We start from the raw sequence: 57,671 nt of genomic DNA on the forward strand, positions 1-57,671 counted from the left end.
GTCCGCTTCACATAGCGTGTTTCTTCATGTTTTTCCATTAGGATACTTTTTGTGTATCGCTATTTCAGGACGGGACATTTTATATTAATAAAAACCTTATAAAATAATAGAGAAGTTTTTATCGTTTCAAAGAAAAATGGGATTTATATTCTTTTAAAACAGAGTCCTCAGTATAGAAAATTGAAAACCAGTAATCATCCGCTGGGAGTCCATATCCATTGAAAGTTCCATCCCAACTGGAATCGTTTGGCAAAAATTCTTTCAATAGTTTTCCATAACGATCGAAAATATATAATTTTAAATTTTCTTGATTTGATATTCCAGTAATGTTCCAGGTATCGTTAAATCCATCTCCGTTTGGAGTAAAGAATTTAGGGCTGTTGATAAGTTTCACTGTTACTGGAATGGTGAAAGTTCCGCAATTGGCATCGCTGACTGTTACTTCATGAATTCCGGAACTCACATTGGTGAACACATTACTCTTTTGAGGGGAACCTGCATCTAATGAATATAAGAAATTACTTCCATCACCTACAAATGGGACGGCAGTAACAATTATAGTTTGGTTGTCCGTAAACCATCCGCTGGTTGTAAAAGTTACAGAGGCTGGTTTTGAAGATTCAATAACCGTAAAAGAGACGCTGTCAGCAGTACAGCCAAAAATGGATAAGTTCGTAACAGTGAGCGTATAGTTTCCAGGTTCATTTGTTGACAAATTCTCAGCAGTACTTATTAAAGTTCCATCTTCACTTTTCCATTTAAAGGAATATTGTGGTGCAGTAAATCCACTTTCAATCAAGGCATTGGTGGTGATTCCGGTATCAATATCGATACAAATGGTAGGAACGATAAGGACTGGTTTTGGTTTTTTGGTGATAGTAATTACCATCGGTTTTTCGGCAGGACAAATCACTGTTGCTGATGTTCCTGATTGGGCATAGCCATAAATAGTGGTTGAAACAGTGATGAAATCCCCAGGGAATTTTTCAGTGTTGTTGCCTCCCGGACCACCTGGATTGGTGAAGTATCGTGTTACAGGAGCTGTATACAAAGGAAGTTCAAAAGATTCACATCTGGTGACAGGAGTAATAGGTGTAATAATTGGAGTATTATAAATGGTGACAATAAAAGGATCTTCATCAATGCAGGTAACTCTATTGTTGTTTTCTACATATACAAAAAGCGTTGCTGTGGCAGTTATTGGGGAATAAGGAGGCAGTAATTGCACTCCAGTTCCATAGGGACCATTGGAAGCAGTGTAATAACTTCCAATCCCTACTATGGTTGGTAAATTAAAACTATTGCAGGCATATTGATCTGCTATGTCATTTACAAAAGTGACTAAAACATCTATACTGTATTCTGATACGCAGCTGTTCGTGGCGATAGCAGGAGCATAAACATAGATTGTTTTTGAGGTTGTCAAAACAGTACCGGGCGGTAAGACAGGATTTGTGGGTGAGGGTCCGCCTGTAAATTCGTAATATTCCCCGTTTATCAAATTATCTAAAATATAATTTTGGGCACATCGAATAACTTCAACTGGTTTTGCATCAATTGCAGGCGATTTATTGATGGTAATTAAGAATTCTTCTTGCACATAACAGGGTCCGGAAGTAGCTTTGTCATAAAAATACATGATTTGCGTTGTCGTTACAGGATAGCCCACTGGCCGAAGCGTACCTGTTCCTAAAGTTCCCGTGAAATAATTTCCTGAATGTGCTACTGCAGGTAAATAATAGACGTCGCATTGCGGATCTGTATCTGCTAATACTGGTAAAGGTGCAATATTTACCGTAATGGTAAAACGTAAATTATCGGTACACGTTTGACCTGTGACATAAAACCAAAGTGTTGTAGTGGCATTAATGAATGTTCCGGCAGGAATAACTGTTCCGCCACCCGCAGGAGCAGTTCGATATTCTCCTACTGTTAATGCAGGCAGTTTATAGGCGGAACAGGAGTTTACATCTGTTGGAGGCGTGATGCTTGATAGATTAATAAAAACTTTAAAGATTTTTTCATCAGCACAATTTTTTGGAGACGTAGCTGTTTCTTTATAAACGTAGATTTGAGTAGTTGTATTTATTACTGTTCCAGCAGACAAAAGAGATCCGCTCTTGTTACTGCCTGTATAGTAGACGCCGCCACTGAGATCCGCCGGCAGAATATAGGATGTACATGCAAATTGATTTACATAATTCGGCAATGCAGTAAAGGGTATTATTGTGATTTCAAAAGGGTTTTCTAGTCTACAAGACGGGGTAACCGTAGTATCCTCAAACCATACATATATCCTGTTTATTCCCACAGTATTTATTGTGGATCCAGCAGCTAATTGTGTGTTTCCGGGAGTGCTACTACCTCCGCTTTGAGTGAAATATTTTGAATAGGGTAAAGTCGGAAGCGTATATTTTGTACAATAGGTTTCGGAAGCAGGTGTGATTGCACTTAAATTAGCAATAGTAACATTAAAAGAATCTTGATTGGTACACACTCCGGATTGATTGAAAACATATAAATTAGTTGTCGTTGTAGTTATCACGTTTCCGGCAAAAAGTTGCGTTCCAGTTCCATTAGTTCCAGTCCAATATTGTGCTCCGGCATTTAGCAATACAGGTAAGGTATAGGACGTACAAACAAACACATCGTTTAACATATCGACTTGAGGTAATGGAGATACTAATAATTGAAAACTAGTAACAACATAACAATTAGGATTTGAAATGTTTTGTAATCGAACCCACAAGGTTGCGCTTGGCGATAACAATTGGTTGCTCGAATTTAGAGTTATGATGTTAATATTGTTATTAGCTCCAACTAATGATGAGTGAAAAGTAAGTATCTTGTCCGAGGTATTTTGAGAACCTATGATCGATGCAATTTGTGACGTCAAATTGAAATTAGCTTTTAAAGGGCTTTCAGATAAATTTCTGGAGCATAATGTTGCATCTGCCGGGGTATTTGCAATTTGTGGTGGCGGAACAATAAGCAATTGGAAAGACCTGATCTCGTAGCATAATGTATTTGGGTTTTCAATTCTGACAAAAATTTGCGTGCCACTTTCAGTACTCGCAATCGTCTGAAGGATTGGTACTGCTCCAGTATTCCCAATGGCATCTCCATTAGTTAGGTGATAGGAAATAATAGTGTAAGCAGGCAAATCATCTAAAGCACCAGCTGTTCCGGACGATTGGTTAACGCCGGCTAGAATGATTATGCTGTTTTTATTTAAATCAAAATCAGAGGATGAAGCTCCGGAATCACACACGTAAATGTTAGGAACGGTATTTAATACACCAATCTTAGGGTAAATTTCTATAATGATTTCATCGGTAACCGCGATGCATTCAGGTTCTTTATACGTGACACTGTAGGTATGAATTCCGGAGCTAACCAGTGGAGTAATTGTGTTGAGGTTCAGTGTTTTTCCTGTTTGTGTGGGAGAGAATACTATTCCATTTTTTTTCCAAACAAAAGTAGTTGCCGGATCTAAACCTGACGCTGATAATGTTGGCAACGTGTTTCCTGGGCAAATTGCAGCCTTGTTTGCCGTTGTGTAATCCAACCCCAATACATCTTGACCAATATTAAAACTATTGGCTTCCAGAAATATTGCAGAATCATAACCTATATTATTTCCACCATCAGCAATTACTAATTTAATGCGGTACACATGAGTTACATCCAAACTGGCTGCAGAGGCTATCATGGAAATCGTTTGCCCATTAAAATTTATCGCAGGTCCAAATCCAGGGCCATTAAAAGCACCAAAATAGCTCGGGTAGGCAGAAGGACAATTAGAATTATTGGTGTTATTTCGTATTGTTTCGACAGAAACCGGTATCATTGTACCGGGAATTACTGCTAAATTTACAGTACTCCCTCCAGCAGTTACATCCTTCAGAAGAAATGCAAAAGCATCAGAAAAATTACACTGGGAAGTCCCATATTCTTCGGAAGCAAAAAGAAAATAAAAATCAAAACTGGGTGTTTTGGGTTGAAAATCAAATTCAATATAACTGGCATTTACTGAATTCATAGTTATTCCAGACTGAGAAAGTAAATTAGCTTCTAAATCTGAATCGCCAGACCATGCTGGAAAACCATCGCTGAGAATAGTAGTATTTGGGGCCGGAATTTTAGTCACATCTCCCGTGCTTAATACTACTCCGCTTGAAAATGGAAAGGCAGTATTGGTATTTTCAAAATAACCAATTCCGTTTGAAGATCCAAAAGCAGTTCCTGTTCTCGAAATTACATTAGTACTTAAAACACAAGGGGAGTTCACTAAGACCTGATTTACCAGTTGGTTAACCGTATATTTTGTTGTACTTATTGTAACTGATTGGGAGTAAGAAGTATGTATAACAATCAGCAATATAAAAATAAGTATATTTTTCATGTTGTAGGTCGTTAATTTGCATAGTAAAAATAATGAAAATTGAATTATCATCTTTGAAAAACACTAAAATTATAGTAACTGAATCTTAAAAATAGTTACAAAACGGTTTTTTTGATCCAATAGTGATTATAAGATGTAATTGAACAACTTTTATAAACATATTAAGGAATTAGAATTATCTTTGCATTTTTAAATTTACATCATGACATTATCACAGATTCTTACGCCCTCCATCGAAAAAGCTGTAAAAGCCTTATTTGAAGTTACCATTGATAAGGTTGAATTTCAAACTACACGCAAAGAATTTGAAGGGGATATCACCATGGTTATTTTCCCATTGTTGAAAGTAGTCAAAAGTAATCCTGTAGAACTAGGGAATAAAATAGGAGCTTATTTGGTCGAAAACATGGTAGAAGTAAGTCGATTTAATGTTGTTTCAGGCTTTTTAAATATTGTTATTTCTGATGACTATTATTTGGATTTCTTTAATGAAATAAAAGATGATGTACACTTTGGTTTTGTAATGCCTTCTCCTAATGACAAAGCGGTTATGGTAGAATATTCTTCACCAAACACAAATAAACCATTGCATTTAGGTCACGTACGCAACAATCTTTTAGGATATTCGGTGGCGGAGATTATCAAAGCTTCTGGTAAAAAAGTGTACAAAACTCAAATCATTAATGATAGAGGAATCCATATTTGTAAATCGATGTTGGCTTGGCAAAAATTCGGAAATGGAGAAACTCCAGAATCAACAGGATTAAAAGGAGATAAATTAGTAGGTAATTATTATGTTGCTTTTGATAAAAAGTACAAAGAAGAAATAGCGCAATTAATAAGCGCAGGTAAAACAGAAGAAGAGGCAAAGAAACAAGCACCAATTATTTTGGAAGCGCAAGAAATGTTATTGAAATGGGAAGCTGGGGATGCCAAAGTAATCTCGCTTTGGAAAACTATGAACCAATGGGTTTATGATGGTTTTGCTATTTCGTATAAAAACCTTGGAGTCGATTTCGATAAATATTATTACGAAAGTAATACCTATTTATTAGGAAAAGATGTTGTTCAGATTGGTTTAGACAGAGGCGTTTTCGAAAAAGATCCGGATGGTTCCGTGTGGATTGATTTAACGGACGAAGGTTTAGATCGTAAAATTGTATTGCGTTCTGACGGTACTGCAGTTTATATGACGCAAGATATTGGTACTGCAATCCAGCGTGTGAAAGATTATCCAGATGTAGGCGGAATGGTTTATACCGTTGGGAATGAGCAAGATTATCACTTTAAAGTGTTGTTTCTTATCTTGAAAAAATTAGGTTTTGATTGGTCTAAAAACCAATTTCATTTATCATACGGAATGGTAGATTTGCCTTCTGGAAAGATGAAAAGCCGTGAAGGAACGGTTGTTGATGCCGATGATTTAATGCAGGAAATGATAGATACGGCGCAAAAAATCGCAGAAGATTTAGGGAAATTAGACAACTATTCTGCGGAAGAGAAAAGTAAGCTATATAAAACTATAGGTTTGGGTGCTTTAAAATATTATATTTTGAAAGTAGATCCTAAAAAGCGAATCCTATTTAATCCGGAAGAATCGGTAGATTTTGCCGGAAATACCGGTCCGTTTATTCAATATACGTATGCCAGAATTCAATCTATTATTCGTAAAGCAAATTTTGACTTTTCGAATAAATCAAAAGTTGCAATACTTCATGAAAAAGAGAAAGAATTGGTGAAACAGTTAGCGTTGTTTCCTGAAGTGATACAAAATGCAGCGCAGCATCACAGTCCGGCTTTGCTTGCAAATTTCACCTATGATATAGTTCGGGAATACAACTCATTCTATCAGGCGGTTCCTATTCTTGGCGAAGAAGATTTTGAAAAGAAAATTTTCCGAGTTCAATTATCTAAAAAAGTAGCAGATACTATAGCGGCTTCCTTTAAACTATTAGGTATTAGTGTGCCGGCAAGAATGTAATATTGGTATATTTTTTGCGTTAATAATTACTTAATAATTTAAAAATACGATTATGAAAAAATTTTCAATCTTAGCTTTACTTGCACTTGTAATAAGTTCTTGTACAAATGATCCCGCTTCAGGAGGGAATGTAACCTTGAAAGCCTCCGCGGTGTCTACAACAGCTAAGACTTCTCTAAATGCTCGTACTGCTGCCTCTACAGTAGTTTTTACTGATTTTAAAATTAATATTGGGAATATCGAATTTGAAACCGACATGGAAGATGCGATGTACAGTATGGATCCCAAATATGATGACGTTAAACTTAATGGGCCATTTTTATTAGACTTGCTTGATCCAAACCTAACGTTAAGTCCATTTATTACTTCTGTAAATGTTCCGAATGCGAGATATGAGGAAATCGAATTTAAATTCGAAAAATCTACTTTACTTGATGAAATGAATGGTAAGACTTATTTGATTAAAGGAACCATAAATGGGAAACCATTTATTATCTGGAGTGATGAGGATGCCGAACTTGAATTGGATTTTGAAGACCAAAACAAAGATTTCACTATCAACAGTAATGATTTATCTTTAAACATTAAAATACATCTTGATGCTTTAATGAATAAATTAACAACTTTGGCAGACCAAGGCCTATTATTAGATACCGATGGAGACGGAGTTATCGAAATTAGTACTGGTAATGATGATAGTCACAACGATATTGGTGACTTCATGAAAAATTTACTAGAAAATGAAATAGATTTAGACGACAACGATTAATCTAAAGTTAATTGATCATACAATAAAAGAGGCTATCTGAAGAAGATAGCCTCTTTTTATTTATAATACTATTTAAACTTCAAAATCAAATGCTTAAATTTGCGCCTTAATTAAAGAGAAAAAAAGTATGTTCGATAATTTAAGCGATAAACTAGATAAAGCCTTTCATATACTTAAAGGTCACGGAAAAATCACCGAAGTAAATGTAGCCGAAACGTTGAAAGAAGTTCGAAGAGCCTTGCTTGATGCGGATGTCAACTTTAAAATCGCTAAAGATTTTACCACCAAAGTAAAAGAAAAAGCAATTGGACAGGATGTATTGACAACACTTCAACCTGGACAATTACTAGTAAAGTTAGTAAAAGATGAATTGACAGAATTAATGGGTGGTGATGTTGCCGGAATCAATCTTTCCGGGAATCCAACGGTTATTTTGATGGCTGGTTTGCAAGGTTCCGGGAAAACTACTTTCTCGGGAAAATTAGCGAATTATCTTCAAACAAAAAAGAACAAAAAGCCATTATTAGTAGCCTGTGATATTTACCGTCCAGCGGCAATTCAACAATTATATGTAGTTGGAGATTCGATAGGGGTGGAGGTATATTCTGAGCCAGAAAATAAAAATCCGGTTGAAATTGCGCAAAACGCAATCAAACATGCAAAAGCAAATGGATTCAATGTCGTGATTGTCGATACTGCTGGTCGTTTAGCTGTCGATGAGGAAATGATGAACGAAATAGAACGTGTTCATAAAGCCATCGAGCCACAAGAAACCTTGTTTGTAGTGGATGCAATGACCGGACAAGATGCTGTGAATACAGCAAAAACCTTCAACGAAAGATTAAATTTTGATGGAGTTATTTTGACTAAATTGGATGGAGATACGCGTGGTGGAGCAGCAATTTCGATCAAATCAGTTGTTAATAAACCAATCAAATTCGTAGGTACAGGGGAAAAGATGGATGCCATTGATGTGTTCTATCCAATTCGTATGGCCGAAAGAATCTTGGGGATGGGAGATGTTGTGTCTTTGGTAGAAAGAGCCCAAGAACAATTTGACGAAGAAGAAGCACGAAAAATACAAAAGAAAATTGCCAAAAATGAATTCGGTTTTGATGATTTCCTTTCTCAAATTCAACAAGTAAAGAAAATGGGTAATATGAAAGATTTGGTTGGAATGATACCAGGTGCTTCAAAAGCCATGAAAGATGTGGAAATAGAAGACGATGCTTTCAAACATATTGAAGCCATTATTCACTCGATGACTCCAGTTGAAAGGAGCAAGCCGGCTCTAATTGACGTGAAAAGAAAAGCCCGAATTGCTAAAGGCTCCGGTACCAAAATCGAACAGGTGAATCAATTGATGAAACAGTTCGAACAAATGAGCAAGATGATGAAAATGATGCAAGGGCCAGGAGGTAAAAACCTTATGAAAATGATGGGTGGTATGAAAGGTGGAATGCCAGGAATGAGATAAAATGAGTCAAAAGCCGAAAGTCTTAAAGTTGTAATGACTTTAAGACTTTCGGCTTTAATACATTAAACTAAATAAAAATGCAATTACTAGACGGAAAAAAAACTGCGGAAGATATAAAAAGCGAGATTGCTATTCAAGTGCAGAAAATGAAAGCTGACGGGCAGAAAGTGCCCCATTTAGCAGCGGTTCTTGTTGGGTCAAACGGCGCAAGTTTGACTTATGTTGGCAGCAAAGTAAGATCATGTCAACAAATAGGATTCGAATCTACATTGGTTTCTTTAGCGGAAGACATCTCGGAAGTTGAATTATTGGCAAAAATCAAAGACCTCAATGAAGATGATGAATTAGACGGTTTCATTGTTCAATTGCCTTTGCCCAAACACATCGACGAGCAGAAAATCCTGATGGCTATTGATCCTGATAAAGATGTGGATGGATTTCATCCAACCAATTTTGGAAAAATGGCTTTAGAAATGGAAACGTTTTTGCCCGCAACGCCTTATGGAATAATGGAATTGTTAGAACGTTACAAAGTAGAAACAGCGGGCAAGCATACTGTCGTTATTGGGCGAAGCCATATTGTGGGTCGACCAATGAGTATTTTGATGAGTCGCAAAGGTTATCCAGGGGATTCAACTGTAACTCTTACGCACAGTAGAACCAAAAATATAGAAGAATACACTAAAAATGCCGATATCATTATTACGGCTTTAGGAGTTCCTAATTACCTAAAAGCAGATATGGTGAAAGAAGGTGTTGTGGTTATTGATGTGGGTATTACCAGAGTGGAAGATAGTTCACATCCAAAAGGATATGTGATTACCGGTGATGTTGATTTTGAAAATGTAAGTAAAAAAGCATCGTTTATTACTCCGGTTCCGGGTGGAGTAGGACCTATGACCATTGCAATGTTATTGAAAAATACGCTTTTGGCACGGGAAATGAAAAGAAATAAATAAAGAGAAAATAGTTTTGATTGAAAGCCTTAGACAGCAGTTTAAGGCTTTTTTTAGTTTAAAAATGTATAAAATTCTGATAATTGAAGCGGAAATGGAATTTAAAGAATACTTTTGTACCACTTAAAAAAACCTTTAAAATGGACGATTATTATTCGGAAATGTTGAACTAATATAGCGCTTGAACGATTTTCAGGAGGCTGTACATAAACCTATAGAATTTTTGAAATGAGAGCTTTTTACAAAAACAATAACGGATTAATTGCCACCGCTGAATGGACTCCTAACTGCTGGATAAATATTGAATGCCCTACCAAAGCCGAAAAAAAATATTTACTCGACGAATTACAAATTCCCGAAGCATTTTATAACGACATTGAAGATATTGACGAAAGACCAAGGATAGAAATTGAAAATGGTTGGACTTTGATCATCATGCGAATTCCTGTGAAGAGTAATGATGTGAAGTTGCCTTTTCATACGATTCCTGTTGGAGTTGTTTTTAAAGGAGAAGTTTGTATTACCATCAGTTTTCATAAAACGGAAATGCTTACTGATTTTGTAACCTATACCAAACGCAAGAACATCAATATTAAAGACAACTTCGATTTAGTGCTCAAATTATTACTTTCCTCCAGTGTTTGGTTTTTGAAATATTTAAAGCAAGTCAATCAAAAAATAAGATTAGCCGAGGACAATTTAGAAAAGTCAATTAAAAATGAAGAATTACAAGCGTTGCTTCAAATAGAAAAATGTTTGGTATTCTTTATGACTTCCTTGAAAGGGAATGATATCCTATTGCATCGAATCAAGAATATAAAGTCCCAAAAAGAATATTTTGATTTAGATTTACTGGAGGATGTTGAAATTGAATTGCGTCAGGCACAGGAAACCACTAATATTTATAGCGACATCTTAACGGGAACTATGGATGCGTACGCTTCTGTGATTTCTAATAACATGAATGCGATTATGAAGCAGATGACTTCGATTTCGATTATTCTGATGATTCCAACATTGATTGCCAGTTTGTACGGAATGAATGTGCCTAATGATTTACAAGACAATCGTTATGGAATCTGGATTGTCATTTCCGTATCTGTTTTATTATCTGCTTTTGGTGTGTTTTTGTTCAAAAGAAAAAGATGGTTTTGATAGAAATAGATTTCAACTTTAAATTTCACTATTCCTGAGACTATGGATTTACTTTAATAGTGTATCAAAAAGTTTTAATTTTCCAAAATAATGATTTTGAAATAAAAGTATAATACTATGTTTAGGGTTAAATAATAGCTGTATACACCAAATAATGGTCTTTTTTAGAGTTAAAGCGCCTTGTTAATGATGGCTTTATGAAATATTTTTCGCATAATTTAGGATAGGCCAAATTTATAAACTACATTTATTTCTCAAATAAATTACTATCTAATGAGAAAAAAATTACTGTTTTTATTCGTACTTTGTTTTGGTATCACTCACGCTCAAAAGGACTACCTGAGCTATGAAAACCTTACTAAAAGTCTAAAAGAGCTTGACGCCAAAAGTAAATATTGCACTGTAAAATCAATTGGTAAAAGTAGTGGAGGCAGAGAAATATGGGTAGTAACAATTTCCGAATCAACCACTCCAAAACCAGCTTTGCTTATCACAGCCGGGCTTGACGGAAAATACCGTGCTGGTACACAGATCACCTTAAAAATGATTGATAACGTATTGAAAAACGACAAGTTAGTTGCGATTTTAAAAGAAAAAACGATTTATTTTGTTCCTGCTGTAAATCCGGATGCCATAGATGCTGCTTTTGGTGCTGTAAAAATGGAAAAGCGCGGTAACGATACCAAAACAGATGATGACAGAGACGGTAAAATAGGCGAAGACCCTTTTGAAGATTTAAATAAAGATGGTTTAATTACGCAACTTCGGATTGAAGATGTAACAGGAAGTTTCATTGAAAGCCCAGAGGATTCCCGTGTTTTAATAAAAGCAGATCCAACAAAAAATCAGGTTGGCAAGTATGTTTTAATTTCAGAGGGAATTGATACCGATAAAGACGGAATGTTTAATGAAGATTTTTCAGAAGGAGTCAATATCGACAAAAATTTTACTTTTGATTATCCTGCTTTCGAAAAAGGGGCAGGAGTTTATGTAGCTTCTGAGCCAGAAACCAGGGCACTTCTTGATTTTTTATATTTGAATCAGAATATTTATGGTGTACTTACTTTTGGGATGCACAATAATTTATCTGAGACTCCAAAGTATGATAGTAAGTTAGCTAGTTCTAGAATTATTAAAGGATGGTTAGAAAAAGATAGTAAAGCAGCAGAGCAGGTTTCTAAATTATATACCCAAAAAGCGGCAATCAAAGGTGGCCCTAAAATGCCGATGACCAAAGGAAATTTTGCGCAAGCCGCTTATTTCCATGCAGGGAGATTCAGTTTTTCAACACCAGGCTGGTGGGTTCCTAAAGTAGAGGCTAAAAAAGATTCGCTGTATTCTAAATTAGAAAAGCCAGCAGAAAAAGATAAAGAGGAATTGAATTCAGAAGTCTCTTTTTTAAAATGGGCTGATAGCCAAAATATAAAAAATGTTTTTGTTGACTGGTCAGTTATTAAACATCCTGATTTTCCAAATCAAAAAGTAGAAGTAGGAGGTTTTATCCCTTATGCTCTGAACAATCCACCTGTGAAATTTTTAGAAGAAACAGCGAATAAACATATGCTTTTTGTGGAAGAACTTTTGGCAGCCATGCCAAAAATTGAAACAAATGTTGCCGAAGTAGAAAAGATAAAGGAGAACTTATACCGCGTCACTATAAAAGTGGCCAATAAAGGGTTGCTGCCTACTTATACTGAAATAGGAGACAAAATCCGATTTGTTTCTAAAATGAAAACAGAAATTCTACTCCAAAAAAATCAAATCATGGTTTCTGGCAGGAAATATTTTATCCGTAATAGTATGCAAGCGGATGAATCAGAGGAATATTCATGGTTGATTTCAGGTACAGGAAAAGTGACGATCACTACAGGTTGTGCCACTGCAGGATTTAAAGAGGTAATTGCTGATTTGAAATAATAAGTTGACTTCAAAAAAATAAAAAAGGATATTGAATCCTCACCGATAAAAAGTAAAAAAATGAAAAAATACATACTATTCAGCTTGTTCAGTTTTGTTTTTTGGGTTACTAATGCTCAAAAAAATGGTATTGCTCCACAAGATTTAAATGGCATCCGTGCCATTGGTTCCCCTGCTAATCCCAAAGTAAAAATGACTTGGGATCAGTACCATGATTATGCACAGGTGACTCAGCTAGGAAGAGATTTGGTGAAAGCCTATCCAAATTTAGTTAAAATGGAATCCGTAGGGAAATCCTATGAAGGAAGAGATCTTTGGGTATTAACGATCTCTGATTTCGATTCCGATAAAGTTGAAAACAAGCCTGGTTTTTATATCGATGGCGGAATTCACGCAAATGAAATGCAAGGTGTTGAGGTTGCCATGTATACGGCATGGTATTTAGCGGAGAGTTTTCAAACTATTAAATTCATAAATACTTTATTAAAAGAAAAGGTGTTTTATATTGTAATGACTATCAGTCCTGACGGGCGGGAAAATTTTATTTACAAACCGAACAACTCTAATACCTCTCGTTCAGGAATGCGTCCTTTTGATAATGATGGTGACGGTCTGGTGAATGAAGATACGCTTGATGATTTAGATAACGACGGGAATATCGTGATGATGCGCAGAAAATCAAAAATAGGACGATGGAAAACAGATCCTAAATATCCTACTCGCATGTATCAGGTCAAAGGAGATGAAATAGGAGACTATGAAATGTTAGGGTATGAAGGTTTAGATAACGATAAAGATGGTTTAGTAAATGAGGATTTGATTGGGACGTATGATCCAAACCGAGATTGGGGATGGAATTGGCAACCTAATTATGTTCAAAATGGGGCATTGTTTTATCCAGGTACACTTCCTGAAACCCGTGCTATAAAAGCCTTTATTATCAATCATCCCAATATTGCCGGAGCACAAAGCTACCATAATTACGGCGGAATGTTTTTAAGAGGTCCCGGCGCTGCAGAAGACGATGCGTTATTTGCTCCACAAGATATTGAAGTGTACGATAATATTGGAAAGTTAGGGGAAAAAATGATTCCCGGTTATAATTATTTTGTAATTCACAAAGACTTGTACACTGTTTATGGTGGAGAAATTGATTTTTTGTCTTTGACTCGAGGGATATTTACTTTTAGTAATGAATTGATGACTTCCTATAAGTTATTTAACCAAAAAAATACCGCTGGACGATGGGATAATGATGAATTCAATGAATTTGATAAATACCTGTTGTTTGGTGATGGCTATGTAGAATGGAAGGAGTTTAATCATCCGCAGTTTGGCGATATTGAAATAGGAGGTCCTAAAAAGAATTACATTCGGAATCATCCGGGGTTTATGATTCAGGAAGATGCACACAGAAACATGGCGTTTTCATTGTACCATGCGTATCAGACTCCAAAATTAGAAATTGTAGGTATTGAAACTGAAAAGCTTTCAGGGGATTTAGTTGCAGTGACTGCCACAATTATGAATACAAGGATCATTCCAACCCATTCGCGACATGATGTAAAAAACAAGATAGAGCGTCCTAATTATATCAGTTTAGCGGGTAGTACCGTTGTAGCGGGTATGACAGTTCAAAACGAAGATTTGAATTTATTTACAGAACAAAAATTCAGTCCAGAGACCATTGCAGTACCTATTATTGAAGGGATGGGTAATGTAAAAGTAAGATGGATCGTTAAAGGAAATCCTTCAGGAGCAACGGTAAACGTTTCCAGTGCCAAAGGCGGAATAGTCTCTGAGAAAGTAAAATAGATAAATACTACTGTGGTTTTTAATCAGTACAAACGTGTAATTTGTTTTAGAGTGAAGTGCTATTCAGTACGCTTTAAAATGGTTTCTAAAAACCCAGACTAGCTCTGGGTTTTTTATTTATAATTGTTTTTTAATAATCGCCTCGTCCTTTAAATCTAGGATCATCTCTTTTGATAAATTCCGTTCTTCTTTTTGGTACTTCTGTTTTTGGTAAACTGGCTTCTTCGGTTTTGATCGAAGGTTCGATGAGTTCGTTTAATTCTTTGATTTCGGCATCAGTCAAATCACGGAAACGACCCACAGGAATGTCCAGCGAAATATTGATAATTCGGATGCGTTTTAATGCCGTAACTTCATACCCCAGGTATTCACACATTCTACGAATTTGACGGTTTAAACCTTGTGTCAACACGATTTTAAAAATGGTAGAACTAATTTTTTCTACCTTACATTTTCGGGTGACGGTGTCTAAAATTGGTATGCCATTTCCCATTTTTTCAATAAAACGATCGGTGATGAGTTTGTTGACCGTTACGGTATATTCTTTTTCGTGATTGTTTCTTGCACGTAGTATTTTATTGACGATATCGCCGTCATTGGTCATAAAAATCAATCCTTCACTGGCTTTGTCTAATCGTCCTATAGGGAATATACGTTTGGGGTAATTGATGTAATCTACAATATTATTGCGAACCTGCAGATTTGTAGTGCATTCGATTCCTACCGGTTTGTAGAAAGCAAGATAAACAGGCTTTTCATTTTTCTCACGGATTAGTTTGCCGTCAATACGCACTTCATCATGGTGAGAAACTTTGGTTCCTAATTCCGGTACGACTCCATTGAGGGTTACACGACCTTCTGCAATGATTTTGTCAGCTTCGCGGCGGGAGCAATACCCGGTTTCTCCTATGTATTTATTGAGTCGTTTTAGATTTTCTTCCATAATACAAAAGTAATGAATTTGGAAATAGTTATAGGAGTTTTGTATAATCTTTGTCATTTGGACAAAGCAGAAATGGCGTAACGATCATACTATTCTGATGGTGTTTGTTTTACTCCGTTTCAAATAAAAAGTGGGAGACTTTTTTATACAACCCATCGTCATGCATGCTATGCCCTAACCCATTAGTTTCAATGAAAATAGAATTTTTCCAGGTGCTGGCTATTTTTTTTCCTTCTTCAAATAAAACAACTGTATCATTAGTGTCATGAGCGATTAATCCTTTTGTTTTTATTTTAGTAGCAAAATGCTTGGCTGAGAATTTTTCAAGTTTTAGTTTAAAATGGTGTAGATAATGTGCTTCAAGTCCTTTTGAAATTTTAGAGTTTAAACTCAACATTGCAATATAATTATCGAGAATAATTTTGAAATCACTCGGCGATCCTAAAATCACCATTTTCTCAATAGTGTTGTTTTGATAAACAGATTGATAATACAAGCAGGTTTTTCCTCCTAAGGAATGGCCAATTAGGTATTGCGGTTTAAATTTTTGAACTATAAAATCAATAGATTTAGCATATTGGGGAATATTAAATTCCTTTCCACTTGATAAGCCATGAGCAGGAGCGTCGATTGCTATGATTGTACTACCGGATTTTTTTAAATAGGGTACCATTTTTTTCCAGCGTGACGCATTGCTTTCCCATCCATGCACGAGGAGTATTACAGTATTATTTCCTTTCCAAGTATAGGTTTGAATGTCGTGTCCGTTATGCTGAAAAGTTTCCGCAGCTGTTTCTTGTAGTATTTTAGGAAGTTTTGTAGCAGTAAGCCTGCCTTCTCGGGGTTCGCTAAAAAGAGAATAAGCAAGTTGGGTTGCCTTGTCAAGAAATACGTAGCTTAATAAATTTACGTATAATCCAATAGTTTTAGTAAACAGATAATAAAGTATTTTTTTCATAAAAAAAAAGTCCCGATTGGTATCGGGACTTAACTATAATTAGAATTTAGAAAACAATTGTTCCATTTTCTCTTTTTCTTCGTCAGCCAATACACTGTCGACTAATATTCTTCCGGAGTGTTCATCAGTAATGATTTTTTTTCTGGAAGCAATTTCTACTTGTGTTTGTGGGGGTATCGTGAAGAAAGATCCTGCAGAGGCTCCTCTTTCGATAGAAACAACAGCTAAACCATTGCGAACACTTGTTCGGATTCTAGTGTATGCTTTTAGCAATCGTTCTTCTATTAAAGCTTGGTATTCTTGTGATTTCTCAGTTAAGAACGCTTCTTCTTTAGCTGTTTCTGCCATAATGGCGTCTAACTCTGATTTTTTATGCTTTAAGTGATTTGACTTCGCTTCTAATCTTTCTTTAGAACTAGAAATTACTTCTTTCTTGTGTTCGATTGAAGCTTTCATTTCTTTAATTTGTTTTTCAGACAACTGAATTTCTAATTCTTGAAATTCAATTTCTTTAGTCAACGAATTAAATTCTCGGTTGTTACGAACCGTTTCTTGTTGCTTAGTATATTTTTTGATGGACTCTTTGTGCTCATCAATTGCATTCTTTTTTACTTTGATTAGATCCTCAACAACTTCGAGTTCTCCTTTCAGTTTTTCTGAACGGGTGCTTAAACCTGCAACTTCATCTTCTAAATCGTCTACTTCTAAAGGAAGTTCTCCTCTTACGTTTCTGATTTCGTCAATTCTAGAGTCAATAAGTTGTAAATCATAAATTGCTCTTAACTTGTCCTCAACACTTAATTCTTTCGTATTCGCCATATTCTATAAGTACTTAACTGGATTTGAATTTTCTTCTGATAAAATAACTGCAAAATTAAGGATTTTTTTCCGAAGATACTCAACAATATAATTTTTTGTATAACGTTCGCTTTCAAAATGTCCTATATCGGCCAATAGCAACTTGTTTTCGGCCTCATAAAATTGATGGTACTTAAAATCGGCAGTCAAATAGGCGTCTGCTCCGGCCTGAATTGCATTTTTTATGGCAAAACTTCCCGCTCCGCCCAACACTGCTACTTTTTTAATTGTTGCACCTGTAAAACCGGAATGCCGAATTCCGCCGCACTCCATTTTTTCTTTTGCAAAAAGCAGAAACTCTTTTTCATTCATGGGATTTTTTAATTCGCCTATCATGCCTAAGCCAATATTTTGGTTTTGGTTTTGCAATTCATAAATTTCATAGGCCACTTCCTCACAGGCGTGGCTATTGAATAAGGCTTTCAGGATTTTTTTTTCTAAATGTTTTTCGAAAGTGACTTCGATTTTGATTTCGTTTCCTTGTACAAATTCAAATCGTTCTCCAACTTGCGGATTGCTGTGCTCGTTTCCCATATAGGTTCCAATTCCTTCCGAATTAAAACTGCAATTTTCATAATTCCCAATCTTTCCCGCTCCTGCCTCAAAGAGGGCATTTCGTACTTCTTCCGCATTTTCAGGAATCGTGTAGGTTACTAATTTCCGAATGAAGTTTTGCTTTGGAATCAGGATTTTTGTATGTATTAATCCTAATGCATCACTAAATATTTTATTTACACCTTCCTGATGATTGTCCAGCGCAGTGTGAACGGCATATATAGCTATGTCATTTTTTATGGCTTTGATAACAGCGCGTTCCACGTAGTTTTTACCCGTTATTTTTTTCAATCCAGAAAATAAGATGGGATGAAAACAAACCACCAGATTGCATTTTTTTGCAATCGCTTCGTCAATTATATTTTCTAAAGCATCATGGCAAACTAAAATACCTGTAGCCTCCGTTTCCTGATCGCCAACCAATAGTCCTACATTGTCAAAATCTTCAGCATAGGCGAGTGGCGCCATTTCTTCGAGTACGTCTATTATTTCTTTGATTTTCATATTTTTGACTCTGATTTACACAGATATATTTTTATACACAGATTCAAAGTTATTTTTAATTTGCGAAAATTTGTGAAATCTGTGTTAGATTTTTAAATCAAAGATAATTTATTCTACTTTCGTAAAATGAATTTACTTCGAAAATTACTATTCCCTTTTGCCGTTTTGTATGGTCTAGTAACGTGTATTCGGAACTTTCTTTTCGATAAAGGGGTTTTAAAATCATACTCGTTTGAATTGCCTATTATTGCTGTTGGGAATCTTAGTGTTGGAGGAACCGGAAAAACGCCCCAAATTGAATATTTGATTCGCTTGCTTTCGGATAAATATAAAATTGCTACATTAAGTAGAGGCTATAAAAGGCAATCTAAAGGTTTTATTTTGGCAGAAGCCACTTCGAATGCAGAAACCTTGGGAGATGAACCTTTTCAGTTTTATCAAAAATTCCCATCGATTCAAGTTGCGGTTGATGCCGACAGAAAAAATGGAATAGAGCAATTGCTTTCGCAATCCATAAAACCAGAAGTGATTTTGCTTGATGACGCTTTTCAACATCGAAAAGTAAAAGCGGGTTTTTATATTTTATTGACTTCTTATGGTGATTTATATTCGGATGATTGTATGTTGCCAACCGGAAATTTACGCGAAAGCCAAAGCGGAGATGCAAGAGCAAACGTGATTATTGTAACCAAATGCCCTTTTAATCTTTCATCAGAGGAACAGGAAGATATTAAAAAGAGATTGAATCTTACGACAAATCAAGAATTATACTTTACTTTTATAGCATACGATGGTTATATTTATGGGGAAAATTTAAAGATTAAAGGGAATGAAATTCAAGATGCTGCTAAGGTACTAGTGGCAGGAATTGCAAAACCGGAACCATTTTTCGCTTATTTTAAGGATACTAATGAGGTCTGTTTGTCTTTTCCGGATCATCATAATTTTACCGATAAAGACATTTTAGAAATTAAAAAGTTAGCTCAAAACAACATGATTATCACTACCGAAAAAGATTATATGCGATTGAAAGGAAGTTTACCAAGCGGACAACTCTTTTATCTGCCTATAAAAAGTACTTTTATTTCCGGGAGTGAAAATTTTGATAAAACAATTACAGATTATGTGGGAACAAGTACAGGAAACCGTTAGTTACATTAAGCAAAGAATTGATTTTACGCCAGAATATGGTGTGATTTTAGGATCAGGATTAGGGAGTTTTACCGATGAAATGAAGGTAGAATATACACTGCCCTACAATGAAATTTTAAATTTCCCTGTATCGACGGTACAAGGTCATAAAGGGGCCTTGGTTTTTGGAACAATAGGCGGTAAGAAAGTAGTGGCCATGCAGGGACGGTTTCATTTTTATGAAGGCTATTCGATGACTGAAGTGACTTTTCCGGTGCGAGTGATGAAGTTTTTAGGGATTGAGAAATTAGTGGTTTCAAATGCATCAGGCGGTGTGAATCCGGCCTATAAAGTAGGCTCTATTGTGATGCTTACGGATCACATCAATATGACGCCGGAGCACCCTTTACGTGGGAAAAATGACGAACGTTTTGGACCTCGTTTTGTAAATATGAGTGAGCCGTATTCGAGAAAAATGATTGCAAAAGCGACTGAATTAGCTAAGCAACTTCATATCGAGGTTCATGAAGGAATTTATCTGGGGCTTCAAGGGCCTACTTTTGAAACTTTGGCGGAATATAGAATGGTCAAGACTCTTGGTGCAGATTGTGTTGGGATGTCAACCGTTCCTGAAGTAATTGTGGCCCGTCACATGGATCTGGAGACCTTTGGAATTTCTGTAATTACGGATATGGGTAATGAAGAAAGTATTGGCACTATTTCACACGATGAAGTATTGGAAGCAGCAAAAAAAGCTGAACCGCAAGTGAGGAGTCTTATTAAAGAATTGATTTTAAACTATTAATGACTAGATGTATTCAGCAATCGTTTTGTAAAATTCCTCAGGGACGAACGGTTTTGTAATGACTTCATTCATTCCAAAAGACAAGAGCATTTCGCGGTTTTCATGCAATGAGATCGCCGTAAGGACAATGATGGGTGTAGTTTTATCAAATATTCTAATTAATTCTGTAGCGATCGTGCCGTTGATTCCAGGTAAATGAACGTCCATATGAACCAAGTCAAATTTACTTTTTCGAACTAAATCAATGGCATCTTCCCTATTGTCAACTAATTCACAAATGATTCCTTTATTGATCAGCATCTTTTTAGTGATCATTTGGTTAATTTTATTGTCCTCTACCAAAAGTATTTTTTATATAATAATTTAGAATCATAGTTTGCTTTTGGTTTGGTTTCCTCTTGTAACGGTTGCTTACTTATTTTAAAGTCCGGCAGGAATGAAAATGTAGATCCTTCTCCTACAGTACTTTTTAGTTTAATTTGGCCACCCAGTATTTTAATTAATTTTTTTATAATAGTTAATCCTAGCCCCGTGACGCCATATTTTCGATTTACTTCTATGGAACTTTGGGAAAAATTGTCAAAAACACTTGCCAGTTTATCTTCGGGGATTCCAATTCCGGTATCAGTAATTTCATAATATAAAGTTGCATTTTCATTCTGCAAAGAGTGCAGTTTGGTAATTACGTGTACGGCTCCGTTTTGTGTAAATTTTAGCGCATTGTTGATTAAATTTCATTTGGGTTTTCTACCAATAACAAATGGGTAATTCCGTTGATGGTATTCAGAGGGGTTTAAAACTTGAAAATAAAGTCGCGCTCTTAGAGAACGTTTCTATGGCGTTATCAACCTCTTTTAAACCAAAATAAATTTTACCCAGATTATAATTCTGAAGTGCTTGATCTTCTATGTTTTTATTTCGAGTCGCATAAAGGATTGCTTTTTGAGTGTGTAGCAGTGCTTCTTTGTAATTATTAGTTTGAATGCTGGAGTTCTTTAAACTAGTGTAATATAAAATACTGTCCGTTTTCTCTGTAGATTGAGGAAGCAGTGAGGAGTAAAAAAAAATAATAAAAACAAAAAAATAATTCATTTGTAATTAAATTTTTTTGTAGTTATTTTCTGTCAATAGTATTAGGTCAATTATTCTGGATGAATAACCAATTTCATTATCATACCATCCAACTACTTTTACCATTTTATCAATAACCGAAGTGAGTTGAGCATCGAATATACAAGAATTTTTATTGCCAATGACATCAACTGAAACAATTGGGTCCTCGGTATAATCTAAAATACCTTTTAGAGTAGTTTGTGCAGCATTTTTGAAGGCGGCATTTATTTCTTGTATTGTCACTGTGCGCTTTACATTGAATGTGATGTCAGTCAAGGAGCCGTCAGGTACAGGTACCCGGATGCCGCAACCGCCAATTTTACCTTCAAACTCGGGAAATATTTTTGTCAACGCTTTTGCAGCACCTGTTGTCGTGGGTACAATAGATTGACTTGCTCCTCTGGCGCGACGTAAGTCTTTATGTGGTTGGTCGTGCAGACTCTGGTCTGTGGTGTACGAGTGAATCGTAGTAATGTAGGCTTGTTCTATACCGCAAAGGTCATTGATTACTTTGATCATTGGAGCGGCATTATTGGTAGTACAGCTGGCATTTGATATAATGGTTTCCGTTCCGTCAAGTATACAGTCATTGACACCTAAAACGACTGTTTTGATAGTGTCTACTTCTGATGGTGCGGAAAGGATTACTTTTTTAGCCCCAGCCAAGATATGGGCATTCAGCGCTTCAAAAGTCTTGTATTTACCTGTGGATTCGATTACGTAATCAATGTCTACACTTTTCCAGTCCAGATTGGAAATGGTTTTTTCATGGAAAAACAAAAAATGATTTCCGTCTATCAGAATTCCTTTTTCATCATCGCTGACCGTAAAGGGTAACACTCCGTGAATACTATCATATTTCACTAAATGGGCCATCGTTTTCTTGTCGGCAATATCATTTATGGCAACAACTTCTATTGAGGGATGGTTTAAAAGTAATCGGAATAAATTCCGGCCGATTCTTCCAAAACCATTTATGGCTATTCTAGTTTTCAAATGGATTCATTTATTCGTTTATTCGTTTATTTGGTTAACCGATTAAACAAATAAACGAAGAAACTATTTATAATATATGTTTTTGTGCTTTGTAAGAGGACCGAACTAATGGTCCACTTTCTACATGACGGAACCCTAGTTCTAAACCAAATTTCTCGTATACTGCAAATTGATCGGGTGTTATGAATTCTTTTACCGGCAAATGTTTTTTGCTGGGTTGTAAGTACTGGCCTATTGTAACAATATCCACATTGGCTTCCCGTAAGTCCCGCATGGTTTGAAAAACTTCGGCTTCTTGCTCGCCCAGACCTAGCATAATACCTGATTTTGTTCTCTTAATTCCTTTTTCTTTCAAATAGCGTAATACGGCTAAACTTCGGTCGTATTTTGCCTGAATGCGGACTTCACGGGTTAATCGGCGTACTGTTTCCACGTTATGCGAAACTACTTCAGGATTGGCTTCTACGATACGGTCAATATTTCTTTCGATACCTTGAAAATCAGGAATCAGCGTTTCCAGTGTTATATTGGGGTTCATTCTTCGAATGGCTTTTACGGTTTCTATCCAAATGATTGAGCCGCCATCTTTCAAGTCATCTCTGTCAACGCTGGTAATCACGGCGTGTTTGATATTCATGATTTTGATAGAACGCGCTACCTTCTCGGGCTCATCCCAATCTACGGTTTCGGGTCTTCCTGTTTTTACCCCGCAAAAACCACAAGAGCGCGTACAAGTGTTTCCCAGAATCATAAAAGTTGCTGTTCCTTCACCCCAGCATTCACCCATATTAGGGCAACTTCCGGAGGCACAAATTGTATTTAAGCTATATTTGTCCACTAAGCCACGAAGCTCAGTGTATTTTTTTCCTATTGGGAGTTTTACCTTCAACCATTTTGGCTTTGCAGTTGGTAAAGTATTTTCTAAAACTATTTCCATATTTAAATTTTCAAAGTACAAAGATAAGGAATAGAGTTTATTTGTAGATTCGTTTCGTTGTTTATTTGAATAAAGAGATACGGATACTTTGGCAGTACTATAGTCGCTTTTCTTAGGAAGTAGTCGTTCTGATTTTCGGAATATCCATGCTTTTTGCTATGTTTCTCGAAATGGTGGCAAGGGATGCCACTGCCATCAGAGCTCAATTAGATAAAGGTACAATCGTAAAAAAAATCAGGTATAAAAAAGCTTCAAAATGAATGGAATATTTTTTTATTTAATTCATCTGTACCGAAGAAAAGGATGTACTTGTGGTGGCGGTTGCCATACCTTTAGTTGGTGTAATTGTTGCGGATGTGTAATCAGTGGTTTTAAGAATATCCGGACTTGCCAGTGGCGCCTGTACAATAACAGGATGTACTAACTGGTCGTTTAGAATTGGTATTGCTGTGGTTTGTTTTTGTATTTCAGATAACACTTGTGTAGGTGTTTCTACAAGCTGGCTTTGTAGAATATCAGTTAATTGAACTGTGGTATTTGTAAATTCAGAAATGGTAATTACAAGGCCGTTTTGAGGATTGAAATAACTAATAATCAATGGAACGGCGACAACTGCCACCGAGAACAATAATCCCATAAATAGTGCCGTTAATGAAGTTTTGGCACTTTCCTGGCGCAACTGATACGCGCCATACTCTTTGTTTTTGTCTTGAAAAATAAGGTTGATCCAACTGGTTTGGTAAAGGCTTAATTTTGACATAATTCATAGATTTAATGGTTAAGTAGCAGTTAAATCACAAGTGAAGGATGTTTTTATTTATAACACATAAAACAAGATTACTATTTTATAAATCTAGCATTTATTTTTTTATTACAGTAAGTTTATGTGTGTTTATTTAACTTAAATAGTACTTAATACTCATAAATAGTGTTTTTTTAATAGAGTTATTCATAATTAAAAACGCATCCAAGTCTATGGATGCATTTTGTGATTGGGTTTTGTTACTTTATAAATTGCATTTAGAAAGCATATTTGAATCCAATTTGTATTTGAAACGGATTTCCGGAAAGCGAAGGAAGTCCGGCATTATTAACTCTATAATTAAATTGCTGTCTGCTGCTGTCAAACCCGGGAACTGCTGCTGTTGTTCCGGATGCCGGTGTGCCTAAAGCATATAAGGACTGGCTTCCAAGGGATTTATTGACTCCCCATTCTTTATGTAATAAATTGGCAACATTAAAGATATCCGCTGTAAATTCTAAAAATTGTTTTTTGTATAAAGTAACTTTTTTACTGATTCGAATATCAACTAGTCCGTAAAATTCATTTATTCCTCCATTTCTTTCGGCTAATTTCCCAGAGTATTTGTTGATGTAGTTTTTTAAACTTTGACTTGCATTAGGATTGTCGAGTATGGTTTGCAAACCTGTTTTTATGTTTTGAGGGACAGTTGAGTTATTGATATCAAATATGTAGGCTAAATCATTTGATGCTGTCACAAAATCAGCATTTGTATTTCCTCCTGATAATAAACTGTATCGCGTACCGCCAATACCGGAATAACGTACACCAACACTGAAGCCATAAAATGTAGGCAAGGTCCCGTAAAATACTACTTTATGGCGGAAGTGATTATCAGAATAACTCATTTTACTCAAATCTCTGGGGTCATCTTCAACCGGTAAAACTAAAGTTGCCGTATTGGCTACATTTCCATTAAAAGAAGTATTGTCTTTTGTATCATTCAAGGTATAACTGGCGGATATTTCACCGTCTTTAAAGTAACGGTATGTTGCATCCACCACCAATGCAAATTGATTGACTTTACCTTCGCTGTTTAATTCTAACACACGTCCTAGTGTATTACTGATACGGCCTTTCGTCCAGTCTCCGGCTCCATTTGCAGGTATTGAACTGGCCGGAACATAGACGCCACGATTTCCTTCATTAGCCAAAGTGAAAAATGGATTTGCAACCATATTTCTATCAACATATACATAGTTATTGCGGCCCAAAGTTGCATAACCTGCTATGCCAGCTTTTAATTTCTCAGTAAAAAAATGGGAATACGAAACATTAGCTTTATAGACGACAGGGACTTTAGCATCTGATCCCGTAAAATTGATAGTAGGCAATTGGAACGCATCTAAAGTTGGAATACTTGCATAATTATTTCGATAATCAATGAAATTTGGCATCGGAACATTAGGCGATCGAACATCTACTGTAGCCGTATGATTTCCGTCAAAATATAAATTATTGATGATTGCATAGTTGTTTAAATCAGAAGCGAAAATTCCGCCTCCTATGCGGACATAGTCCTTGTGGTTTTCATTTACATCCCAAGACAATTGCACTCTGGGTTGAAGAATAGCCGACTGGAGCTTGTTGTCCGTACGAATGCCCAGTTCATCAAAAACCAATTGATTAAAGGTGGCTGTTGGATATGCAGCATAATCAAATCTTAATCCTAAAGTCATGTCTAATCCTAATGCTATTTTGGTTTGTAACTGACCATATATTCCTGCGTTTAATATATTTGAGGTTACCGTAGGGTCGCTTACTAAGGGTACTTCTCTGTAATAGCGATATGGCGTTTGGTTTTCAAAATTAGCAATGCTATTAAAATGGAAACGTCCATTTACCTCGCTGCCATATAACGATTTTGAATTGGTGTGCATTAAATCAAATCCAAAAGTATATTTAACTTTATCCGTGTTAAAGTATAAATTATCTACAATTTGAAACACATTATTAGAGAATTTTTCTTGTGCAAATCGATGCCCGCCAATTTGGATATTAGTCGTTCTCACCGCTCCGTTAATTGTTGAAGCAACGTTTTCTACAATGGCGCGAGGTATATTGTATGAAGGCAGCTGGTCGCCGGGACTGCTGTCCTGAAAAGTATACAAGTGTTGTACTTTCAACTCATTCGTAACTCTTGCATTTACTTTTGTTCGTAAAGACGCCAGAATACTATTGTCAATACTTAAGTCATCACCTGATGATTCAAATAAATTAATAGCAGTATTATCTTGTAGTCCCAATTTATTATTATCGTAAGTAAAATTATTGCGAACAGTCAATAAATTATTATTGTTTATTTGCCAGTCGATACGAGCAAAGGCCGCATCAGAATTTCGTTTTTTCTCAAAAGAACCATATTGTGGGGAACTGGAAACTCCATATTTATCTCTTGCTATTGCTACAAAATTGTCAAGTGTTGCTCTTGTGACATTAAAGCGTAATTCATCCTCTGGAGATTGAATATCAGCGATAATTAGAGGGCGCAAATCTTGTTGATGGTCCCAAGCAACAAAGAAGTGCAATTTGTCTTTAATGATTGGTCCACCAAGAGTGAAACCGTATTGTGTGGTAGAAAAATCATTCTGACGTCTGTTTCCTCTAATGTCATACGGACTAGAGAGCCAGTCTGCACGATTGTAGGCAAACATACTTCCGGTAAGATCATTTGTGCCGGATTTTGTTACGGCACTTACCGTCCCGCCGCCACTTCGGCCATAGCTCACATCGTATTGATTGGTAACTACCTTGAATTCTCGCACGGCTTCAATAGAGATGGAGTAGGGAGCACCGCTTCGGCTTGTTGTTGCCCCTGCTGAAGTTGGGTTTTTAGCATTCATACCATCCAACGTATAATTTGTAGAAGAGGCTAACTGTCCGGAAATATTACCACCTCTGCTCAAAGGCGATAAATCCATCAAACTTGTAAAGTTTCTACCATTTACGGGTAATGCATTAATAAGTGTTGCAGTTACCGCGGTGGCTGCGCCTAAGTTTCCTGTTTTGTTTTTTAAGCCTCTGCCTACTACTTCAACCACTTCAAGATTTTGTATTTCGTCCTGCATCAGTATTTCAATATTTATTAAATCACCCTGATTTAAAGAGTAGCCGGACCGTTGTTGCAGGCCATAACCTATCGCCGTAACGCTGATTGTGTATGGACCACCTAATGGGAGTTCTTTGAAAGTAAAAACCCCTTTAAAATTTGATAGCGAACTGGTTTGGAATCCGGTTGATTCATTTCTGATTTGGACCATTGCATCTTTAAGAGGTTCTGCATTTATTCCTGAAATACTTCCCGAGATCGAGGCCTGCGTGGTTTGGGCAAAATTTTCATGGCTAACAAAAATAGTCAGCACAATCGTAAATAAAAATAATTGGAGTTTTTTCATGAATATTTTTTTTGTTTTTTAATGCCGACAAAGGAATTGACTAATTGAAAATTAGCTGTTATTTTAACAATAACACTTGTGTGCTTTTGTGTTAATTAAAACTTAAAAATAAGGTTAAAAGAATCCTTTTCTTTAAGATATTGCTACCTGATTTATCGCTAAAGGCTACCATTTGCGCTGGTAAAATGTTTTTAACTTAATACTTTCTTAATAGTTGAAACTTTTATAGGAGTTATTTTTACCACTAAATTTTAAACAGAAATTATGAAATTCATGAAATTATTGCTAGCCTCCTTAGTAGTCTTGTTATTTTTAAATTGTACTCCAAATAAATTTGTTGTCTGTGGTCACAGAGGAGCCATGGGGCATGAAACCGAAAACACATTGGCATCAATAAAAAAAGGAATGGAATTAAAAGCGGATATGTTAGAAATAGATGTTTTCAAAATTAAAACGGGTGAAATGGTTGTTTTTCACGATGATGATTTAGATCGTATTACCAATGCTAAAGGAAAAATCGAAGACTACAGTTTTGATGACTTGAGAAAAGTGCTGGTTGCCGGAAAACATCAAATCCCAACCTTGCAAGAGGTGATTGAGACGATAGATAAAAAAGTGGTACTTAATATCGAATTGAAAGGTACAAATACCGCAACGGATACGTACAGAATAATTGAAGAATACAAGAAAAAAGGGTGGAGTAATAAGAATTTCTTTATTTCTAGTTTTCGAGTAGATGAATTGCAGACTATGCGGTCTTTAAGCAAGGAAATAACGATTGGTTTACTGGCGTATAAAGATCCCATTGCGAATATTATTAAAACAGCAAAAACACTTAGCGCACAAGCAATAAATCCGTATTATAAGACCTTAACGACTGAAAATGTAGCGATAATGAAAGCTAATAATTTCAAAATCTATCCTTGGACTGTGAATGAACCTATCGATATTAATAATTTACAAGCGCTTAAGGTGAACGGAATTATTACGGATTATCCGGAAAGAATCATAAGATAATTATACGATAAACACGGGTCTTTATAAGGTGATCTAAAGTTGTTTTTAGATCGCTTTTTATTTTGTACCGTATTGATGCGTTGCGGTTTGTGTGGTATTTACCTTCTACTCTTAATGATTTCTGCCAATAATTTCTTGGCACGAAGCAACTTAATTTTTACATTACTTAGGGGTTCATCAATCTTGTTTGCAATTTCCTGGTAACTCATTTCCTGAAAATAACGCAACTGTATCACCTCTTGATAATGGGGTTTCAATTCTTTAATGAATTGCAGTAATCGGGAAAGATTTTGTTCCGTTATCAATTCATCTTCCGCAGATGGAGTAGTGTCGGCAATATTGTAGGCTTGCTGGTCGTGTTCATCGGTAATTTCTACAAAAAGACTCGATTTTTTTTTCCGCAATAAATCGATATGAACGTTTTTTGCAATAGCAATAAGCCAGGTGTTGAACTGGAATTCCGTATTGTAAGTGGCTATTTTATCAAAAGCTTTCGAGAACGTCTCAATGGTGATATCTTCGGCATTGGTTTCGTTTTCGGTGCGTTTCAGCATAAAACCATATACTTCATTCCAGTAATGATTCAACAGAAAAGTGAAGGCAACTTGATCGCCTTGTTTTGCTTTTTCTATCTGTTCGTTTATTTCCAATGGACTGGTTTTGAGAATGTATTTGTTATAAAAATATTGATTTGAGTAAATAGCAATACCAATTCAATTATTGGATACCAATATACAACATCTTTTTCTTTTAATTTGCCTGCCGAAAATCCGATGACAATCCATGTTACAAGATACCGAAGCGCAATTAAACTAAGCACTAATATCCATTGGAATTGAAAAGACAGCAATACAATGGGCAATAAAATGAATAACAATTGCGAACAGTAAAACAGACCTAATTGTAATTTATCAAAAGGTTTGTAATAATTTGCAGTAGCCACATGTCGTCTTTTTTGAATCAGCCAGTCTTTGTAAGTTTTTTTTGGTCTGGAAAGCGTAATGCTTTCCGGCGTGAAAGCAATAGTGGTATTTCTAGCATTTGCCGCCTGGTTTACAAATAAATCATCGTCACCGGAACGAATTTGCATGTGATCAATAAAACCATTTACATTGAAAAACTCTTCTTTTTTATACGCTAAATTTCTTCCTACACCCATGTACGGATGTCCTGTTTTTGCCCAAGAAAAATATTGAATCGCGGTTAACAAAGTTTCAAAACGAATTATTTTATTCAGGAAAGAGTTGGCAATTTTTTCATATTTCCCATACCCCAACACGATAGTTTTTTGCATCGTAAATTGAGAACTCATGGCTGTTATCCAGTCCTTTGAAGTGGGATAACAATCCGCATCAGTGAATAATAAATACTCTTTTTTTGCGGCTTTTATTCCTAATGTCAACGCATATTTTTTGTTTCCCCAAAAGGCTTCGTTGTTTTGTACTTTTACCAAACGAATATTTGGATATTGTTTTTCAAAACCTTCAAAAACAGCCAGAGTAGCATCACTTGAGGCATCGTCAATCAAGACAATTTCAAAATCCAGATAGTTTTGTTCCGCTAGTAAAGGGATAAAATTTGCTACATTTTCTTCTTCGTTTTTGGCACAAACAATAACTGAAATGGGGATTCTTTTTGGTATTATTTTTTGGATTTTGGCGAAAGCAAATTTCCCAAAAATACCTAGATAATAAAAAATTTGAACCGCAAGAATAAAAATAAAAAAGTAAAGAATTAGTATAAGCATCTGAGTTTAATGAGTGTTTAAATCCCCGATCCCGAAGCTTCAGGACGGCAGGGTGCAAAGGTATGATAGAATTATGAATTGTAAATTATAAATTATGATTTTTAAAAGAATTTTTAGTAGGCATTTCTTCATCTCATTTGCAACTGCTATTGACTGAAAATATTTTGTTTTTTCTAACTCAGAAATGATGTTTTGATGGTTTTTTTCGTCTCTGTTATGAGATGATTTTTCTGTGACTTGAATTTCAGTTATTTCAATTTCAAAGGCGACAATACCGCGAGTTTGCATCATGGTTTTTTTTAGATAAATCTGCTATACGAATCGGGTTTTCAGAATTCTGTTCGTACTTATCGACCACTTTTTTTTAAGGATTCAATGATTGCCTCGCCTTCAAGAATTTTTATTTTTGTAGATTTCTAGAATTACATTTTAGGATTGGTTTTTTGAGAATTAGGAATAGGGATTAGTACAACGATTTTAAAATTTATTGGAGTAATGCCTAGCGCCTATATCACATTTACTTCGGCCTCAATATGGATGCCAAAAATTTTAAAAATAGTGTCCTGAATATCTTTAGAAACATTCAAAATTTCCTGTCCGGTTGCATGGCCATAATTCACTAAAACTAGCGCTTGATTTTTATGAATTCCGGCATCGCCAAAACGTTTTCCTTTGAAACCGGCCTGTTCTATCAGCCATCCAGCAGGAACTTTTACTTCAGTTTCTGAAATATCAAAATATTTCATTTCAGGAAATTTCTTGTAAATTTTTTCGAAATCGGATTTTAACAGAATCGGATTTTTAAAGAAACTGCCACTGTTTCCCAATGCTGCCGGGTCGGGTAATTTGCTTTGTCGAATGGTAATTACAGCATTGCTGACATCCTTTAAAGTAGGATTGGTGATGTTGTTTTTGGTTAATTCAGCCGAAATATCGCCGTAAGAAGTATTGATTTTATGGTTCTTTTTAGTCAATTTAAAAACAACTGATGTAATGATGTATTGGTTTTTTATTTCGTTTTTGAAAACACTTTCCCGGTAACCAAAATGACATTCGTCCTTTGTGAAAATTTTTATTTCCTGATTTGCTACCGTCATTGCTTCACAGGAAACAAAAGTATCTTTGATTTCAGTTCCGTAAGCACCAATGTTTTGGATCGGCGTAGTCCCTACATTTCCGGGAATTAGCGACATGTTTTCTAATCCTCCAAAATTTTGATCGATGGTCCAAAGCACAAATTCATGCCAGTTTTCGCCAGCCTGACTTCTGACCCACACAAAGTCTTCGTTTTCTTCAAGGATTTTTTTGCCTTTCAAATCGATATGAATCACAAGGGCATCAATGTCTTTTGTCAAAAGCATGTTGCTGCCTCCTCCTAAAATAAATTTTTGCTGCGTTTTATTTTCTTGTAAAATAGTTGTCAAATCCTGTATAGAATGAATGGCGACAAACTGTTTTGCTTTGGCTTCGATACCAAAGGTGTTGTATTTTTTTAAAGAGAAATTAGGTACTATTTCCATAAAAGAAAGGGCGTTTTGTGTTGTTGAATCCTGCACCAAAAGTAAGGATTAAAATTTAGTTGCATACGTTTTCATCCAGATATGCATCATAAACAACGGCATTATGTACGGCGTCATTCTGGTGTCGCCTTTTTGTAAATTCATTATCAGTTTCTGGATGTGAATATGTTCAAAATAAGGGATTTGAAACAGATCACTTTTTGCGAAAGACTCTAGTTCGTCTTTAAAGGCGGGACTCTTTGTGATATAATCGCCCCAAGGCGCACTCAAACCTACTTTTCTGAATTTCAGAATTTCATTTGGTAAACGTTCTTCCATTGCTTTTTTTAGAATGAATTTCCATTTTTTTCCTGAGAAGAGCCACTTGTCATCCAATGATCCGAGACCAACAACTAATCTTGGGTCCAAAAATGGTTCCCTGCATTCAATGGATGCGCCCATTGTACAGCGATCGTTCCTGTCCAGAAGTGAGCATAAATAGGTGTGTTGGTCAAAATAAAGGGCTTGTCTCCGCAAGTTATCTGGATACAAAGATTTTGCTTCTTTATAAATTTGTTTCCGGTATTCGTTTCCTGGAGGGGTATTGATTCCAAAAGTTTCCGCAATATCATTTGGATAAATAGTAGAGCCATTGTAGATAACTAAATCTGATTTTTTACTAATTTTAGCATAACGCATTAACTTCTCGTAGCGTGGTTTTTTTGTAAAAAAATCTAGATTTCCAATGGCTGCAATAGAATTCAATAATGAGGGATATTGGAGGGTTTTGTAGCGTACATAACCACCCATTAACTCATCAGCACCTTCGCCGGAAAGCAATACTTTTACAGAAGGGTTTGCCATTTGAGATACCGCGAAAAGGTGCGGTTCACTCAAATGCATGATGGGTTCATCCTGAAAATAAGTGGAACTTAGTAACTGATTATAAAGATTTTCATCCTCTAATTGCATGGTGTGAAATCCATAATTGAACTTCTCGGCCATCATTTTTGCCAGATGCGCTTCATTGTGTTCTTTCTCTTTGAAACCCATATTAAACGTCTGGATGCCGTTGTATTTCTGGTGGTGTAACGAGGCTAAAATAGAGGAGGAATCCAGTCCACCACTCAATAAAACACCTACAGGCACGTCGCTTACCATGCGCATTTTAACAGAATCATCAAAGGTTTCCCGAAACCATTCGACCGGATTTTTTATTTCAGGGTGGTTTCGAATTTCATTTTTTAGATTCCACCACTTTTCTGTAGTGGTTTTTCCGCCTTCCTCAATGGTCATGCTATGGCCAGGTAATACTTTTTTTATATTTTGGTACAGCGTGTTTTCTCCAGCTACAAATCGGTTAAAAACATATTCTTCCAGTCCGTCTTGTGCCATTTTTAGCGGAACTCCAGCGGTGAAAAGAGCTTTTTGTTCCGATGCAAAATAAAATGTTTCGTTATAAAAAGAATAATATAGCGGTTTAACGCCCATTCTGTCTCTTGCAAGAACCAGCTTTTTTTCTAATGTATCCCAAACAGCAAAAGCAAACATACCATTTAGACGGTGGAGCATTTTTAAACCATACAATTGAAATAATTTCATTAAAACCTCCGTGTCTGAGGTCGTTCTGATATCAAATCCATTACTTTTTAACTCTGGATAAAATTCTTTGTAGTTATAAATTTCGCCATTATAAATGAGTACATATCTTCCGTCTTCGGATAGGAAAGGCTGGTGTCCAGCTACTGAAACATCCAAGATTGAAAGTCTTCGGTGTCCAAAACCAATATTATTTGCTAAAAACAATCCTTTGTCATCTGGGCCGCGATGTTCCAGAGAATCCCGCATATTAGTAAGAACGCGTTCGTTTACTTTTTTCTGAGATTGTAAATGCAAGATTCCATTAATTCCACACATAATTAATTGGATTGATTTTGGTTGATTAATTCGTGGTATTTATGGGCAATAATCTTCATGTTAATACTATAATCAGCATTTTTTTCAACAATTTTTCTGTTCATAGAAACAGCTTCGTTTCGGTATTTATCGTTTTCAAATGCCCAAATTAATTCTTCGGCAAGTTTATTGTAATCATCTACGGGGACTAATTGACCGTTTTTTTGGTGCTCGATCCAGCTTTTATTTCCAGGAATAGCACTTACAATTGGATAACAATTAGTTGCCATTGCTTCAAATAAGGATGCAGAAACGCCTTCCGTAATAGGCATACTGATGTAGATATTAGATTCTTGCAATAGTTTTGGTAATGCTGTATTTGCAACCCTTCCGGTAAAATTGACTTTATTCTCGATGTTTAATTTTTTTGCTAACTCTTTTAATTTAAAGAGTTGGGTTCCGTCTCCTAAAATAATAAGTACGAAATCTATCCCTTTTTGGTTCAAAATAGCAAACGATTTTAAAATAATGTCATGTCGGTATTCCGGTAGCAAAGAACGCGTCACGATGGCGCATATTTTTTCTGGATTGGCAGTGTTTTGATTGCCAAATTGTACCAAATCAATACCCTTTGGTAATACTAAAACCTTGGTCATGTCAACTTTTGCTTCCAGCATCGAAATAGTCATCACCGGTCCCCAAGCATGAATTAAATCGGCTTTTTTGAAAGCGTAATGCTGAATTATTTTTTTTAACGGAAGTGAGATAGAGTTTTCAGGCCACAAATCTGTTCTGCCTTGTTGTGCGATTGCAACTGGTTTTACTCCGGATAATGCAGCTAGAAAGCCGTAACTGGTGGTTCGTTCCGCAATTACCATATCCGGTTTTTGGAATTGAATAAGTTTTTTGATTTTGAAAATAGCAAATTTAAATTCGAAAATCCGTAGTATTCGGTTCTTAAAACTATCGCTGGGCGTTTTCAATTCCCATGTGATAATTTCGAAATCACCAAATTCCTTGAGTCCATTCATCCAGGTGATGGCATCGGCTCTGTAGGATTCTCCAAGAAAAAGTATTTTCTTTTTTTTCATCGCAATTATTCCGACGTTAAGGCGCGATTGATGAAATCGTTCAGTGGTTTTAACACAATCAGTTTTTGACTCATTACGGCAACAAAATCTTTTTTGGCAGCTGCCGAAAAATCAATTTTCTGTGAAGACTCAAAACTCTTTAGTTTTAATAATTCAATAGCCGGATGTTCTTTTTCGTACCCTCGTGGCGGGTTTTTCAGAGTATTTTTTTCATTACGATCAAAGTCGTTAAATTCTTTTTTGAAATCTTTCTTCTCAAGAATAGCTTCAAGATCCTCATGAAAAAATGCTATTTCTTTGCGCATTTTTTTTAAATCATCGGATTCCGGGCAGTACAATCCGCCGGCAATAAAACTCGCTCCTTTTTCCAGATGAATGTAATAGCCGGAACGATTCAGCCCTTTGGCACCAGACGAAAGCCAGATTCCCAAATGCGATTTGTAAGGCGTTTTGTCCTTAGAAAACCGAATGTCGCGATTGATTCTGAACGTACAATTTTTGACTTCTAGCATTTCCAGCGATGGATCCAAAGGTTTCATCGCGTCCAGTAAATCCCCAACTAGTTGTTGGTAGTCTTTCTTGAGCCTTTCGTAGCGTTTTTTGTTTTCCAGAAACCAATCCCGATTATTATTGGCTTTTAAATCATCAAGAAATTGTAGTGTTTCTTTTGAAAGCATCTTGTACTATTGTATTTGTTTTCTTAATTCTTCTTCGCTAATGAAACCGGATTTTATCCATTTTACTGCTGCTTTTTCATACAATAATAGAGTAGGAAGTTCACTGATTTTCATTTCGGTCATTAAGGTTTTATTTTTGTCGGCATCCAATCGTATAATGGTTACGCTATCTGCTAGTTCAGTTTGCATTTTTGTGATGTAGGGCGTCATTTTTTTGCATGGCGCACACCATTCCGCATAAAAACTAACCAATACTTTTTTATCAGAGTCTACTGATTTATTGTAGTCCTGCAAAGTCATTCCAGTGATTTTGTTGCTTGGTTTAGACAGTCCTGCAGCGTCCCATTTTAATATTCCGCCTTGTAATTGATAAACATTTGTAAAGCCAAGTTCTTCTAGTTTTGCAACGGCACTTTGACTTCTTCCGCCGCTTTTACAGTACACGAAAACAGGTTTTGTTTTGTCCAGTTTTTCGGTTCCAGCAACAAAGCTGTCTCCTAGCCAATCTACATTGACGGACTTGTCGATATGATCTGACGAAAATTCCGCAGGCGTTCGTACATCCAAAATTTGCGGGTTTGGAGTTGCTGCGATTATTTCTGCAAAGGCTTTTGAATCAATATTTTTGATTTCTTTAGAATTTTGCCCGTTGCACGATAAAACAACAAAGCCAATGATTGCCTGGAATATCGAATGAAATTTCATTGTAATCGAGTTTAAAATTGAAGATGCTAAATTAGGTATTTTTTGAATTTTTAGATCTTATAAAGTACTAAATAAAAGTTATAAGTTGAAAATTTTATAACTCTGATGGGTCGATTTTAGAATAACTTCCGTACGTTCCGAATGGGTATCTGAAATGAAAAGTTGCCCAAAAGTATCGCTGTTTACCATTTCGATTATTTTGGCCACACGACTTTCGTCTAATTTGTCAAAAATATCATCAAATAACAGAATTGGTTTTACACCGCTTTGTTTTTTTAAAAACTCAAATTGCGCTAATTTTAAAGCAATCAGATACGATTTTTGTTGGCCTTGCGAGCCAAATTTCTTTATTGGATGTTGGTCAATTTCAAAGGCCAAATCGTCTTTATGGATTCCTACACTCGTATAATGTAACGCTCGGTCTTTATTGATATTTTCCTGTAAAAGGGTCAACAAGTCTTTTTCGAATAAATGGCTTTCGTAAACGAGTTGCACGGTTTCCTGTGAACCCGTTATAGCTTGATGATGGGTATTGAAAATAGGAATGAATTGTTCTATAAATGCTTTTCTTTTTTCGAAAATATAATCTCCAAAACCGTTGAGTTGCTCATTATATATGGAGAGCGTGTCCGTATCGAAAACATGATTTAACGCAAAATATTTCAACAAAGCATTGCGCTGACTCATTACTTTCTGGTATTGAATGAGTTGCTGTAAATAGTGGGAGTCCAGTTGCGAAATCACACTGTCCATGAATTTCCTTCGGGTTTCGCTGCCTTCCACAATCAAATCCCTATCGGCTGGAGAAATTATCACCAAAGGAATAAACCCAATATGATCTGAGAATTTGTCGTAGACTTTGCCGTTGCGTTTCAATATTTTTTTCTGTCCTTTTTTAAGACTGCAGACAATTTGTTCCGTTCTTTCGTTTTTTTCAAATGCTGCATCAATAACGAAAAATTCCGCCCCATGTTTGATATTTTGTACCGCCAATGGATTAAAATAGCTTTTTCCGTACGATAAATGGTAGATCGCATCGAGCACATTTGTTTTACCAATACCGTTTTTGCCTACAAAGCAATTTATTTTAGTGTCAAAATCAAAATTGGCTTCGGAGAAATTCTTATAATTGAACAGTGAAATTTTTTTTAAATACATGGGTAAGGCTTGCTGGTATTAAGAACTTTGCTGTTTTTAAATGGGTTTTTCAAAGTGGGTGCAAATTATTGAAAAATATTGATAAAACCTTCTTTTCTGTTTTTTCTCTGAGAATTATTTTGTCTTTGGAAACAAAGAATCTTCTAAGATATTTTTTTTAAATATAAAAGCATATTTTTTGTGTGGGTTTGAATAAAAATTTTATTTTTGCGACTCACTAAATTAAATTTAAATGGCTACTTACAATAAAAGAGGATATAAAGCACCAAAAGAAAAAGAAACAAAAGACGGGGTTGAAGCAGTAGTAGTTGATGATAAGGACAGTACAACAGCAGAAGTATTTTCTAAATTAGATCAAACCGCCACAATAACGGAGGATTGGGTAGCTAAAAACCAAAAAATTATTATTGGATTAGTTGCCGCGGCTGCCCTATTTACTATTGGATATTTAGCTTACCAAAGATTTATTGCTGCACCACAACAAGATGAAGCCGCTAATGAAATGTTCGTGGCACAACAAAATTTCCAAAAAGCAACCGATGGAGTTGCAAGCGACTCCTTATATAAGTTGTCTTTGAATGGTTCAGAAGGTAAATTTGGATTCCTGAAAATTGCAGATGAATATTCTGGAACTGATGCTGGAAATTTAGCTAATTATTATGCTGGAATTGCCTATTTGAATACCGGAAAATATACTGAAGCGATTGATTATTTAGGTAAATTTAAATCGGATGATATTGTTTTAAGTGCGTTGGCAAAAGGAGCAATTGGAGATGCTTATTCTCAAAAAAATCAACCAAAAGAAGCGTTAGAGAATTATGTAAAAGCGGCAGGATCTAATAAAAATGATTTTACAACACCACGTTTCTTATTGAAGGCCGGAAAAACAGCTTTGGCTCTAGGAAATAAAGAAGAGGCATTGAAATATTTTACTGACATCAAAGAAAATTATGAGGGCGCTCCAGAAGCTGCTTCAGTTGACGTTTTAATAGGATTGGCACAATAATATAAAAGTTAATAGTCACAGTTTTTAGTTTCCAGAAACTGCATACTGCGACTGTGACTGAAAACTAAATAAGATGGCTACCGAAAATAAAAATTTATCCGAGTATGACAAAAATATGGTTCCAGACGCGAAAAAATTTCGTTTCGGAATTGTAGTTGCAGAATGGAATGACACCATCACCGAAGGGCTTTTTGATGGGGCGTTCAAGACATTATTAGAAAATGAAGTTCCTTCCGGACAAATCATACGGTGGAATGTTCCAGGGAGTTTTGAACTTGTCTATGGAGCCAAAAAAATGTTGCAAACTCAAAATGTGGATGCTGTTATTGTTATAGGGTGCGTCATCCAAGGACAAACCAAACATTTTGATTTTGTGTGTGAAGGCGTTACGCAGGGAATAAAAGATTTGAATGTTCAAACGGATGTTCCGGTTATCTTTTGTGTTTTGACAGATAATACTATGCAACAATCAATTGATAGAAGCGGAGGAATTCATGGAAATAAAGGGACTGAAGCAGCTATTGCTGCTATAAAAATGGCTTATATCCGCCAGCAGGCTTCTTTGAATCATCAGTTCGATAACCAACAGTTACTGTCTTCCGGTGCTTTGCAAATTGAAAATTTGCCATTGGAATTAAAAGAATAAGAATAAAAATTTATAATTATTTAACCTATACTATTGCATAAATAGTATAGGTTTTTTGTTTTATTTATGATTAAATACGCTACCATTCCCCGTAGAAATTCATTAAATTTGTGCTTCTTGGTTTTATAATAAACTATTGTCGCCCGGAGAAGTCTATACTGAGCGAAGTCGAAGTACAGTCAAAGGGATAAACTTTAAACCTAATTTTTTTAATGTCGAGTATAATTCAATTACTTCCGGATCATGTTGCCAATCAAATTGCTGCTGGCGAAGTCGTTCAAAGACCTGCTTCGGTAGTCAAAGAATTGCTCGAAAACGCGGTAGATGCCAGAGCAACGGATATCAAACTAATTATTAAAGATGCCGGAAAAGCATTGGTTCAAGTCATTGACAATGGTTTAGGGATGAGTGTTACTGATGCGCGTTTGTGTTTTGAGCGCCATGCTACCTCCAAAATCCGTCATGCCGAAGATTTATTTTCACTGCATACCAAAGGGTTTCGTGGCGAAGCATTAGCATCTATTGCGGCAATTGCCCATGTGGAAATGAAAACCAAACAAGATCAGGAAGAACTTGGAACCCATATTATTGTTGAAGGCAGTAAATTCGTATCTCAAGAGGTAGCTGTTTTGCCTAAAGGAACTTCATTTGCCGTGAAAAACTTGTTTTTTAATATTCCAGCACGACGGAATTTCTTAAAGTCGGACACCGTAGAATACCGCCATGTAGTGGATGAGTTTCAGCGTGTGGCTTTGGCTCATCCAAAAACACATTTTACATTTTATCACAACGGCAGTGAAATGTTCAACTTGCCTCCATCAACTTTACGACAACGAATTGTGAATATTTTTTCAGGTAAAACCAATGAAAAATTAGTTCCGGTTCAGGAAGAAACTGAAATTGTAACAATTCAAGGATTTGTAAGCAAACCAGAATTTGCCAAAAAAAATCGTGGAGAACAATTTTTCTTTGTCAATGACCGTTTTATAAAAAGCGGTTATTTGCATCATGCGGTTATGGCTGCCTATGACGGAATCTTGAAAGACGGTGCGCAGCCCAGTTATTTTTTATATTTGTCAGTGCCACCCAACACTATTGATATCAATATTCATCCCACTAAAACGGAAATTAAGTTTGATGACGAACATGCTTTATATGCTATTTTACGATCTTCGATAAAGCATAGTTTGGGCCAGTTTAATGTGGCTCCAGTGTTAGATTTTGATCGCGATTCAAATTTAGACACTCCGTATCATTACAAAGATTTAGAAGGTGCGACACCGACGATTCAGGTAGATGGCAACTTCAATCCGTTTTCTGAAGAAAAACCCAGTAAGCAATTTTCCAGTTATAGAAAACCAGAACCAACCGCTAATTGGGAAAGTTTATACGTAGGCTTAAAACAGGATACGGATGAAATAGGGCATTTGACTTTCGAAAATGAAGAAGTTACCTCGTCTTTATTTAATGACGAAGAAGTGGAGCATTCTGTTCATAAAACGTATCAAATACATAAAAAATATATTGTTTCCTCCATCAAGTCCGGAATGGTAATTGTCGATCAGCAGCGGGCACACCAACGTGTCTTGTATGAGCAGTTTTTGGTCAATATGACGGTTAATCAAGCCTCAAGTCAGCAGTTATTATTTCCTTTGAACCTATTTTATTCGTCAAGCGAAATGGAGCTTATCGGGGAATTACAATTATCATTAATGAATACCGGATTTGTTTTTGAAGAAAATAATACCGATCATATTGTTATTTCAGGAATACCGGTAAATGTAACGGAGAGTGAAGTTTCACTGGTTTTAGAACAATTATTAAGTGATTTGCAGGGAGGAATTCCAGAAAGCAGTTTCAGCCAGAACGATACGATTGCCAAATCGATGGCCAAAAGTTTAGCCGTGAAAACAGGAACACACCTGACAGAAAAAGAACAGGAAAATTTGGTCAACGGACTTTTTGCCTGTAAAGACCCAAATGTTTCCCCATTCTATAAACCCACTTTCATCACTATGCGTGTGGAAGATTTAGATAAAAAATTTGCATTATGAGAAACGTTACTGAAACCGTAAAACAATTAATTATTATCAATGTATTGTTTTTTGTAGGGACACTGATTATAAAAGAGCCCGCCTATAAAATATTAGCATTGTATTTTCCGGAAAACCCAAGTTTTCAATTGTGGCAACCGGTGACGCACATGTTTATGCATGGCGGTTTTATGCATATTTTTTTCAATATGTTTGCGTTATATTCTTTTGGATCTGCTTTAGAGCAAATGTGGGGAAGTAAGAAATTCTTGTTTTTCTATATTTCCTGCGGATTAGGTGCAGCGTTGTTGCATACCGGAGTCAATTATTACTATTTTCAAGACGGATTGAATACGCTAATGGCTAATGGTTTTTCTAAACAAGAAATTTTGCAAATTTTGAACGAAGGTAAGATTGATACCAGATGGCAGGAGATCTTAGCGGTTTCTGATTTTCAGAATTTCACAAGTGCCTATGTAGGTACTGCAGTGGGAGCCTCTGGCGCTATTTACGGAACGATAGTAGCCTTTGCCTTTATGTTTCCTAATGCTGAGTTGTCTTTGATGTTTATTCCTGTACCCATAAAAGCAAAGTATTTTGTTCCGGGTTTAGTGTTAATCGATTTGTACCTGGGTATTTCAGGAAAATCAATTTTTGGTGGTGGCGGAATTGCCCATTTTGCCCACGTTGGTGGCGCCTTATTTGGTTTTATTATTACGTGGTACTGGAAGAAAAATCAGTTCAATAAGAACCGTTGGAATTAAAAGTCTAACAGCTTTTAAAGTAGTATATAACCTAAACAGCAGCTCTTAAATCCCAATTAACTTATGAATATTATCGACGACCTGAAATTACAATACAAAATGGGAGGAATAGTGACTCAGCTACTCTTTTGGAATGTCGCTTTGTTTGTGCTTCCGTGGTTGTTTTTTGCACTTTTATCCGTGTTGAGTGTCCATATTGATTATGTTCAATATGTGAGTTTGTCGTCTAATCCGTTGGATTTGCTCTGGAAACCATGGTCGTTGCTTTCGTATGCTTTTTTTCACAGCGGCATCATGCATATTGTTTTTAATATGATTGTTTTGAATTTTTCAGGCAGATTGTTTTTGACGTTTTTTACCTCCAAACAGTTGTTGGGCTTGTATCTTCTGAGTGCCATTTTTGCGGGGATTTGTTATATTCTGGTGTTTTATGTTTTAAATATCAATGCGCCAATGGTAGGGGCTTCAGCTGCTATCATGGGTATTTTAGTAGCTGTTACAACTTATTATCCGTTGATGAGCGTACAGCTTTTGATTATTGGAAATGTCAAATTATGGCATATAACCGCTGTAATTATTATTATTGATTTGATGCAGCTGCGTTCCGAAAATATGGGTGGACATATTTCTCACCTTTCCGGAGCTCTTTTTGGTTTTATTTTTATTAAATTGCTTCAAAATGGAACGGATTTAAGTACAGTTGTATCTCGTAGTTTAGATTTTTTTACAAATTTGTTTCGTAAAAAACCTACTACACCGTTCAAAAAAGTACACAAAAATTACCGTAAACCTGTTGAAAAAACGGCTTCAAAAATAATTGAAAAAGATAAAGCACAGCAACAGATTGATGAGATTTTAGATAAAATCAGCCAGTCCGGTTACGATAGTTTGACTAAAGAAGAGAAAGAGTTCTTGTTTAAAGTAGGTAAATAAGCTTTTTCAAGTGGTTAACATTTTTGTTTAAATAATAAAATATAGAAAAAAATGAAAAATCTTTCATGGTTTAATAAAGGAATGTTTTTTTTGAACATAGTCCTTACCCTTGTGACTTTTACTGCCTATGTTTTGCCTTTTCTAGCCCCTAAATCGTTTCCTTTTTTGTCAGTTTTGACACTTTTTATGCCTCTTTTTTTTATATTAAACGGCTTGTTTTTTATGTATTGGGCCATACAATTCAAAAAACAGTTGATTGTATCGGGTTTAGTATTATTGATTGGCATTACTTTTATAAATAAATTCTATAAGTTTTCAGCACCGGAAGTAATTAAAGAAGAAAAAGATTTTACTATAATGAGCTACAATGTGCGCTTGCTAAATGTTTTTAAGTGGATCGATAGAGATGATGTGCCCTCAGATATTTTAAACTTTATAAATGATAAGAATCCAGATATAGTGTGTATTCAGGAATTTTCATCTTCGGGTAATATTGATTTAAAGGTATATCCACATCGTTATATTTTTATGAATGGCGATAAAATTAAAACAGGACAAGCAATATTTTCAAAATTTCCAATCCTTAATCAAGGGAAAATAACGTTTCCTAACTCCAGTAATAATGTGATTTTTGCTGATATAAAAAAAGGAAAGGACATTATCAGAGTCTATAACATGCATTTACAATCTATCAAGATTTCTCCCGATGTGGATGAAATTGATGAAAATATTGAGGTCATTAATCAACAAAAATCGCAAATGCTTTTTATCAGAATCAGCAAAGCGTTCAAACAACAGCAACAGCAAGCAGAGATTTTTAAGGAACACAAAATGAAATGTACTTACCCTACAATTATTTGCGGAGACATGAATAATAGTGCGTTTTCTTACGTGTACCGTAACATAAAGGGCAACATGAAAGACAGTTTTGAAGAAGCCGGAACCGGTTTTGGAGAGACGTATAAATTCAGGTATTACCCGGCCAGAATTGACTATATTTTTGCCGATGAGAAAATGTCAGTAAAGAAATTTGAAAACTTTCCTCGATTTATTAATTCGGATCATTTTCCTATTATGGCACGATTGTCTTATGAGTAGCAAGTAGAGAAGTGCTTTATTTGATAATCAATTCTTGTTTTTTTAAATAGTCCATCGCGTATTTCCCTTCATTAAACAGCAAATCCAGAACACTCAAATTGTTGATAAAACCATGTTTATCATCAAATACCTGTGTGTAGTTTTCAAATATCGAAAGATCTTTTTTTCCGTTGACCAAAGCTCTTAAGTCTGTAATTGTCTCGGCATCAACCTCATGAAAGTATTCCGTGGTTGTAGTATAATCCAGTTTTATTCGGAAACATTTGGATAGAAGGGCTACAATTTCAAAATTTAAATCCAATAAAAATAGTTGTTTTTTTTCAAAAATGGGACGAATGTCATCTTCAAAATATTCAAAAAAAGGAGAACTTCTGTAGGCGGCTTCCAATGATTTGAAATGCTGTTTTTGCCAGTCAAAGTCGGTTTCGATTTTGATGTCTTTAGTTTTTTGATGACTTTCTTTTGAATGCTTCACGGGAATATTCAACAGCTGAATCCCATTGGGACTATAAATATAAGTGCGGTTGCGATTGGTTTGTTTCTGAAAATTATCTGCAACCTCAAAGGTGATGCTCTCCGATTGTACCATGGCAGCAAAATTGCTAATCGAGGGGAAGTAAGTTGGGTGTATGAGAATATTCATATTTGTCTAAAGTTTTTAAAGTTATAATGTCCAAAGTCATAAAGTTAGATTAGATCCTAACTTGATGACTTTGGACGTTTGAACTTTGGACTAATTTTTCGCCTCTTTTCTTTTTTTCCAAAAATATTCTCCTACGAAGAAAATAACGAGTCCTAACAGGAATAATTTAAAATACGACTGCGGTTGTCCTTCACCGCTAACCGTTGTGAAAACCCTGTCCCAGCGTACTTTTTCTAATCCTTTGCCATTAGGATCGATACTGAGCCATATAAATATAGGTTTCCCTACAATGTGATTTTCGGGTACAAATCCCCAATAACGACTGTCTTCAGAGTTGTGACGGTTGTCTCCCATCATCCAGTAATAATTTTGTTTGAAGGTGTATGTTTTTACAACGGCACCGTTCAATCTGATTTCATTTCCTGTAACCTTTAGATCATTTTTTTTACCATCCTCATTCATTTCATAATCAGTAATGATTGCTTTGTAGAAAGGCAGCGTTTCAGTGGTTAACGCAACCGTTTTTCCTTTTTCCGGAATGTAAATCGGGCCAAAATTATCACGATTCCATTTATTGATATGCGGGAAGATTGTGTTGTCCGCATCCTTTGCTATCTGTCTGATTACAGCCGTGATACCTGGTGTGTTTTTTAATCGTTCTGCACCTGCTTCAGTCAAGGCACTCAGAAAAAGGGTGTCTCTTTTTGTTTGATCTATAAATCCAGCAGGATCCGTCACATCTAAATCCTTAAATATTGATTCAAAATCGATAGGTGTTTTTCCGTCCAGAGCTACTTTATAAGAGAACTGTGGTTTAGCTCTTTCGGGCATTTGCAAGAGTTTGCCATCAATATAAATCATGCCATCCTTTATGGACAAGCTGTCTCCGGGTATTCCCAGACATCTTTTTACATAATTCGATTTCTTATCAACGGGCTTGTAGGCACGTCTTTTTGAAGTATCAAAAAATCTATAAACGGTATCTACCGGCCAGTTGAACACAACAATATCCGTACGATCAATATTCTGAATGCCGGGCAGTCTCATGTACGGCAATTGTGGCCAGATGAGGTATGATTTACTTTTTGTCAAAGGAATAGAGTCGTGTACCATTGGGAATGCTACTGTGGTCATGGGAACTCTTGCACCATAATTCATTTTACTTACAAATAGAAAATCACCGACTAATAAGGATTTTTCTAAGGAGGAGGTAGGGATGGTATACGGTTGAATGAAATAGGTATGAACAACTGTGGCTACAATTACAGCAAAAAGCAAGGAGCTAATAGTGTCTGCCGTTTTGTTTTCAGGACTAAGGCTTCTGTCAGCATTATAATTTAATTTTTGGGTATAATTAATGTAGTATATATATAATCCAAAAGTAATTATTCCCAGAAAAGTGTCTAATCCGGATCGTTTTCCAAAACTGCGTAGCGTTTCTACCCAGATTACCGGAAATACAATGAGATTGATGATTGGAATAAATAGCAATACAGTCCACCAAGTGGGACGTCCTATTATTTTCATTAAAACAATTGCATTGTAAACAGGAATAGCGGCTTCCCAACGTTTTCTGCCGGCGCTCTCATATAGTTTCCAAGTTCCTAGAAAGTGAACAATCTGGACTAGCAGAAAAAATACAAACCATTGATATACTGACATAGTTTTTTGTTTTAAGTTTGAGAATTAAGATTGTTTCGCTAGAAATGTACTCAAACAGGTGAATAATTTTAGTTTAATTCTAATACATCTTTCATTGTGAAAACGCCTTGCTTTCCTACAATCCATTCAGCGGCAATGACTGCCCCAAGCGCAAATCCTTCACGATTGTGCGCGGTGTGCTTCATTTCGATTGCATCCACAGCAGAATTGTAATTAACGGTATGCGTTCCAGGTATTGTACCAATTCTTTTGGCTTTTATAGGAATTTGTTTTTCCAGTTCGTTTGGGCTCAAGTGATTTGCTTCCGGTTTTTCTAAGGTCCAGTTGGTGTAAGAACTATTTGCAAGTATTCCGTTGGCCAATGAAATAGCAGTTCCGCTAGGTGCATCCAGTTTTTGGGTATGATGAATTTCTTCAATCGCTACTTTGTACGTGTCAAATTTCGACATGATTTTAGCCAGATATTCATTGAGTTCAAAGAAAATATTTACTCCTAAACTAAAGTTAGAACTGGAAATAAAAGCGCCTTTTTTTTGATTACAAAGTGCCACCATCTCCTCATACTGTTCCAGCCATCCTGTGGTTCCTGAAATAACGGGCACATTGGCCTGGAAACAACTGGAAATATTGCTCACTGCAGCAGTTGGAACACTGAAATCAATTGCCACATCAGCTGCTGAAAGTCCATCAAAAGTGTTCTTTTCCTCTTTTTTTAAAATGATTTCATGCCCTCTTTCCAGTGCAATCCGTTCAATTACCTGACCCATTTTTCCGTATCCTAAAAGCGCAATTTTCATTTTTTATTTTTTTTTGAATAGTGTACAATTCCTATTAGTAGTAATCCTATTAAAAGACCGGCGATAAAACCAGAAAAGAAATCATTCATTCGGATCGAATCAAACGCTTTAATTTCTGAATAATTCACTAAGGTGAGCAGCAGTAAAACGGTAGTGAGGATAAAAAAATATTTCTTTCCTATTTTAGTAACTAATAACATAAGCAGCGGTTCTTTTTTTTGTATTTAAGCTTTCCGGTTTTGTGTCTAAAACTGATAATTAAATGTTAGTCCTACATTCGTCTTAAATGTTACATTATCTGGATAAAGAACGGGTCTTACGGATAAGTTTTCATCAACATTAAATTGTAGTAAAGCTGCATCTACATTCGCATCAAGAATATTCAGGGCGTAAAAGGCAATTGTTATCAAAGCGGACAAATCACGATTTCGCTGGTAAAATTTTTGGCCGGCAATTAATCGATTGTTGTCTAAGAATGCTAAATCGTCAGTGGTGTAACCTTCTAGGCGACTTTTATAGGCGTCTCTGTATTGGTGGTACTTTTTATTACTGTCGATGTAAAAGTACAGACTGGTTCCTATGGCGCCATAAACCAGCGGTATTTTCCAGTATTTTTTATTGTAAGCCTGGCCTAATCCGGGTAAAATTGCAGAGAAAAAAGCAGCTTTTGCTGGGGTCAACGGATCAATGTCATTTGATTTCAAAGTGTCTTTTGCCACCAAAACCGCCTCTGTTCCCGTTTGGGAAAAAACAGTGTGATTTCCTAAAGTGAAAAGGAGCAGACTTATGAAAATGATTTTATGCACTATTCGTTTATTAGTTTAATGATTCTGTTGAAGTCTTCTTCAGAGTGAAATGGAATTGTGATTTTTCCTTTACCATTTCCGGCTACTTTCACATCGACTTTTGTTCCAAAATAATTTGTAAAAGTACTCTTTTGAGCATCTGCAATTTCAAAGGAGGCCGTTTTTGGTTTTCCGGCGACTTTAGGTTTTAAACTTTCCTGATAGTTTTTTACCAAAGCTTCCGTATCACGAACCGATAGATTTTGACTGACAATTTTTTGATAAATATCAGTTTGAATATCCTGGTCTTCAATATTGATTATCGCACGACCGTGACCCATACTGATAAAACCATCTCGAATTCCGGTTTGGATTATCGGATCCAGTTTCAAAAGCCTCAAATAATTAGCAATAGTAGAGCGTTTTTTTCCTACTCGCTCACTCATTTGTTCCTGAGTCAGTTGAATCTCATCGATCAAACGTTGGTAGGATAAGGCAATCTCAATAGGATCTAAATCGTGGCGCTGAATATTTTCGACTAAGGCCATCACCAGCGATTCGTTGTCATTTGCAATCCGAATGTACGCAGGAACAGTAGTCAATCCCACAAGGGTAGAGGCACGAAGACGGCGTTCTCCTGAAATCAATTGGTATTTATTGAAATCTAGTTTTCTAACAGTGATTGGTTGAATAACACCTAATTCCTTGATAGAAGTTGCTAATTCCCGCAATGATTCCTCATTGAAATTGCTTCTGGGCTGGAACGGATTTATTTCAATGGCTTCAATTTCAAGCTCAATAATGTTTCCTACAACTTTATCGGCATTTTTATCATTTACGGATTTTATATCGTTTTCCGGATCTTTCAATAACGCAGATAATCCTCTTCCTAGGGCTTGTTTTTTTAGTGCTTTTGCCATAAAACTATTTGCTGTTTTTCTTTATAACTTCTTGAGCTAGATGCAGGTAATTGGTAGCTCCTTTGCTTGTTGCATCGTAGTTTATAATGCTTTCGCCAAAACTAGGCGCTTCACTCAATTTGACATTTCTTTGAATAATAGTATCAAAAACCATGTCGTTAAAATGTTTCTGAACCTCTTCAACCACTTGGTTTGACAAACGCAAACGGGAGTCAAACATGGTCAATAATAATCCTTCGATATCTAAATCCGGATTGTGAATTTTTTGGATACTTTTTATGGTATTCAGTAATTTCCCTAGTCCTTCTAATGCAAAATATTCACACTGAATAGGAATAATTACGGAGTCAGCAGCCGTCAACGCATTTAAGGTAAGTAATCCCAATGATGGCGCACAATCTATGATGATATAGTCGTAATCGTCTTTGATACTTTCTAATGCTAGTTTAAGCATATATTCTCTATTCTCCTTATCGACTAATTCAATTTCAATAGCAACAAGATCAATATGCGATGGAATCACATCCACGTTTATAGCAGAACATTTTATGATGGCCTCTTTTGGTGTGTGACTGTGTTCTAAAATTTGATACGTACCTATTTCTACGGATTCCACGTCAATACCCAATCCTGAGGACGCATTGGCCTGAGGATCAGCATCAATAAGCAATACTTTTTTTTCTAAAACACCCAATGAAGCAGCAAGATTAACTGACGTAGTAGTTTTGCCAACTCCTCCTTTTTGATTAGCAATCGCGATGATTTTGCCCATTTATTTTTCTAAATTTTGAACCGTAAAAATACAATTATTTATGGTTTCTAAAAATCTATTTTGTTAACATTTGTTAATGCTTGATTAGTCGCTATTTGACCATTCTTGTTTTGAAAACGAATTTCATTTTATGGGAGCTATTTCAGCTGTGCACTACAATCCCGATTGTTCGGGACTTGAGTTGCAATGTGGGCTAGGGGAAGTTGTGGATTCATTCTGCTTTGAAAAAATATTTTTATTTAGATTTTTATATTGATTTTCCAACTAAATAATTTTAGTTCTTAATTTCAGCAATAGTTTTGCTAAAGCAAAAAATAATGCTATCTTTGCACCCGCTTACGGGGTGTAGCGTAGCTCGGTTATCGCGCCTGCTTTGGGAGCAGGAGGCCGCAGGTTCGAATCCTGCCACCCCGACAAAAGCCGAACAAGTGTGTTCGGCTTTTTTTATTTTATAAATATGTACATTGTATACATAATTCAGAGTGAAATTACTTTTAAATATTATATCGGTCAAACGGACCATCTTACAAATAGATTATACCGGCATAATTCTGGATTTAGTTTGTCTACAAAATCTGGGAAACCATGGTGTTTGATTTATGAAGTTGAACTTCCAACACGATCAGAGGCAATGATTTTAGAACGTAAAATAAAAAAAAGAGGAGCGAAAAGATACTTGGTAGATGTAGGTTTCTTTAAATAAATAGTTAGTGGCTCGGATATAGCGTCCCGCAATGGCGGGAAGGCCGCAGGTTCGAATCCTGCCACCCCGACAAAAGCCGAACAAGTGTGTTCGGCTTTTTTTATTTTATAAATATGTACATTGTATACATAATTCAGAGTGAAATTACTTTTAAATATTATGTTGGTTAAACGGACCATCTAACAAATAGATTATACCGGCATAATTCTGGATTTAGTTTGTCTACAAAATCTGGGAAACCATGGTGTTTGATTTATGAAGTTGAACTTCCAACACGATCAGAGGCAATGATTTTAGAACGTAAAATAAAAAAAAGAGGAGCGAAAAGATACTTGGTAGATGTAGGTTTCTTTAAATAAATAGTTAGTGGCTCGGATATAGCGTCCCGCAATGGCGGGAAGGCCGCAGGTTCGAATCCTGCCACCCCGACAAAAATCCTTTCTGTCTCAACAGAAGGGATTTTTTTTATTAAAGCATAACAAAAACTGATACTTTCAGTTCTTTATTCCAGCAATAATATCTTATTTTTGCACTGTTAAATCCAAAAAAAACATCACTATGTCTGATACAATCGAAAAAATTAAATGTCTTATTATAGGTTCTGGTCCAGCAGGGTATACTGCCGCTATTTATGCTGCTAGAGCAAATATGAATCCTATTTTATACCAAGGAATGCAACCGGGTGGCCAACTAACGACTACTAACGAAGTAGAAAATTGGCCTGGTAATCCTGAAGGGATAACGGGTCCGGAGATGATGGTAGGATTGCAAGCACAAGCGCAACGTTTTGGTACGGATGTACGTGATGGTTGGGCTACAAAAGTAGATTTTTCAGGAGATATTCATAAAGTTTGGATCAATGATACAATAGAATTGCATTGCGAAACAGTAATTATTTCTACCGGGGCAACCGCTAAATATTTAGGCATGCCATCTGAACAACACTATTTAAAGATGGGTGGCGGAGTTTCGGCATGTGCCGTCTGTGATGGATTTTTCTATAGAAATCAAGAAGTAGTAATCGTGGGTGCAGGAGATTCAGCTTGCGAGGAAGCACACTATTTATCTAAACTTTGTAAAAAAGTAACCATGTTGGTGCGAAGCGAAAAATTCAGAGCATCGAAAATCATGGAAGAGCGCGTTCGCAAAACAGAGAATATCACCATATTGATGAATCATGATACTGTTGAAGTGTTAGGAGATGAGCAGGTTGTTACCGGAGTAAAAGCTTTAAATAAAACAACTAATGAAGTTTTTGATATTCCTGCCACTGGTTTCTTCGTAGCTATTGGTCACAAACCAAATACAGATATCTTCAAAGATTTCATTTCATTAGATGAAACGGGTTATATTATCAACACTCCCGGAACTTCAAAAACGAATGTGGAAGGCGTTTTTGTGGCAGGTGATGCCGCGGATCATGTGTATCGTCAAGCAATAACTGCAGCCGGAACAGGTTGTATGGCCGCTCTTGATGCCGAAAGATATTTGGCCGCTAAATAATCATAGTTAGGAAAGTTAATATTGAAAAAGTCCCATTTGCCATAGCAAGTGGGACTTTTTGTATAACATCAATCCGGTTTTTCTCACTCTCTTCTGGAGAGGGTTGGGGAGAGGATTATTTCAATTTTTTCGCCAATTGAGCTTCATCAGCAAATTTCCGTATTTCTATTGTTGGGCTACCCAGAAGTTGAATTTCAGATTTGCCAGCGGCATCAATAATTACCGTCGTCTCCACAAATAAACTGCAGTTGGAATAACTTTCAGCTATTATGTCTGCATTTTTTGTATTGAATTTATTTCCGGTGAATGAGGCATTGTTATCCAGTCGAATCCGCATATTTGTGGCATTTCCTTCTAGGGTTGCAGCTGATTTTTGGTACAAATCTACCTTTAAATCAATTGTGGTAACTAAGGCTTTAAGTGTTGCATTTTTGCTTAATTCGACAGTGCTGTTTTCAGATTTTAAATTGAGTTCTGTTTTTGATTTGTCATCTGCCTGAAGTAAGAAATCCGTTGCGTTGACATTCACGAATAATTTGGAGGCATCATAGGCTTTTAGTGTAATGCTGTTTAACAAAAGCTCCTGTATCGCATTGACGGTCGATTCATCTTTGGCGGTAATGAGATTTAATTCATTGGTATAGGTCACTCTTACAATCATTTTTTTATAGTTAACAGCTAATTTTGTTGTATAAATACGCAAGGTGTTGTCTTTTAAATCCAAAGAAATAATACCATGTAAATTATCATCAGCCTCAATTTTCAGGGCTGTTTTTTCTCCTCTCTCCAGATGGACTTCTAGATTGTCTTCGACCAGCAGCGCTTCAAAATTGCCGACTTCTCTTTGCTCAACAGTCACTGTTTTTGATCCTTTTATTTTTTCTTTTTTTTGAGCAAATAGCAATGTAGTTGATACAAGCAGCAGGAGTATAACAGTATATTTTTTCATGGTCATTTAAATTAGTGTCTACACAAATATAAAAAAATCATCCACTTGTGATGGATGATTTCTTTATATTTTAACAAAAGTATATTTTATTCTTGGCTGATGCTCCCGCCTGAACTGGTATTCTTCTGAATCGATTTTGGCTGTATGTCGTACGTGATGTTTCCTCCGCTGGATGCCTGAGCATTTAAGCTAACGATAGGATGAACGCTAATGGACGCACCGCTGGAAACATCGGCACTAATTTCATTTGCTAATAATTTATCAGCGTTGATTTCACTACCACTTGATGCAGTTGTTTTAATCTGTAGCGCTTTCCCATTAATCGTAATGGTACTTCCGCTACTGGTATCACAAGTAATATTGTCAGATTCGATGCTTAAATTTATCGATGCTGCACTCGAAGTATTCAATCGGATGTTCTCCCCTTTCAGGGTGTTTTTGCTCGTGATAGTCGAGCCGCTTGTTGCCTCTAATTCATCAATAACAGGCATTTTTACTGTCACTTTTTTTGATTTCATGTTGATGAAAGAATTTTTATCACACGAAATAACAAGTGTTCCATTTTCTACTTTGGTAGTGATGTGTTTTTGTAAATTATCATCTGCTTGAACAATTATTTCAATTTTATCAGATTGTTCAATAACGACATCTATGGCATTGTTAACCTCTATGCTTTTGAAAGCACCTTCAACAAGCCGCTTTTCTGTGGTGATATTTCCGTTTCCTTCTATTGCATTGAAATTAATGGAGTGGTTGCACGAACCGAATAACAAGGCTGTTAAGGCAACCAGAATGAACTTTGTAATTAAGGTGATGATTTTCAACATGACTAATTCGTTTTAATGATGATCCCGTCTTTATTTATTTTCAATCCTTTATTGGTTTTGTTTGATTTTAGGGTGTCTTTCTCTACAGTAACGCCATTGTTATTTATGGTAACCGTAACATCCGTGCTATCGTCTCGAGCGGTGCTATATACATCATTATACTCGTTTTCATCAGCGGGACAATTTAAACATTTTATTTGAGAATTTTCTACTTTGTAAATGTAATTATCTGAACTGTAGTGTAAATTGAAAAATTCATCATCAGATCTGTCGTAATTTTGTACAGAGGCATCTGGTTTTAATAACGTTCCTTCAGGTACAAATACTGTTATTTCTATTTCTTGATCTCTATATTTATTTGTGAAATCAGTTAATAAATAGTTGTCTAAAATCAATTGATTGCCAATAATTTTATAACTGTATTTAATTTTTTCAGCTGTTTTTTTAGCTTCAAATAATGATTTTCCCTTTGCCTCTTTTTCAATTTGGATATAAGGTAATTTTTCATCCGTTTTTAGAATAGTAAGATGTATTTGATTAGAATAAATCACTTTTACTCCTGTTGAATCCTCTGTAACCATGAAATCTTCATTATCATTTATGTTTTTCGAAAAATAATCGTTGTGTACAAATTTTATATGTAAGGTATCCTTTTCTTGCAATGGTATGATTTGTTTATTGACAACTCGGCCATTAGCTGAAAATTCTGAGATTTGTTTTACGCCTATTGATATTAATAACGCGATTGAAATTATCCAAATGGCCAACAAAGTATATTTAGCGATATTTCCAATAGATTTCATATTTGGGGCTAATAATTTGAAACCCAACAGCATTAAGAAAAATGCAGGAATACTTACAGCGATGTAAAATAAAACACCAAAAAACCAAATCGGATAATCCGTGAAATTTCCGGATTCAATAAAATCGTGAAAGGGGAAATTTGTGAAACCCGAAGAACCTAAAGATAAAACACCAATTAAGAAAACGATTAGAATTGCTAAACTTGACATAATCAAAATTACACCTAAAAATTTGGCGAAAATTTTAAAAATAGTCATGATAAAGTCGCTAAAAGAACTTCCTATTTTCCCGACACCTGTTTTTATCTGGTTGCCATACTTGTCGTAATCCACATTTTTTATTTTATCAGAAACATTTTCAAATTCTTCTCTAACTTTTTTTTCAATGTTAGAAATCGTAACCGGTTCCCCGGTCATTTCCAGTTTTTCAGTGGTAGTAACCGCCTCCGGAGTTACAATCCAAAGAATGATGTAGGCGAGAATTCCAGTTCCAAATCCAGCAAAAACCAATAGGATAAGAACGATTCTGATCCACACAGCATCTACACCAAAATAATGCCCCAATCCTGCGGCTACTCCGCCAATCATCCCTTTTTCTTTGTCGCGATATAGTTTTTTAGTTCGTCTGTTTGAGTGGTCACTAAAACTTTGAGAACCCTTCAAGTCATCTTCAATGATGTAATCTTCCGGTTGTCCCATTACGGCGATAACGGCATCTACATCTTTCAAACCAATAACGTATTTGTCTGTTTTTTGCTTGTCATTCAATAATTCCGAAACACGCATTTCAATATCCTTGATGATTTCATCATGTCCGGACGAATTGGATATAGAACGTTTTATGGCATCAAAATAGCGCGTCAATTTTTGGTATGCATCTTCATCGATGTAAAAGAACATTCCGCCTAGGTTTATATTTACAGTTTTGTTCATGACTATTATTTTTGATTGGTTATTAGGTTTACGGCATCGGACAATTCCGTCCAAGTACCATTCAATTCGTTTAAAAAATTTTTTCCAATTTCGGTCAAGCCATAATATTTTCTTGGAGGTCCTGAAGTGGATTCTTCCCAACGGTAGTTGAGCAATCCATCGTTTTTTAATCGCGTCAGCAGTGGATAAATGGTTCCCTCCACGACTAATAATTTTGCGTTTTTTAATGTGTCCAATATTTCCGATGTGTAGGCTTCTTTTTCTTTTAAAACGGATAGGATGCAAAACTCGAGAACACCTTTACGCATCTGGGCTTTTGTGTTTTCAATGTTCATAATTTCTTTTTTTGATTTTAGTGTTGATTAAACGGTTCATTTTTTGATTGCCGTGCCAGTTCTCCTTTCTGGCTCAGGTGATGATTTGTCATTGCGAGGAACGAAGCAATCTCGTATTGCATGATTCTCTTTTTATTTTTTCGGAGCTTATTCCTGCTTTCCACTTTATCTTTACTTGCTTAAAGAAAGCAAGTAAAGGATGTCGTTTCAATCAGGGCTAGTTTGTTCGCTCCTTGTATTACGTCTGTTCTCTTTTAATCTGACTGCTTCCTTATTTAAGGAACGGAATCGTTATTGGATATTTGTATTTTTCTCCGTTTGATGTTTTAATCGAGGCATAAATAATCAAGAAGAATTCAGCCACTTTCAAAAGTCCGAAAATCAGAACGCAAATTAATCCAACCGTTAATAGTGCAATGTTGTCTTCAAGGTTGAAATTCGAAAGTGTAATGTCGTTATGATGTATCAATGATTCGAAAGAAACATTTTTGAAAGCCGAAATAAGAAATGAAGGAATTGCAATCATAATCAGCACCAAAGAGTAGATCAATAAACTCAATTGAAAATTCAACACTTGTTTTCCGTGGTGATCTACAAATTCAGATTCCTCTTTCTTGGTTGTCCAAAGAATAATTGGAAAAATATAATTTCCAAAAGGAATGAAATACTGCGTTAAAGTACTTAAATGCGTAAATGTCGCGATGTTTTTTTCAGTTGTTGTTTCCATGATTAAAAGTATATAGTAATTTCTTATGCAAATATATATCTAAAAGATAGTATCTTGTTACGCATAGTACCAAAATTTAACACAACATTAACAAACAATTTTTGTATGTACGCATAGTATTTTTTTGTAATTTAGCAAAAACCTAGCGGTAATAAACTCGCCTAAATTCAAAATCCAAAGAATAATACAGAATGGCGACACTCTATTCCCATAAAAACAAACAGTAGCTACCTATGAAACTTACAGCCTCTAAACTTAATAAATTTTTGTTTTTCAAATTACCTTCGGCATTTATCTGTGGCGTACGCGTAAAAATCATAGGTGAGAACCAGTGTATAGTTTCTGTAAAACACCGTTGGATAAACCAAAATCCATTTAACTCGCTGTATTTTGCCGTGCAAGCCATGGCTGCAGAGCTTGCCACGGGTGCTTTAGTAATGTTTCAAATTCAAAAAAGCGGCAAAAAAATCTCTATGCTTGTTGCGAATAACAAAGGAAATTTTACCAAGAAAGCTACAGGCAGAATCACTTTTACCTGTAATGACGGCCATTTAATAGAAAAGGCGATTCAAGAAACTATTGCTACAGGAGACGGACAAACGTTTTGGATGAAATCCATTGGAACCGATGAAAAAGGAATTCAAGTATCCGAAATGGATTTTGAATGGAGTGTGAGGGCCAAATAAATAAATCTTTTTGAAACACTTATTCACAATCGAATCTCTTTCGTGAAGCGACCATTATGTAGAATTAGAATTTTTGGTTTAAATAGGTTACTTTTTTTGTGAAATTAGAGTACTGTTTTTTGGCTTTTGAACTGAATGAATAGAATACCCGTAGGCGTTTTAATGCGGGCGTTTATTAAATTGATAGGTACTCCGCTTTTAATTGCATATCAGCGCTATCAAGATTAATAATACAATCTAAAATCGAGCAGCTGACAAAGGGTAAAGTGCTTTTCATGTAATTGGGTAACAATATCTACAACATTATCTTGCTCTTCAAATAAGCTAAAAAAAGCTTTGTCTATGGCACAGCTTGTTAATGTATTAGATGGTGCTCCATACCCGGAAACGGCACGTGCTCCGGTGATATCTAAAAAGTATTGTGCTTCTTCCGGACTTAAGTCCAATACCTTTGCATTTGCAAAATGTAAAATTTTTCCTTTCATTTTTCCTTCAAAAAGCTCTGCAATTTCCTCTAAACTATAGTAATAGTCATTGAGACAAATGGTATTTCTTTCGCCTGGCATCACTAAGTAGATTATTTCATAATTTTTAAAATTATGGTCGTCATAAAGCAACGCATTTAAGCTTTCTTCTAACCCCTCAATGGTATCACAGGTTTTGTAAATACTGGTTATACCTTGTTCAAAAGCCAATTGCTCTAAGTTTTTAATCACTTCAGTAGTGGTGGCGATTTCTGTATTAGGAACGGCTTCTAGGCAGAAAATAAAGGTATCAGAATCCGTTAAATTTTGGGTGTTCGGATGGGTCATTAGTTACGAATTATTTATTGGTTCCAATAATTGTTAAAACGATGTGCTTTAGTCTATTTTGTTTTTTGCTTC

52 protein-coding genes, 1 tRNA gene and 1 pseudogene are annotated in these 57,671 nt (G+C 35.8%); 21 read left to right on the forward strand and 33 right to left on the reverse strand.

Features of this window, described 5'->3' with window-relative positions; genetic code table 11:
• Nucleotides 1-118: 118 nt before the first annotated feature.
• A complete protein-coding gene (locus tag EKM00_RS13160; protein WP_158614901.1) occupies nucleotides 119-4,405 on the reverse strand; it encodes a T9SS type B sorting domain-containing protein in 4,287 nt (1,428 codons plus the stop codon).
• 202 nt (nucleotides 4,406-4,607) lie between these two features.
• On the opposite strand from EKM00_RS13160, the gene argS reads away from it, so the two are divergent.
• The 7 genes from argS to EKM00_RS13195 all read left to right on the forward strand — a co-directional run bounded on the left by argS (nucleotide 4,608) and on the right by EKM00_RS13195 (nucleotide 14,475).
• The gene (gene argS, locus EKM00_RS13165; RefSeq protein ID WP_126516492.1) at nucleotides 4,608-6,386 is read left to right on the forward strand and encodes an arginine--tRNA ligase; all 1,779 of its coding nucleotides are present in this window, start codon (nucleotides 4,608-4,610) and stop codon (nucleotides 6,384-6,386) included.
• 52 nt (nucleotides 6,387-6,438) lie between these two features.
• Entirely contained in the window at nucleotides 6,439-7,155 is a 717-nt protein-coding gene (locus tag EKM00_RS13170) for a hypothetical protein (protein WP_126516493.1), read from the forward strand.
• Between the two features lie 127 nt (nucleotides 7,156-7,282).
• Nucleotides 7,283-8,632, forward strand: coding sequence for a signal recognition particle protein (gene ffh / locus EKM00_RS13175; RefSeq protein ID WP_126453574.1), 1,350 nt, complete (start codon nucleotides 7,283-7,285; stop codon nucleotides 8,630-8,632).
• Between the two features lie 77 nt (nucleotides 8,633-8,709).
• Complete coding sequence (locus EKM00_RS13180) at nucleotides 8,710-9,591, forward strand: bifunctional 5,10-methylenetetrahydrofolate dehydrogenase/5,10-methenyltetrahydrofolate cyclohydrolase (RefSeq protein WP_126453576.1); 882 nt, start codon at nucleotides 8,710-8,712, stop codon at nucleotides 9,589-9,591.
• A gap of 225 nt (nucleotides 9,592-9,816) precedes the next feature.
• Nucleotides 9,817-10,743, forward strand: a complete 927-nt coding sequence (locus tag EKM00_RS13185; protein ID WP_126516494.1) for a magnesium transporter CorA family protein — start codon at nucleotides 9,817-9,819, stop codon at nucleotides 10,741-10,743.
• A gap of 273 nt (nucleotides 10,744-11,016) precedes the next feature.
• Nucleotides 11,017-12,660, forward strand: coding sequence for a M14 family metallopeptidase (locus tag EKM00_RS13190; protein ID WP_126516495.1), 1,644 nt, complete (start codon nucleotides 11,017-11,019; stop codon nucleotides 12,658-12,660).
• 60 nt (nucleotides 12,661-12,720) lie between these two features.
• Complete coding sequence (locus EKM00_RS13195) at nucleotides 12,721-14,475, forward strand: M14 family metallopeptidase (RefSeq protein WP_126516496.1); 1,755 nt, start codon at nucleotides 12,721-12,723, stop codon at nucleotides 14,473-14,475.
• A gap of 130 nt (nucleotides 14,476-14,605) precedes the next feature.
• Here the strand turns inward: EKM00_RS13195 and rluF are convergent, their stop codons facing one another.
• From rluF to EKM00_RS13215, 4 genes are all read right to left on the reverse strand, one after another.
• Nucleotides 14,606-15,418: a 23S rRNA pseudouridine(2604) synthase RluF gene (gene rluF, locus EKM00_RS13200; RefSeq protein WP_126516497.1), complete on the reverse strand. Its 813-nt coding sequence runs from the start codon at nucleotides 15,416-15,418 to the stop codon at nucleotides 14,606-14,608.
• A 109-nt stretch (nucleotides 15,419-15,527) separates the two neighbouring features.
• Nucleotides 15,528-16,376: an alpha/beta fold hydrolase gene (locus EKM00_RS13205; protein ID WP_126516498.1), complete on the reverse strand. Its 849-nt coding sequence runs from the start codon at nucleotides 16,374-16,376 to the stop codon at nucleotides 15,528-15,530.
• Between the two features lie 39 nt (nucleotides 16,377-16,415).
• Nucleotides 16,416-17,195, reverse strand: coding sequence for a zinc ribbon domain-containing protein (locus EKM00_RS13210; RefSeq protein WP_126453591.1), 780 nt, complete (start codon nucleotides 17,193-17,195; stop codon nucleotides 16,416-16,418).
• Nucleotides 17,196-17,198: 3 nt separating this feature from the next.
• Nucleotides 17,199-18,293 (reverse strand): Nif3-like dinuclear metal center hexameric protein, encoded by a 1,095-nt coding sequence (locus EKM00_RS13215; protein ID WP_126516499.1) that lies wholly within the window; start codon nucleotides 18,291-18,293, stop codon nucleotides 17,199-17,201.
• Nucleotides 18,294-18,419: 126 nt separating this feature from the next.
• On the opposite strand from EKM00_RS13215, the gene lpxK reads away from it, so the two are divergent.
• A complete protein-coding gene (gene lpxK, locus EKM00_RS13220; RefSeq protein WP_126516500.1) occupies nucleotides 18,420-19,445 on the forward strand; it encodes a tetraacyldisaccharide 4'-kinase in 1,026 nt (341 codons plus the stop codon).
• Nucleotides 19,417-20,229 carry a purine-nucleoside phosphorylase gene (locus EKM00_RS13225; RefSeq protein WP_126516501.1) on the forward strand — a complete coding sequence of 271 codons (813 nt, stop codon included), beginning with the start codon at nucleotides 19,417-19,419 and terminating at the stop codon, nucleotides 20,227-20,229. Before lpxK ends, EKM00_RS13225 begins: the two co-directional genes overlap by 29 nt.
• Before the next feature lie 3 nt (nucleotides 20,230-20,232).
• Here EKM00_RS13225 and EKM00_RS15010 read toward each other — a convergent pair whose 3' ends face one another.
• From EKM00_RS15010 to EKM00_RS13255, 7 genes are all read right to left on the reverse strand, one after another.
• Complete coding sequence (locus EKM00_RS15010; protein WP_233592300.1) at nucleotides 20,233-20,544, reverse strand: response regulator; 312 nt, start codon at nucleotides 20,542-20,544, stop codon at nucleotides 20,233-20,235.
• Between the two features lie 20 nt (nucleotides 20,545-20,564).
• A complete protein-coding gene (locus EKM00_RS15015) occupies nucleotides 20,565-20,957 on the reverse strand; it encodes an ATP-binding protein (protein WP_370453941.1) in 393 nt (130 codons plus the stop codon).
• Nucleotides 20,958-21,012: 55 nt separating this feature from the next.
• Nucleotides 21,013-21,321 (reverse strand): hypothetical protein, encoded by a 309-nt coding sequence (locus tag EKM00_RS13235; protein ID WP_126516502.1) that lies wholly within the window; start codon nucleotides 21,319-21,321, stop codon nucleotides 21,013-21,015.
• Between the two features lie 6 nt (nucleotides 21,322-21,327).
• Nucleotides 21,328-22,338 carry a type I glyceraldehyde-3-phosphate dehydrogenase gene (gene gap / locus EKM00_RS13240; protein WP_126516503.1) on the reverse strand — a complete coding sequence of 337 codons (1,011 nt, stop codon included), beginning with the start codon at nucleotides 22,336-22,338 and terminating at the stop codon, nucleotides 21,328-21,330.
• A gap of 67 nt (nucleotides 22,339-22,405) precedes the next feature.
• The gene (gene lipA / locus EKM00_RS13245) at nucleotides 22,406-23,275 is read right to left on the reverse strand and encodes a lipoyl synthase (RefSeq protein WP_126453603.1); all 870 of its coding nucleotides are present in this window, start codon (nucleotides 23,273-23,275) and stop codon (nucleotides 22,406-22,408) included.
• Between the two features lie 277 nt (nucleotides 23,276-23,552).
• Nucleotides 23,553-24,035 (reverse strand): hypothetical protein, encoded by a 483-nt coding sequence (locus tag EKM00_RS13250; RefSeq protein WP_126516504.1) that lies wholly within the window; start codon nucleotides 24,033-24,035, stop codon nucleotides 23,553-23,555.
• Between the two features lie 260 nt (nucleotides 24,036-24,295).
• Complete coding sequence (locus tag EKM00_RS13255; protein ID WP_126453607.1) at nucleotides 24,296-27,472, reverse strand: TonB-dependent receptor; 3,177 nt, start codon at nucleotides 27,470-27,472, stop codon at nucleotides 24,296-24,298.
• Nucleotides 27,473-27,736: 264 nt separating this feature from the next.
• On the opposite strand from EKM00_RS13255, the gene EKM00_RS13260 reads away from it, so the two are divergent.
• Nucleotides 27,737-28,489 (forward strand): glycerophosphodiester phosphodiesterase, encoded by a 753-nt coding sequence (locus tag EKM00_RS13260; protein WP_199734703.1) that lies wholly within the window; start codon nucleotides 27,737-27,739, stop codon nucleotides 28,487-28,489.
• A 98-nt stretch (nucleotides 28,490-28,587) separates the two neighbouring features.
• Here the strand turns inward: EKM00_RS13260 and EKM00_RS13265 are convergent, their stop codons facing one another.
• From EKM00_RS13265 to recF, 8 genes are all read right to left on the reverse strand, one after another.
• Nucleotides 28,588-29,139: an RNA polymerase sigma factor gene (locus EKM00_RS13265; protein ID WP_126516505.1), complete on the reverse strand. Its 552-nt coding sequence runs from the start codon at nucleotides 29,137-29,139 to the stop codon at nucleotides 28,588-28,590.
• On the reverse strand, nucleotides 29,130-30,236 hold the full coding sequence (locus tag EKM00_RS13270; RefSeq protein ID WP_126516506.1) for a glycosyltransferase: 1,107 nt from the start codon (nucleotides 30,234-30,236) through the stop codon (nucleotides 29,130-29,132). The genes EKM00_RS13265 and EKM00_RS13270 overlap by 10 nt, the downstream gene beginning before the upstream one ends.
• 506 nt (nucleotides 30,237-30,742) lie before the next feature.
• Entirely contained in the window at nucleotides 30,743-31,756 is a 1,014-nt protein-coding gene (murB, locus tag EKM00_RS13280) for a UDP-N-acetylmuramate dehydrogenase (RefSeq protein WP_126516507.1), read from the reverse strand.
• A 48-nt stretch (nucleotides 31,757-31,804) separates the two neighbouring features.
• Nucleotides 31,805-33,652: an asparagine synthase (glutamine-hydrolyzing) gene (gene asnB, locus EKM00_RS13285; protein ID WP_126516508.1), complete on the reverse strand. Its 1,848-nt coding sequence runs from the start codon at nucleotides 33,650-33,652 to the stop codon at nucleotides 31,805-31,807.
• A gap of 2 nt (nucleotides 33,653-33,654) precedes the next feature.
• Nucleotides 33,655-34,722 (reverse strand): glycosyltransferase, encoded by a 1,068-nt coding sequence (locus EKM00_RS13290; protein WP_126516509.1) that lies wholly within the window; start codon nucleotides 34,720-34,722, stop codon nucleotides 33,655-33,657.
• A gap of 5 nt (nucleotides 34,723-34,727) precedes the next feature.
• Nucleotides 34,728-35,399 (reverse strand): DUF2461 domain-containing protein, encoded by a 672-nt coding sequence (locus tag EKM00_RS13295; protein ID WP_126516510.1) that lies wholly within the window; start codon nucleotides 35,397-35,399, stop codon nucleotides 34,728-34,730.
• A 6-nt stretch (nucleotides 35,400-35,405) separates the two neighbouring features.
• Nucleotides 35,406-36,104 (reverse strand): thioredoxin domain-containing protein, encoded by a 699-nt coding sequence (locus EKM00_RS13300; protein WP_126453623.1) that lies wholly within the window; start codon nucleotides 36,102-36,104, stop codon nucleotides 35,406-35,408.
• Nucleotides 36,105-36,182: 78 nt separating this feature from the next.
• Entirely contained in the window at nucleotides 36,183-37,262 is a 1,080-nt protein-coding gene (recF, locus tag EKM00_RS13305; protein WP_126453625.1) for a DNA replication/repair protein RecF, read from the reverse strand.
• A 232-nt stretch (nucleotides 37,263-37,494) separates the two neighbouring features.
• Between recF and EKM00_RS13310 the strand changes: the two genes are divergently transcribed.
• From EKM00_RS13310 to EKM00_RS13335, 6 genes are all read left to right on the forward strand, one after another.
• A complete protein-coding gene (locus EKM00_RS13310) occupies nucleotides 37,495-38,268 on the forward strand; it encodes a tetratricopeptide repeat protein (protein WP_126453627.1) in 774 nt (257 codons plus the stop codon).
• Between the two features lie 73 nt (nucleotides 38,269-38,341).
• Complete coding sequence (ribH, locus tag EKM00_RS13315) at nucleotides 38,342-38,914, forward strand: 6,7-dimethyl-8-ribityllumazine synthase (protein ID WP_126453629.1); 573 nt, start codon at nucleotides 38,342-38,344, stop codon at nucleotides 38,912-38,914.
• A gap of 212 nt (nucleotides 38,915-39,126) precedes the next feature.
• Entirely contained in the window at nucleotides 39,127-40,968 is a 1,842-nt protein-coding gene (gene mutL, locus EKM00_RS13320; RefSeq protein ID WP_126516511.1) for a DNA mismatch repair endonuclease MutL, read from the forward strand.
• The gene (locus EKM00_RS13325) at nucleotides 40,965-41,711 is read left to right on the forward strand and encodes a rhomboid family intramembrane serine protease (protein WP_126453633.1); all 747 of its coding nucleotides are present in this window, start codon (nucleotides 40,965-40,967) and stop codon (nucleotides 41,709-41,711) included. Before mutL ends, EKM00_RS13325 begins: the two co-directional genes overlap by 4 nt.
• A gap of 63 nt (nucleotides 41,712-41,774) precedes the next feature.
• Nucleotides 41,775-42,644, forward strand: coding sequence for a rhomboid family protein (locus EKM00_RS13330; RefSeq protein ID WP_126516512.1), 870 nt, complete (start codon nucleotides 41,775-41,777; stop codon nucleotides 42,642-42,644).
• Nucleotides 42,645-42,695: 51 nt separating this feature from the next.
• Nucleotides 42,696-43,742, forward strand: coding sequence for an endonuclease/exonuclease/phosphatase family protein (locus EKM00_RS13335; protein ID WP_126516513.1), 1,047 nt, complete (start codon nucleotides 42,696-42,698; stop codon nucleotides 43,740-43,742).
• A 16-nt stretch (nucleotides 43,743-43,758) separates the two neighbouring features.
• On the opposite strand, the gene EKM00_RS13340 is transcribed toward EKM00_RS13335, so the two are convergent.
• The 7 genes from EKM00_RS13340 to EKM00_RS13365 form a co-directional block, all read right to left on the reverse strand.
• Nucleotides 43,759-44,385 carry a WbqC family protein gene (locus EKM00_RS13340; protein WP_126516514.1) on the reverse strand — a complete coding sequence of 209 codons (627 nt, stop codon included), beginning with the start codon at nucleotides 44,383-44,385 and terminating at the stop codon, nucleotides 43,759-43,761.
• Between the two features lie 90 nt (nucleotides 44,386-44,475).
• Entirely contained in the window at nucleotides 44,476-46,047 is a 1,572-nt protein-coding gene (gene lepB, locus EKM00_RS13345) for a signal peptidase I (protein WP_126516515.1), read from the reverse strand.
• Nucleotides 46,048-46,115: 68 nt separating this feature from the next.
• Complete coding sequence (dapB, locus tag EKM00_RS13350) at nucleotides 46,116-46,844, reverse strand: 4-hydroxy-tetrahydrodipicolinate reductase (protein ID WP_126516516.1); 729 nt, start codon at nucleotides 46,842-46,844, stop codon at nucleotides 46,116-46,118.
• The gene (locus EKM00_RS15020) at nucleotides 46,841-47,044 is read right to left on the reverse strand and encodes a hypothetical protein (RefSeq protein WP_233592301.1); all 204 of its coding nucleotides are present in this window, start codon (nucleotides 47,042-47,044) and stop codon (nucleotides 46,841-46,843) included. The genes dapB and EKM00_RS15020 overlap by 4 nt, the downstream gene beginning before the upstream one ends.
• Nucleotides 47,045-47,089: 45 nt before the next feature.
• The gene (locus tag EKM00_RS13355) at nucleotides 47,090-47,650 is read right to left on the reverse strand and encodes a DUF5683 domain-containing protein (protein ID WP_126461437.1); all 561 of its coding nucleotides are present in this window, start codon (nucleotides 47,648-47,650) and stop codon (nucleotides 47,090-47,092) included.
• On the reverse strand, nucleotides 47,650-48,549 hold the full coding sequence (locus tag EKM00_RS13360; RefSeq protein ID WP_126516517.1) for a ParB/RepB/Spo0J family partition protein: 900 nt from the start codon (nucleotides 48,547-48,549) through the stop codon (nucleotides 47,650-47,652). Before EKM00_RS13360 ends, EKM00_RS13355 begins: the two co-directional genes overlap by 1 nt.
• Nucleotides 48,550-48,553: 4 nt before the next feature.
• The gene (locus EKM00_RS13365) at nucleotides 48,554-49,321 is read right to left on the reverse strand and encodes a ParA family protein (protein ID WP_126453649.1); all 768 of its coding nucleotides are present in this window, start codon (nucleotides 49,319-49,321) and stop codon (nucleotides 48,554-48,556) included.
• 339 nt (nucleotides 49,322-49,660) lie between these two features.
• On the opposite strand from EKM00_RS13365, the gene EKM00_RS13370 reads away from it, so the two are divergent.
• The 4 genes and pseudogenes from EKM00_RS13370 to trxB all read left to right on the forward strand — a co-directional run bounded on the left by EKM00_RS13370 (nucleotide 49,661) and on the right by trxB (nucleotide 51,527).
• Nucleotides 49,661-49,735, forward strand: a tRNA-Pro gene (locus EKM00_RS13370).
• 43 nt (nucleotides 49,736-49,778) lie between these two features.
• Complete coding sequence (locus tag EKM00_RS13375; RefSeq protein ID WP_126516518.1) at nucleotides 49,779-50,024, forward strand: GIY-YIG nuclease family protein; 246 nt, start codon at nucleotides 49,779-49,781, stop codon at nucleotides 50,022-50,024.
• Between the two features lie 182 nt (nucleotides 50,025-50,206).
• Nucleotides 50,207-50,383: pseudogene (locus EKM00_RS15225) on the forward strand (GIY-YIG nuclease family protein); the annotation flags it as partial.
• A 199-nt stretch (nucleotides 50,384-50,582) separates the two neighbouring features.
• The gene (gene trxB / locus EKM00_RS13385; RefSeq protein ID WP_126456237.1) at nucleotides 50,583-51,527 is read left to right on the forward strand and encodes a thioredoxin-disulfide reductase; all 945 of its coding nucleotides are present in this window, start codon (nucleotides 50,583-50,585) and stop codon (nucleotides 51,525-51,527) included.
• A gap of 115 nt (nucleotides 51,528-51,642) precedes the next feature.
• Here trxB and EKM00_RS13390 read toward each other — a convergent pair whose 3' ends face one another.
• The 5 genes from EKM00_RS13390 to EKM00_RS13410 all read right to left on the reverse strand — a co-directional run bounded on the left by EKM00_RS13390 (nucleotide 51,643) and on the right by EKM00_RS13410 (nucleotide 56,101).
• A complete protein-coding gene (locus EKM00_RS13390; RefSeq protein ID WP_126516519.1) occupies nucleotides 51,643-52,476 on the reverse strand; it encodes a GIN domain-containing protein in 834 nt (277 codons plus the stop codon).
• An 86-nt stretch (nucleotides 52,477-52,562) separates the two neighbouring features.
• Complete coding sequence (locus EKM00_RS13395) at nucleotides 52,563-53,303, reverse strand: head GIN domain-containing protein (protein ID WP_126516520.1); 741 nt, start codon at nucleotides 53,301-53,303, stop codon at nucleotides 52,563-52,565.
• Nucleotides 53,304-53,305: 2 nt separating this feature from the next.
• Entirely contained in the window at nucleotides 53,306-55,039 is a 1,734-nt protein-coding gene (locus EKM00_RS13400; protein ID WP_126516521.1) for a PspC domain-containing protein, read from the reverse strand.
• Between the two features lie 5 nt (nucleotides 55,040-55,044).
• Nucleotides 55,045-55,374: a PadR family transcriptional regulator gene (locus EKM00_RS13405; RefSeq protein ID WP_126516522.1), complete on the reverse strand. Its 330-nt coding sequence runs from the start codon at nucleotides 55,372-55,374 to the stop codon at nucleotides 55,045-55,047.
• A gap of 271 nt (nucleotides 55,375-55,645) precedes the next feature.
• Nucleotides 55,646-56,101 carry a DUF4870 domain-containing protein gene (locus tag EKM00_RS13410; protein WP_126456247.1) on the reverse strand — a complete coding sequence of 152 codons (456 nt, stop codon included), beginning with the start codon at nucleotides 56,099-56,101 and terminating at the stop codon, nucleotides 55,646-55,648.
• A gap of 233 nt (nucleotides 56,102-56,334) precedes the next feature.
• Here EKM00_RS13410 and EKM00_RS13415 point away from each other — a divergent pair, with 233 nt between their 5' ends.
• Nucleotides 56,335-56,787, forward strand: a complete 453-nt coding sequence (locus EKM00_RS13415) for a DUF4442 domain-containing protein (protein WP_126456249.1) — start codon at nucleotides 56,335-56,337, stop codon at nucleotides 56,785-56,787.
• Nucleotides 56,788-57,011: 224 nt separating this feature from the next.
• On the opposite strand, the gene EKM00_RS13420 is transcribed toward EKM00_RS13415, so the two are convergent.
• Nucleotides 57,012-57,599 carry a DUF6642 family protein gene (locus EKM00_RS13420; RefSeq protein ID WP_126456251.1) on the reverse strand — a complete coding sequence of 196 codons (588 nt, stop codon included), beginning with the start codon at nucleotides 57,597-57,599 and terminating at the stop codon, nucleotides 57,012-57,014.
• Nucleotides 57,600-57,671 lie beyond the last annotated feature (72 nt).

The sequence above is a fragment of the Flavobacterium sp. RSP15 genome (genome assembly GCF_003968755.1).
Classification (GTDB): Bacteria; Bacteroidota; Bacteroidia; order Flavobacteriales; family Flavobacteriaceae; genus Flavobacterium.

Coding starts and splice junctions, on each gene's coding strand:
- EKM00_RS13160 (WP_158614901.1), bottom strand. CDS start 4,405: ATGAAAAATATACTTATTTTTATATTGCTGATTGTTATACATACTTCT.
- argS (WP_126516492.1), top strand. CDS start 4,608: ATGACATTATCACAGATTCTTACGCCCTCCATCGAAAAAGCTGTAAAA.
- EKM00_RS13170 (WP_126516493.1), top strand. CDS start 6,439: ATGAAAAAATTTTCAATCTTAGCTTTACTTGCACTTGTAATAAGTTCT.
- ffh (WP_126453574.1), top strand. CDS start 7,283: ATGTTCGATAATTTAAGCGATAAACTAGATAAAGCCTTTCATATACTT.
- EKM00_RS13180 (WP_126453576.1), top strand. CDS start 8,710: ATGCAATTACTAGACGGAAAAAAAACTGCGGAAGATATAAAAAGCGAG.
- EKM00_RS13185 (WP_126516494.1), top strand. CDS start 9,817: ATGAGAGCTTTTTACAAAAACAATAACGGATTAATTGCCACCGCTGAA.
- EKM00_RS13190 (WP_126516495.1), top strand. CDS start 11,017: ATGAGAAAAAAATTACTGTTTTTATTCGTACTTTGTTTTGGTATCACT.
- EKM00_RS13195 (WP_126516496.1), top strand. CDS start 12,721: ATGAAAAAATACATACTATTCAGCTTGTTCAGTTTTGTTTTTTGGGTT.
- rluF (WP_126516497.1), bottom strand. CDS start 15,418: ATGGAAGAAAATCTAAAACGACTCAATAAATACATAGGAGAAACCGGG.
- EKM00_RS13205 (WP_126516498.1), bottom strand. CDS start 16,376: ATGAAAAAAATACTTTATTATCTGTTTACTAAAACTATTGGATTATAC.
- EKM00_RS13210 (WP_126453591.1), bottom strand. CDS start 17,195: ATGGCGAATACGAAAGAATTAAGTGTTGAGGACAAGTTAAGAGCAATT.
- EKM00_RS13215 (WP_126516499.1), bottom strand. CDS start 18,293: ATGAAAATCAAAGAAATAATAGACGTACTCGAAGAAATGGCGCCACTC.
- lpxK (WP_126516500.1), top strand. CDS start 18,420: ATGAATTTACTTCGAAAATTACTATTCCCTTTTGCCGTTTTGTATGGT.
- EKM00_RS13225 (WP_126516501.1), top strand. CDS start 19,417: ATGTGGGAACAAGTACAGGAAACCGTTAGTTACATTAAGCAAAGAATT.
- EKM00_RS15010 (WP_233592300.1), bottom strand. CDS start 20,544: ATGATCACTAAAAAGATGCTGATCAATAAAGGAATCATTTGTGAATTA.
- EKM00_RS13235 (WP_126516502.1), bottom strand. CDS start 21,321: ATGAATTATTTTTTTGTTTTTATTATTTTTTTTTACTCCTCACTGCTT.
- lipA (WP_126453603.1), bottom strand. CDS start 23,275: ATGGAAATAGTTTTAGAAAATACTTTACCAACTGCAAAGCCAAAATGG.
- EKM00_RS13250 (WP_126516504.1), bottom strand. CDS start 24,035: ATGTCAAAATTAAGCCTTTACCAAACCAGTTGGATCAACCTTATTTTT.
- EKM00_RS13255 (WP_126453607.1), bottom strand. CDS start 27,472: ATGAAAAAACTCCAATTATTTTTATTTACGATTGTGCTGACTATTTTT.
- EKM00_RS13260 (WP_199734703.1), top strand. CDS start 27,737: ATGAAATTCATGAAATTATTGCTAGCCTCCTTAGTAGTCTTGTTATTT.
- EKM00_RS13270 (WP_126516506.1), bottom strand. CDS start 30,236: ATGCTTATACTAATTCTTTACTTTTTTATTTTTATTCTTGCGGTTCAA.
- murB (WP_126516507.1), bottom strand. CDS start 31,756: ATGGAAATAGTACCTAATTTCTCTTTAAAAAAATACAACACCTTTGGT.
- asnB (WP_126516508.1), bottom strand. CDS start 33,652: ATGTGTGGAATTAATGGAATCTTGCATTTACAATCTCAGAAAAAAGTA.
- EKM00_RS13290 (WP_126516509.1), bottom strand. CDS start 34,722: ATGAAAAAAAAGAAAATACTTTTTCTTGGAGAATCCTACAGAGCCGAT.
- EKM00_RS13295 (WP_126516510.1), bottom strand. CDS start 35,399: ATGCTTTCAAAAGAAACACTACAATTTCTTGATGATTTAAAAGCCAAT.
- EKM00_RS13300 (WP_126453623.1), bottom strand. CDS start 36,104: ATGAAATTTCATTCGATATTCCAGGCAATCATTGGCTTTGTTGTTTTA.
- recF (WP_126453625.1), bottom strand. CDS start 37,262: ATGTATTTAAAAAAAATTTCACTGTTCAATTATAAGAATTTCTCCGAA.
- EKM00_RS13310 (WP_126453627.1), top strand. CDS start 37,495: ATGGCTACTTACAATAAAAGAGGATATAAAGCACCAAAAGAAAAAGAA.
- ribH (WP_126453629.1), top strand. CDS start 38,342: ATGGCTACCGAAAATAAAAATTTATCCGAGTATGACAAAAATATGGTT.
- mutL (WP_126516511.1), top strand. CDS start 39,127: ATGTCGAGTATAATTCAATTACTTCCGGATCATGTTGCCAATCAAATT.
- EKM00_RS13325 (WP_126453633.1), top strand. CDS start 40,965: ATGAGAAACGTTACTGAAACCGTAAAACAATTAATTATTATCAATGTA.
- EKM00_RS13330 (WP_126516512.1), top strand. CDS start 41,775: ATGAATATTATCGACGACCTGAAATTACAATACAAAATGGGAGGAATA.
- EKM00_RS13335 (WP_126516513.1), top strand. CDS start 42,696: ATGAAAAATCTTTCATGGTTTAATAAAGGAATGTTTTTTTTGAACATA.
- EKM00_RS13340 (WP_126516514.1), bottom strand. CDS start 44,385: ATGAATATTCTCATACACCCAACTTACTTCCCCTCGATTAGCAATTTT.
- lepB (WP_126516515.1), bottom strand. CDS start 46,047: ATGTCAGTATATCAATGGTTTGTATTTTTTCTGCTAGTCCAGATTGTT.
- dapB (WP_126516516.1), bottom strand. CDS start 46,844: ATGAAAATTGCGCTTTTAGGATACGGAAAAATGGGTCAGGTAATTGAA.
- EKM00_RS15020 (WP_233592301.1), bottom strand. CDS start 47,044: ATGTTATTAGTTACTAAAATAGGAAAGAAATATTTTTTTATCCTCACT.
- EKM00_RS13360 (WP_126516517.1), bottom strand. CDS start 48,549: ATGGCAAAAGCACTAAAAAAACAAGCCCTAGGAAGAGGATTATCTGCG.
- EKM00_RS13365 (WP_126453649.1), bottom strand. CDS start 49,321: ATGGGCAAAATCATCGCGATTGCTAATCAAAAAGGAGGAGTTGGCAAA.
- EKM00_RS13375 (WP_126516518.1), top strand. CDS start 49,779: ATGTACATTGTATACATAATTCAGAGTGAAATTACTTTTAAATATTAT.
- trxB (WP_126456237.1), top strand. CDS start 50,583: ATGTCTGATACAATCGAAAAAATTAAATGTCTTATTATAGGTTCTGGT.
- EKM00_RS13390 (WP_126516519.1), bottom strand. CDS start 52,476: ATGAAAAAATATACTGTTATACTCCTGCTGCTTGTATCAACTACATTG.
- EKM00_RS13395 (WP_126516520.1), bottom strand. CDS start 53,303: ATGTTGAAAATCATCACCTTAATTACAAAGTTCATTCTGGTTGCCTTA.
- EKM00_RS13400 (WP_126516521.1), bottom strand. CDS start 55,039: ATGAACAAAACTGTAAATATAAACCTAGGCGGAATGTTCTTTTACATC.
- EKM00_RS13405 (WP_126516522.1), bottom strand. CDS start 55,374: ATGAACATTGAAAACACAAAAGCCCAGATGCGTAAAGGTGTTCTCGAG.
- EKM00_RS13410 (WP_126456247.1), bottom strand. CDS start 56,101: ATGGAAACAACAACTGAAAAAAACATCGCGACATTTACGCATTTAAGT.
- EKM00_RS13415 (WP_126456249.1), top strand. CDS start 56,335: ATGAAACTTACAGCCTCTAAACTTAATAAATTTTTGTTTTTCAAATTA.
- EKM00_RS13420 (WP_126456251.1), bottom strand. CDS start 57,599: ATGACCCATCCGAACACCCAAAATTTAACGGATTCTGATACCTTTATT.